General features: G+C 45.6%; 54 protein-coding genes and 3 tRNA genes (1 of these 57 cut by a window edge). 48 read left to right on the top strand and 9 right to left on the bottom strand.

Features of this window, described 5'->3' with window-relative positions; all coding sequences use genetic code 11:
- Positions 1-299 precede the first annotated feature (299 nt).
- From rpmH to rsmG, 8 genes are all read left to right on the top strand, one after another.
- A complete protein-coding gene (rpmH, locus tag DESRU_RS20470) occupies positions 300-434 on the top strand; it encodes a 50S ribosomal protein L34 (RefSeq protein WP_013843848.1) in 135 nt (44 codons plus the stop codon).
- Positions 435-521: 87 nt separating this feature from the next.
- A complete protein-coding gene (rnpA, locus tag DESRU_RS19635; protein WP_013843847.1) occupies positions 522-863 on the top strand; it encodes a ribonuclease P protein component in 342 nt (113 codons plus the stop codon).
- Entirely contained in the window at positions 863-1069 is a 207-nt protein-coding gene (gene yidD, locus DESRU_RS20465) for a membrane protein insertion efficiency factor YidD (protein WP_187290597.1), read from the top strand. Before rnpA ends, yidD begins: the two co-directional genes overlap by 1 nt.
- A gap of 33 nt (positions 1070-1102) precedes the next feature.
- Positions 1103-1786, top strand: coding sequence for a YidC/Oxa1 family membrane protein insertase (locus tag DESRU_RS19630; protein ID WP_013843845.1), 684 nt, complete (start codon positions 1103-1105; stop codon positions 1784-1786).
- Positions 1761-2381 carry an RNA-binding cell elongation regulator Jag/EloR gene (gene jag, locus DESRU_RS19625; RefSeq protein ID WP_013843844.1) on the top strand — a complete coding sequence of 207 codons (621 nt, stop codon included), beginning with the start codon at positions 1761-1763 and terminating at the stop codon, positions 2379-2381. Before DESRU_RS19630 ends, jag begins: the two co-directional genes overlap by 26 nt.
- Before the next feature lie 111 nt (positions 2382-2492).
- A complete protein-coding gene (mnmE, locus tag DESRU_RS19620; RefSeq protein WP_013843843.1) occupies positions 2493-3878 on the top strand; it encodes a tRNA uridine-5-carboxymethylaminomethyl(34) synthesis GTPase MnmE in 1386 nt (461 codons plus the stop codon).
- A 10-nt stretch (positions 3879-3888) separates the two neighbouring features.
- On the top strand, positions 3889-5787 hold the full coding sequence (gene mnmG / locus DESRU_RS19615; protein ID WP_013843842.1) for a tRNA uridine-5-carboxymethylaminomethyl(34) synthesis enzyme MnmG: 1899 nt from the start codon (positions 3889-3891) through the stop codon (positions 5785-5787).
- Positions 5765-6502, top strand: coding sequence for a 16S rRNA (guanine(527)-N(7))-methyltransferase RsmG (gene rsmG, locus DESRU_RS19610; protein WP_013843841.1), 738 nt, complete (start codon positions 5765-5767; stop codon positions 6500-6502). Before mnmG ends, rsmG begins: the two co-directional genes overlap by 23 nt.
- Before the next feature lie 209 nt (positions 6503-6711).
- Here rsmG and DESRU_RS19605 read toward each other — a convergent pair whose 3' ends face one another.
- Complete coding sequence (locus tag DESRU_RS19605) at positions 6712-7326, bottom strand: LysE family translocator (RefSeq protein ID WP_013843840.1); 615 nt, start codon at positions 7324-7326, stop codon at positions 6712-6714.
- 31 nt (positions 7327-7357) lie between these two features.
- Positions 7358-7819, bottom strand: a complete 462-nt coding sequence (locus DESRU_RS19600) for an Lrp/AsnC family transcriptional regulator (RefSeq protein ID WP_207635956.1) — start codon at positions 7817-7819, stop codon at positions 7358-7360.
- A 215-nt stretch (positions 7820-8034) separates the two neighbouring features.
- On the opposite strand from DESRU_RS19600, the gene DESRU_RS19595 reads away from it, so the two are divergent.
- The 5 genes from DESRU_RS19595 (at position 8035) to DESRU_RS19575 (ending at position 12551) form a co-directional block, all read left to right on the top strand.
- Complete coding sequence (locus DESRU_RS19595) at positions 8035-8796, top strand: ParA family protein (protein ID WP_013843838.1); 762 nt, start codon at positions 8035-8037, stop codon at positions 8794-8796.
- Positions 8789-9670, top strand: a complete 882-nt coding sequence (locus DESRU_RS19590; RefSeq protein ID WP_013843837.1) for a ParB/RepB/Spo0J family partition protein — start codon at positions 8789-8791, stop codon at positions 9668-9670. The genes DESRU_RS19595 and DESRU_RS19590 overlap by 8 nt, the downstream gene beginning before the upstream one ends.
- A gap of 36 nt (positions 9671-9706) precedes the next feature.
- Entirely contained in the window at positions 9707-10402 is a 696-nt protein-coding gene (locus DESRU_RS19585) for a DUF554 domain-containing protein (protein ID WP_013843836.1), read from the top strand.
- A gap of 341 nt (positions 10403-10743) precedes the next feature.
- Positions 10744-11586, top strand: a complete 843-nt coding sequence (locus tag DESRU_RS19580; RefSeq protein ID WP_013843835.1) for a DegV family protein — start codon at positions 10744-10746, stop codon at positions 11584-11586.
- A gap of 512 nt (positions 11587-12098) precedes the next feature.
- Positions 12099-12551, top strand: coding sequence for a DUF4446 family protein (locus DESRU_RS19575; RefSeq protein WP_274377007.1), 453 nt, complete (start codon positions 12099-12101; stop codon positions 12549-12551).
- A 92-nt stretch (positions 12552-12643) separates the two neighbouring features.
- On the opposite strand, the gene yyaC is transcribed toward DESRU_RS19575, so the two are convergent.
- Complete coding sequence (gene yyaC, locus DESRU_RS19570; protein ID WP_013843833.1) at positions 12644-13228, bottom strand: spore protease YyaC; 585 nt, start codon at positions 13226-13228, stop codon at positions 12644-12646.
- A 131-nt stretch (positions 13229-13359) separates the two neighbouring features.
- On the opposite strand from yyaC, the gene DESRU_RS19565 reads away from it, so the two are divergent.
- The 16 genes from DESRU_RS19565 (at position 13360) to DESRU_RS19490 (ending at position 26300) form a co-directional block, all read left to right on the top strand.
- On the top strand, positions 13360-14415 hold the full coding sequence (locus tag DESRU_RS19565; RefSeq protein WP_013843832.1) for a YkvI family membrane protein: 1056 nt from the start codon (positions 13360-13362) through the stop codon (positions 14413-14415).
- A gap of 60 nt (positions 14416-14475) precedes the next feature.
- Complete coding sequence (locus DESRU_RS19560; protein WP_013843831.1) at positions 14476-15243, top strand: CvpA family protein; 768 nt, start codon at positions 14476-14478, stop codon at positions 15241-15243.
- A gap of 63 nt (positions 15244-15306) precedes the next feature.
- Positions 15307-16704 (top strand): aminopeptidase, encoded by a 1398-nt coding sequence (locus DESRU_RS19555; protein ID WP_013843830.1) that lies wholly within the window; start codon positions 15307-15309, stop codon positions 16702-16704.
- A gap of 145 nt (positions 16705-16849) precedes the next feature.
- Positions 16850-17716: a mechanosensitive ion channel family protein gene (locus tag DESRU_RS19550; protein ID WP_013843829.1), complete on the top strand. Its 867-nt coding sequence runs from the start codon at positions 16850-16852 to the stop codon at positions 17714-17716.
- Complete coding sequence (locus DESRU_RS19545; RefSeq protein WP_013843828.1) at positions 17709-17903, top strand: DUF951 domain-containing protein; 195 nt, start codon at positions 17709-17711, stop codon at positions 17901-17903. The genes DESRU_RS19550 and DESRU_RS19545 overlap by 8 nt, the downstream gene beginning before the upstream one ends.
- A gap of 236 nt (positions 17904-18139) precedes the next feature.
- Complete coding sequence (gene rpsF / locus DESRU_RS19540; protein ID WP_013843827.1) at positions 18140-18427, top strand: 30S ribosomal protein S6; 288 nt, start codon at positions 18140-18142, stop codon at positions 18425-18427.
- A 36-nt stretch (positions 18428-18463) separates the two neighbouring features.
- On the top strand, positions 18464-18883 hold the full coding sequence (locus DESRU_RS19535; protein ID WP_013843826.1) for a single-stranded DNA-binding protein: 420 nt from the start codon (positions 18464-18466) through the stop codon (positions 18881-18883).
- A 49-nt stretch (positions 18884-18932) separates the two neighbouring features.
- Positions 18933-19163, top strand: a complete 231-nt coding sequence (gene rpsR / locus DESRU_RS19530; protein ID WP_013843825.1) for a 30S ribosomal protein S18 — start codon at positions 18933-18935, stop codon at positions 19161-19163.
- Positions 19164-19340: 177 nt separating this feature from the next.
- On the top strand, positions 19341-20303 hold the full coding sequence (locus DESRU_RS19525) for a YybS family protein (protein ID WP_013843824.1): 963 nt from the start codon (positions 19341-19343) through the stop codon (positions 20301-20303).
- A gap of 27 nt (positions 20304-20330) precedes the next feature.
- Positions 20331-20780, top strand: coding sequence for a 50S ribosomal protein L9 (gene rplI / locus DESRU_RS19520; protein ID WP_013843823.1), 450 nt, complete (start codon positions 20331-20333; stop codon positions 20778-20780).
- A 46-nt stretch (positions 20781-20826) separates the two neighbouring features.
- A complete protein-coding gene (gene lonC / locus DESRU_RS19515) occupies positions 20827-22770 on the top strand; it encodes a Lon family ATP-dependent protease (protein WP_013843822.1) in 1944 nt (647 codons plus the stop codon).
- A gap of 129 nt (positions 22771-22899) precedes the next feature.
- On the top strand, positions 22900-24222 hold the full coding sequence (dnaB, locus tag DESRU_RS19510; RefSeq protein WP_013843821.1) for a replicative DNA helicase: 1323 nt from the start codon (positions 22900-22902) through the stop codon (positions 24220-24222).
- 246 nt (positions 24223-24468) lie between these two features.
- Positions 24469-25755, top strand: coding sequence for an adenylosuccinate synthase (locus tag DESRU_RS19505; RefSeq protein WP_013843820.1), 1287 nt, complete (start codon positions 24469-24471; stop codon positions 25753-25755).
- Positions 25756-26000: 245 nt separating this feature from the next.
- Positions 26001-26076, top strand: a tRNA-Lys gene (locus DESRU_RS19500).
- 16 nt (positions 26077-26092) lie between these two features.
- Positions 26093-26168, top strand: a tRNA-Glu gene (locus DESRU_RS19495).
- Between the two features lie 57 nt (positions 26169-26225).
- Positions 26226-26300 (top strand) — tRNA-Gly (locus DESRU_RS19490).
- Between the two features lie 119 nt (positions 26301-26419).
- Here DESRU_RS19490 and DESRU_RS19485 read toward each other — a convergent pair.
- Entirely contained in the window at positions 26420-26614 is a 195-nt protein-coding gene (locus tag DESRU_RS19485) for a hypothetical protein (protein ID WP_187290596.1), read from the bottom strand.
- Between the two features lie 187 nt (positions 26615-26801).
- Between DESRU_RS19485 and scfA the strand changes: the two genes are divergently transcribed.
- The 9 genes from scfA to clpP all read left to right on the top strand — a co-directional run bounded on the left by scfA (position 26802) and on the right by clpP (position 34766).
- Complete coding sequence (gene scfA, locus DESRU_RS20460; RefSeq protein WP_013843818.1) at positions 26802-26948, top strand: six-cysteine ranthipeptide SCIFF; 147 nt, start codon at positions 26802-26804, stop codon at positions 26946-26948.
- A gap of 79 nt (positions 26949-27027) precedes the next feature.
- The gene (scfB, locus tag DESRU_RS19480) at positions 27028-28380 is read left to right on the top strand and encodes a thioether cross-link-forming SCIFF peptide maturase (RefSeq protein ID WP_013843817.1); all 1353 of its coding nucleotides are present in this window, start codon (positions 27028-27030) and stop codon (positions 28378-28380) included.
- A 251-nt stretch (positions 28381-28631) separates the two neighbouring features.
- A complete protein-coding gene (locus DESRU_RS19475) occupies positions 28632-29894 on the top strand; it encodes a M23 family metallopeptidase (RefSeq protein ID WP_238446330.1) in 1263 nt (420 codons plus the stop codon).
- Positions 29895-30037: 143 nt separating this feature from the next.
- Positions 30038-30613: a tetratricopeptide repeat protein gene (locus DESRU_RS19470; protein ID WP_013843815.1), complete on the top strand. Its 576-nt coding sequence runs from the start codon at positions 30038-30040 to the stop codon at positions 30611-30613.
- 96 nt (positions 30614-30709) lie between these two features.
- Positions 30710-31618, top strand: a complete 909-nt coding sequence (locus DESRU_RS19465) for a peptidase MA family metallohydrolase (protein ID WP_013843814.1) — start codon at positions 30710-30712, stop codon at positions 31616-31618.
- Between the two features lie 106 nt (positions 31619-31724).
- Entirely contained in the window at positions 31725-32984 is a 1260-nt protein-coding gene (gene murA, locus DESRU_RS19460; protein WP_013843813.1) for a UDP-N-acetylglucosamine 1-carboxyvinyltransferase, read from the top strand.
- Positions 32985-33071: 87 nt separating this feature from the next.
- Positions 33072-33551, top strand: coding sequence for a 23S rRNA (pseudouridine(1915)-N(3))-methyltransferase RlmH (gene rlmH, locus DESRU_RS19455; protein WP_013843812.1), 480 nt, complete (start codon positions 33072-33074; stop codon positions 33549-33551).
- 165 nt (positions 33552-33716) lie between these two features.
- Positions 33717-34130, top strand: coding sequence for a helix-turn-helix transcriptional regulator (locus tag DESRU_RS19450; protein WP_013843811.1), 414 nt, complete (start codon positions 33717-33719; stop codon positions 34128-34130).
- 48 nt (positions 34131-34178) lie between these two features.
- Positions 34179-34766 carry an ATP-dependent Clp endopeptidase proteolytic subunit ClpP gene (gene clpP / locus DESRU_RS19445; RefSeq protein WP_013843810.1) on the top strand — a complete coding sequence of 196 codons (588 nt, stop codon included), beginning with the start codon at positions 34179-34181 and terminating at the stop codon, positions 34764-34766.
- Between the two features lie 168 nt (positions 34767-34934).
- Here the strand turns inward: clpP and DESRU_RS19440 are convergent, their stop codons facing one another.
- Complete coding sequence (locus DESRU_RS19440; protein WP_013843809.1) at positions 34935-35828, bottom strand: AraC family transcriptional regulator; 894 nt, start codon at positions 35826-35828, stop codon at positions 34935-34937.
- 175 nt (positions 35829-36003) lie between these two features.
- Here DESRU_RS19440 and csaA point away from each other — a divergent pair, with 175 nt between their 5' ends.
- A complete protein-coding gene (gene csaA, locus DESRU_RS19435) occupies positions 36004-36336 on the top strand; it encodes a chaperone CsaA (RefSeq protein WP_013843808.1) in 333 nt (110 codons plus the stop codon).
- A 62-nt stretch (positions 36337-36398) separates the two neighbouring features.
- Here csaA and DESRU_RS19430 read toward each other — a convergent pair whose 3' ends face one another.
- Positions 36399-37703 (bottom strand): Na+/H+ antiporter NhaC family protein, encoded by a 1305-nt coding sequence (locus DESRU_RS19430; protein ID WP_187290595.1) that lies wholly within the window; start codon positions 37701-37703, stop codon positions 36399-36401.
- Between the two features lie 471 nt (positions 37704-38174).
- Positions 38175-39329, bottom strand: a complete 1155-nt coding sequence (locus DESRU_RS19425; protein WP_013843806.1) for a diphosphate--fructose-6-phosphate 1-phosphotransferase — start codon at positions 39327-39329, stop codon at positions 38175-38177.
- A 362-nt stretch (positions 39330-39691) separates the two neighbouring features.
- Here DESRU_RS19425 and DESRU_RS19420 point away from each other — a divergent pair, with 362 nt between their 5' ends.
- The 6 genes from DESRU_RS19420 to DESRU_RS19395 all read left to right on the top strand — a co-directional run bounded on the left by DESRU_RS19420 (position 39692) and on the right by DESRU_RS19395 (position 46336).
- Positions 39692-40786 (top strand): aldose 1-epimerase family protein, encoded by a 1095-nt coding sequence (locus DESRU_RS19420; RefSeq protein ID WP_013843805.1) that lies wholly within the window; start codon positions 39692-39694, stop codon positions 40784-40786.
- 166 nt (positions 40787-40952) lie between these two features.
- A complete protein-coding gene (locus tag DESRU_RS19415; protein WP_013843804.1) occupies positions 40953-42056 on the top strand; it encodes an ABC transporter ATP-binding protein in 1104 nt (367 codons plus the stop codon).
- A 91-nt stretch (positions 42057-42147) separates the two neighbouring features.
- On the top strand, positions 42148-43464 hold the full coding sequence (locus DESRU_RS19410) for an ABC transporter substrate-binding protein (RefSeq protein ID WP_013843803.1): 1317 nt from the start codon (positions 42148-42150) through the stop codon (positions 43462-43464).
- A complete protein-coding gene (locus DESRU_RS19405) occupies positions 43454-44380 on the top strand; it encodes a carbohydrate ABC transporter permease (RefSeq protein WP_013843802.1) in 927 nt (308 codons plus the stop codon). Before DESRU_RS19410 ends, DESRU_RS19405 begins: the two co-directional genes overlap by 11 nt.
- Before the next feature lie 12 nt (positions 44381-44392).
- Positions 44393-45241 (top strand): carbohydrate ABC transporter permease, encoded by an 849-nt coding sequence (locus tag DESRU_RS19400; protein WP_013843801.1) that lies wholly within the window; start codon positions 44393-44395, stop codon positions 45239-45241.
- A 69-nt stretch (positions 45242-45310) separates the two neighbouring features.
- Complete coding sequence (locus tag DESRU_RS19395) at positions 45311-46336, top strand: Gfo/Idh/MocA family protein (protein ID WP_013843800.1); 1026 nt, start codon at positions 45311-45313, stop codon at positions 46334-46336.
- On the opposite strand, the gene DESRU_RS19390 is transcribed toward DESRU_RS19395, so the two are convergent.
- On the bottom strand, positions 46333-47181 hold the full coding sequence (locus DESRU_RS19390) for a class II fructose-bisphosphate aldolase (RefSeq protein ID WP_013843799.1): 849 nt from the start codon (positions 47179-47181) through the stop codon (positions 46333-46335). The two genes, DESRU_RS19395 and DESRU_RS19390, sit on opposite strands and share 4 nt — an antisense overlap.
- Positions 47182-47410: 229 nt before the next feature.
- Between DESRU_RS19390 and DESRU_RS19385 the strand changes: the two genes are divergently transcribed.
- Both DESRU_RS19385 and DESRU_RS19380 read left to right on the top strand, forming a co-directional pair.
- Positions 47411-48742 (top strand): L-fucose/L-arabinose isomerase family protein, encoded by a 1332-nt coding sequence (locus DESRU_RS19385; RefSeq protein WP_013843798.1) that lies wholly within the window; start codon positions 47411-47413, stop codon positions 48740-48742.
- Positions 48743-48844: 102 nt separating this feature from the next.
- Complete coding sequence (locus DESRU_RS19380) at positions 48845-49621, top strand: GntR family transcriptional regulator (protein WP_013843797.1); 777 nt, start codon at positions 48845-48847, stop codon at positions 49619-49621.
- Positions 49622-49674: 53 nt separating this feature from the next.
- On the opposite strand, the gene DESRU_RS19375 is transcribed toward DESRU_RS19380, so the two are convergent.
- Positions 49675-50013, bottom strand: a complete 339-nt coding sequence (locus tag DESRU_RS19375) for a winged helix-turn-helix transcriptional regulator (protein WP_013843796.1) — start codon at positions 50011-50013, stop codon at positions 49675-49677.
- Between the two features lie 118 nt (positions 50014-50131).
- On the opposite strand from DESRU_RS19375, the gene DESRU_RS19370 reads away from it, so the two are divergent.
- On the top strand, positions 50132-50646 hold the 5' portion of the coding sequence (locus DESRU_RS19370) for a flavodoxin family protein (protein ID WP_013843795.1). It continues 139 nt past the right edge of the window; 515 of the gene's 654 nt are visible here — the first part of the coding sequence; it begins with the start codon at positions 50132-50134; the stop codon falls past the right edge of the window.

Raw genomic sequence — 50646 nt, 5'->3', positions numbered from 1 at the left:
AGAAGAAAGGAAAATTTTTATTCACTAACAGGGTTGTACACAGTTTTATCCACAACCTGTGCAAAGATTGGATAACAAAAATAATCCACAGGGCATAGATCAATAATACCAAAAGTCTCAGATGTTATCAACAGATATTTATCTATCCACATTTGGTATGGATATGTAATTAGCCTAATATTTTCAAAGCATGATATACCTTGACTGCGGGCTGGAATTTTAATATAATCTTCAGTGACTGTCTAGTATTTTCCAGATTTTCTGATATACTGAATTTGTTTGAAGGGGGTGTACATACATTGAAGCGGACTTACCAACCAAAAAAACGTAGACACCAGAAGGTGCATGGCTTTTTAAAAAGGATGGCTACAAAATCCGGCCGTAATGTTCTGAAGAGAAGACGCTTAAAAGGTAGAAAACGTTTATCTGCATAAGGCCGCTGAGTGGTGGCCTTTTCCTAATTGTATACCTTGTGGTACCTTTGGTTAAAATAGTTTAAAAGCCTTACTTAGGAAATGATGATGGCTAATTTTTTTTCTTTAAAAAAAAATTCTGAGTACAGAAACGTTTATCGTAATGGTAAATCGGCTGCAAACCGGTATCTGGTTTTGTATATGTTTCCGAATAAGGGGAATGGACGACGATTTGGTTTCTCTATCAGTAAAAAGGTTGGCAAGGCGGTTTGTCGAAATCGATTGCGCCGAATTTTGAAGGAAATTTGCCGGCTTAATTTGGATCGTTTTCCCGATGGACAAGATTACATCTTCATTGTTCGCCAGCCTTCTTGTGATCAGGACTATCATCAATTAGAAAAACATCTTTGGCATGTTTTTGAAAAATTAAATCCTCAGGAGAGATTATAGTGCGGAAGGCTGTTTTGTTTTTTCTCTTTTTCTATCAAAAATTTATTTCTCCTTTAAAGCCCCGCACTTGTCGCTTTTACCCCACTTGTTCGCAATATTCTATTTTGGCAGTAGAAAAATACGGTGTGGTTAAAGGGTTATGGCTAACGATAAAACGATTGGCCAAATGTCATCCTTTCCACCCGGGTGGATATGATCCATTATAACGTTTGGATGGGCTTTTAAGGAGGTAACACACTTTGTTTCAGTCCATTGTAGATGGAATGACGGCTTTAATGAATTGGCTTTATGGTTTAACAGGAAGTATCGGCATACCCAGTTATGCGCTGGCCATTATTTTGTTAACCATCTTAATTAAAGTTATTTTATATCCTCTTAGTAAAAAACAAATGCATTCAATGGTCATGATGCAAAAATTGGGACCTGAGATTAAAGCAATACAGGATAAGTATAAGAACAAGGACCCGCAAAAGATGCAGCAGATGATCATGGATCTTTACAAAGAAAACAATGTAAATCCCATGGCCGGCTGTTTGCCTTTGTTGGTGCAAATGCCTATTCTGATTGCCCTTTACCGTGCCCTTTACGCCTTTCCATTTAAAAATCCTGAACATGCTCATTTTTTCTGGGTTGCATCTTTAAGCCACAAAGATCCTTACTATATATTGCCTTTAATTGCAGCCGTTACAACTTACTTCCAATCTAAAATGACAACCAATGCTCAAGACCAAACACAAAGAACCATGCTTTATATTATGCCGGTCATGATTGGTTGGATTGCCAGTACGGTGCCTGCCGGATTGGCTTTGTACTGGGTTGTATTTAACGTTGTGGGAATCATTCAACAGTGGTTTATCAATAAAGAGACCCTGCAAATGAAAGAGGGGGTAACCGGAGTTGAAAGTGGTAGAAAAGGTCGGTAAAACCATTGATGAAGCCATTGAACTAGGACTTCAGGAATTTGGTGTCTTGAGAGATGAAGTAATTATTGAGGTACTGGAAGAACCTTCTAAGGGATTGTTTGGACTCATTGGCAGCCGTCCCGCTAAGGTTAAGCTGACTTTAAAAGATAATCCTTCCCGAAGGGTGAATCGTTTTTTAAGCGATGTATTTAAATCCATGGATCTGCCGGTGGAAGTAAGTATCACTGAGCGGGAGCAAATGATTCATGTGAATATGGAAGGTCCTGATTTAGGAGTTCTTATTGGACGCCGGGGGGAAACGTTGGATTCCCTCCAGTATTTAGTTAATTTGATTGTCAATAAGGATCAGGAAGTACGGCATAAAGTAATTTTAGATGTTGAAGGATATCGTCAGCGCCGGGAGGAAACACTGCAAAAATTGGCTTCCAGATTGGCGGATAAAGCCAAACAACGCGGCCGGAGTGTTGTGTTGGAGCCGATGAATTCTCAGGAGAGACGGATTATTCACACAGCCCTGCAGGGACGGGATGATATTTACACCTTTAGTGAAGGGGAAGAACCCTTTAGAAAAATTATTATCTCTCCAAAAAAATAAAGAGTATTGGTTTTGGTTCCTAGGAAAAACTGAACCCAGCAACTGGCGGTTGCTGGGTTTTTCAAATAATGTGATTACTGGCAATGACGGATATGGAGGTACGGGAATCTGGTGTTGGAAGATACCATTGTGGCTATTGCCACCCCCCTTGGGGAAGGAAGCATCGGTGTTATTCGTATTAGTGGTCCCGGGGCCATTGAAGCTGGACGAAAAGTTTTTCGTCCTAAAAAGAATATTAATTGGCATATTAAAGATAACTATCGTCTGGTTTATGGCTATATTGTAAATCCTCAGCAAGAGGAAATCATTGATGAAGTTCTTCTTTCGGTGATGCGGGGTCCTCATAGTTTTACGGCTGAAGATGTGGTGGAAATTAGCTGCCATGGAGGCATTGTTCCCCTGAGAAGAGTGCTGCAGTTATTGTTGAGACAGGGCGCGCGACTGGCTGAACCCGGTGAATTCAGTAAAAGAGCTTTCTTAAATGGCCGCCTGGATTTGTCCCAGGCAGAGTCCATTATTGATATTATCCGGGCTAAAACCGATGCCGGGGCGCAAATTGCCATGGCTCAACTGGGAGGCAGCCTTTCCAATAAAATTTTTACCCTGCAAGACAAGTTATTGAGTTTATTGGCCCAAATTGAAGCCGTAATTGATTTTCCGGAAGAGGATATCGGAGAAGCCAATTTGCAGGAAATGTCCCGCAACTGCAGTGAAATTATAAAAGAGACAGAGCAGTTGTTAGCCAATGCGCAAACAGGAAAAATTTACCGGGAAGGATTGCAGACGGTGATTGTGGGAAAACCCAATGTTGGCAAGTCTTCCCTGTTAAATGCATTATTGCGGGAACAAAGGGCTATTGTAACAGAAATACCCGGTACTACTCGGGATATTATTGAAGAAGTGATTAATATCCGGGGTATTCCCATAAAAATTATGGATACGGCGGGTTTACGGGAAACTCGGGATTTAGTGGAGCAACTGGGTGTTGAAAAATCCAGGGAACTTTTAAATCAAGCGGACTTAATATTATTTGTTCTGGATGCAACCACCGGTTTATCTGCTGAGGATTACCGTGTACTGGAATTAGTTAGGGATAAGAAGGTTATTTTATTAATTAATAAAATTGATGTAGCCTCTATTGGTTTTGATACCGAAGCTCTAAAAGAGTTCTTTCCGAAAAGTCCTATCCTGAAGATTTCTGCAAAAAAAGAAATTGGCCTGGAAACATTGGAGCAAGTCATTATGGATCTGATTCTCGAAGGTAAAGTTACATCAACGGATCAGGTTTTTATATCCAATACCCGACATAAACAGGCTTTGGAACGTTCGATGGACCACCTCCAGGAAGCCTTGCAGGGTATGAAAGCTTTGGTGCCTCCGGATTTAATCTCCATTGATATTAGATCCGCCTGGGAAATATTAGGAGAAATTACCGGAAATACCGTTGGCGAAGATTTAATTGACCGTATATTTTCTGATTTTTGTATCGGTAAGTGAGGTGACAGCAATGCGTTATTGTGCCGGTGATTATGATGTGATTGTGGTTGGTGCCGGGCATGCCGGTTGTGAAGCAGCCTTGGCTTCGGCTAGAATGGGCTGTAAGACACTGGTGATTACCATGAATCTGGATAATGTGGCTCTTATGCCCTGTAATCCCGCAGTGGGAGGGCCCGCTAAATCCCATTTAGTCAAAGAAATTGATGCTCTGGGAGGACAGATGGGTATAAATACCGATCTGACGGCCATTCAAATGAGGATGCTTAATACGGGTAAAGGCCCTGCGGTGCATGCTTTGAGAGCCCAGGCCGATAAATCCAGATATCAGTTGATGATGAAAAAAACATTGGAATCCCAGCAAAACTTGGATATCAAACAATTGCTGGTTGAGGAAATACGGATTGAAAAGGACCAGGTTACCGGTGTGCTAACCCATATTGGAGCGGAGTTTAGAGCCAAAGCGGTGATTGTAACTACCGGGACCTATTTAAAGGGAAGAATTATTATTGGTCCCATCCATTTTCCCGGGGGGCCTAATAGTCAATTCCCATCCGTAACCTTAAGCGATAATTTAAGAGATTTGGGCCTTGAATTAGGCCGCTTTAAAACAGGAACACCGGCCCGGATTGATAAGAGAACCGTTGATTTCAGCAAAATGATCATTCAACCCGGGGATGAAGAACTGCATAATTTCTCTTTTATGTCACCGGTAACCCAGCGGGAGCAGGTTCCCTGCTGGTTAACCTATACTTCCGAGCAAACGCACCAGATTATTCGGGATAATTTACACCGTTCTCCCCTCTATTCCGGAATCATTGAAGGAGTTGGGCCTAGATATTGCCCCTCCATTGAAGATAAAGTGGTGCGTTTTGCGGATAAAAATCAGCACCAAATATTTATTGAGCCGGAAGGCTTAAGTACCCATGAAATGTATGTTCAAGGGATGTCCACCAGCTTGCCTCCGGATGTGCAACTGCAAATGCTGCGCTCTGTTCCCGGACTGGAAAAGGTAGAAATTATGCGGCCGGGATATGCCATTGAATATGACTATGTGGTACCTACTCAATTAAAAAGTACCTTGGAATGTAAAACCCTTGCCGGCCTTTATACTGCCGGGCAGATTAATGGGACCTCCGGTTATGAGGAAGCGGCTGCCCAGGGATTGATGGCCGGTATCAATGCCGCCCTGCAGGTTCAGGAAAAGGACCCCTTCACCCTTACCAGGGCGGAGGCTTATATTGGCGTATTAATTGATGATCTGGTAACCAAGGGTACCAATGAACCCTATCGTTTAATGACTGCTCGGGCTGAATATCGTTTATTATTGCGTCAGGATAATGCAGACCGCCGATTAACCCAAAAGGGCTACGATGTAGGATTGGTCAGCGAAGAGCGATATAAACGGTTTTTAGATAAATGGCGGACCATTGAAGGGGAAATTGATCGCCTAAAAGAGCTGATTATTCCGGCCGTTAAAGAAGTAAATTCTTTTTTAAGGGGTTTTGGCTCCACGGAAATATCCCAGTCCACCCAGGCTATTCATTTAATTAAAAGACCGGAAATTCATCTTAAAGATTTAATGGCCCTGCCTCTGGAATTTCCCCCTATGTCCAGTGAAGTATGGGAAGAGGTGGAGACTGAAATAAAATATGAGGGGTATATAAAAAAGCAATTGGCCCAGGTAGAGAGATTTGAGAAACTGGAAGGCCGTAAATTAAGTCCGGATATTCATTATTCGGACATTCAGGGCCTTTCTTTGGAAGCAAGACAAAAATTGGAAAAATTTAAACCTGCTTCCATTGGACAGGCCTCCCGCATATCCGGAGTGAGTCCTGCAGATATTTCGGTTCTGCTGGTCTGGTTGGAACAGGAAAGGAGAAAGTCCGGTGCAACTGAATCATCTGAATGATTTAGCCCGCTATTTAAAAGAGGCTGCCCCGGTTTTTGGATTTCATTTGGAGGAAACCCAGATTGAATTATTCCAAAAATATTATCAAATGCTCCTGGCAGGAAATGAGAAATGCAATTTAACCGCCATTACCCAACCAAGGGAGGTAGCCGTAAAGCATTTTTTGGATTCCCTGACCTGCCTGCTGGCTCTGGATTTTCCACCGGGAGCCAAGGTTTTGGATGTTGGTACCGGGGCAGGTTTTCCCGGCCTTCCTTTAAAGATTTTCCGGCCCGATCTGGATGTTTTGTTAATGGATTCTTTGCATAAACGGGTTGTTTTCTTACAGGAGACCATTACTCATTTAGGTTTAATTTCTATTTCGGCAATCCAGGACCGGGCCGAGGATTTTGGACGCAGGGAGAATAGCCGGGAAAATTATGATATTGTTGTTTCCAGGGCGGTAGCCAAATTATCGGTACTGGCGGAATATTGCTTGCCCTGTGTTAAAATTGGCGGTTATTTTATTTCCCAAAAGGGACCGGATATGGATGATGAATTAGCAGAAAGCGCCAAGGCTTTGGCAATATTGGGAGGCCGTTTATTGGAGGTAAAAAGATTGCAACTGCCTGTCATTGGCGACGCCCGGAGTATGGTTGTCATTGAGAAGGTAAAATCAACTCCCGGAGTCTACCCCCGAAAGGCCGGGACCCCGGCAAAAAAGCCAATTAGATAATAGAACACGGATTTTACGGATTTTCACTGATTCACGCGGTTTTTTTAATTTTTATTTAAATTTAATATCCGTGCGAATCCATATAATCCGTTAAATCCGTGTTCTATTCTATTTTAATTAGTCATCGTTTATTGTGTTCTCTAGTTTTGGGCGGTATAAAAAGTAGTTTTAAAACATCCCTTTATGTTTCACGTGAAACATTAAAGGGATTATCCTTTTATATTCCATAAGGCCATGATGCCAAAAATAAATAAAACCAGACCGGAACCCCGGTTGATCCAGTTCATTCCCCTTTGGTTGAGGTATTGCCGGAAGCCATTGGCCAGATTACTGAGGATAAACCACCACAGGGCAGAGCCCCAAAAGACTCCCAGGACCAGGGTTATGGCTGAACGATAGCTGGAGCTTTCCACCACGCCAAGACCTGAAAATATTCCTAAAAAAGAGAAGATGGTCATGGGGTTGGTAAGGGTTAAAAGAAAAACAGACAGGTAGGAGCCTAAATAACTATTTTTTATTAGAGGAACTTCCCTGGCTGTCGCCATGGAAAAAAAAGTACGACAGCCAAGATAGCAAAGGAATAAGCCTCCCAGCATATTTAATAGAAGTTTTTGCGATAAAAACAGGTTGGTTATGGCGGTTAAACCAAAACCTGCAATACATCCGTAAAGGGCATCGGCGGAGGCAGCTCCCAGGCCGGAGATAAAACCTTGCATTCTTCCTTTGGACAGGGAACGTTTAATGCATAAAATACCAATGGGTTCAACGGGAGCGGCAATGGAAAATCCAATAATTAATCCTTTAAGAAAGAAACCAATGTCCAACCCCTTTGATCACCTCCTTGCTTTCTGATCTTCATTCAATTTTAGATTCAATGGAACAAACCGGTAATAAGGGAGTTTCTTTGCTTGTTGACAGCACAATGGTTGTTTTGGTTTTCTGTATACCCGGCAAGCCTTTTATTTCTTCGCTGATGATGGACTCCAGTCGACGCATATGCTTACAACGTACTTTTAGTAAGTAATCCTCTTCTCCGGCCACATGATGACATTCCTGAATTTCTGGTAATTGCTGAATCTTGCTTAAAAATAAATTCCGGTTTTCCGGTTTGTTTAAGGTAATATGAATAAAGGCTGTAACTTCGCAGCCAACCGCATGGGGCTCAACCAGAACAGAATAGCCTTTGATGACCCCTCTTTCTTCCAAACGGCGTACCCTTTCGGCTGCGGCCGGGGCCGAAAGCTCTAAATAGGCCCCTAATTCAGACCAGGTAATGCGGCCCTGATGCATTAATTTATATAATGCCTTGTAATCCAAAGAATCTAAATTATAATTTTTAGGAATCAAAATTATATGCACCACTTTTCTTTTTTATATAAATTATAAATAAAATTTACCATTTGTACAGAGAGTTTAAAAGATGAATTTTCACCCCATGTTTCACGTGAAACATGGGTTTTATTATTTTTTAGAAGGAAGAATCAGCAGACTTGTTGAATAGGGTTTAATGAAACCAGCTAGGGGGTGCTCAATTGGGGAAAATCATTACCATTGCCAACCAAAAGGGTGGCGTGGCCAAGACGACCACGGCTGTCAATCTTGGAGCCAGCTTAGCCCAGATGGGCCAACCTGTATTATTAGTGGATATGGACCCCCAGGGAAATGCCAGTAGTGGTTTGGGATTAAATAAAAATGAATTGGAACGTTGTGTTTATGATGTATTGATTAACGATGTTCCCCCGGAAGAAGTGATGATTCATACAGATATAAGAAATCTGGATCTGCTTCCTTCCACCATGCAATTAGCTGGCGCGGAAGTTGAGATGGTGACCTTGCTGGCCAGGGAACAGATTTTAAAGAAGGCTTTGAGTCCACTGAAAAATAAGTATCAATTTATTATTATTGATTGTCCTCCTTCTCTGGGCCTATTAACGCTAAATGCCTTGGCTGCTGCGGATTCATTATTAATTCCGATACAGTGCGAGTTTTATGCCCTGGAGGGAGTGGGGCAGTTAATGAATACCGTACAATTGGTTCAGAAACATCTAAACCCGAAATTAACCATTGAAGGTGTTTTGCTTACCATGTTTGATGCCCGGCTTAACCTGTCCATCCAAGTGGTAGACGAGGTTAAAAAAGTATTTGGCAATAAGGTTTTCCGGAGCATCATTCCCAGGAACGTCCGGTTAAGTGAAGCTCCCAGCCATGGGGTGCCGGTGGTTATCTACGATCCAAAATCAAAGGGCTCTGAAGCATACCAAGAACTCGCCAAGGAAGTGATGGGCATTGACTAAAAAAAGAGGGTTAGGCAGAGGGCTACAAGCGCTGATTCCTGTGGTGGAGAATGATGCTCCTACGCAGGGTGTATTAAAGGAAATCAGAGTTTCCGATATTAAGCCTAATCCCAAGCAGCCCCGCTTAAGAATTGATCAGGAAAAGCTTAAGGAACTGGTGGAATCCATACGGGAATACGGGGTGGTTCAGCCTGTTGTCGTAAGGGCCCAACCCGGAGGAGGATACGAACTGATCGCCGGGGAGCGCCGCTGGCGTGCCTGCCAGCAATTGGGATTAGAATATATCCCGGCCATTGTTAGGGAATATGGTGAACTGCAGTCCGCCGCCATTGCACTGATTGAAAATTTACAGAGGGAAAATTTAAATCCTTTGGAAGAAGCCAGTGCCTACAGACGGCTGATGGATGAATTCCAACTGACTCAAGACCAGGTATCTCAAAGGGTGGGCAAAAGCAGACCCCAAATAACCAATATGCTTCGTCTTTTAAGTCTGCCCAATGAAATCAAGGTATGGCTAAACAATGGCGATCTTACGGCAGGGCATGCCAGGGCACTATTGGGTTTAAGTTCACGGCAGGATCAAATTGAATGGGCCAATCAAATTATTAAAAAGCAGCTTTCTGTGCGCCAAGTGGAAAGCATGGTGAATGAAAGGGCGGAAAAGGACCGGACAAAACCTCGCAAAGAAAAGAAAGAAATACCCAGAAGTCCGGAAGTTCTTGATTTAGAGGATCAACTGAGAACGGTTTTGGGAACCAAAGTGCAGATTAAGACCAAGCAGCGGGGCGGAAAAATTGAAATTGATTATTATAATGACATGGATTTAGATCGCATTATTGAAATCCTTCTTTCGGAAGATAAGCAAATGGCTTAGGTTTCACGTGAAACATTCGCAATCTAGAGGTGAAAAATGACAGGAACCATCGTAAATGCCGCTGCTATTGTTGCTGGTACAGCCCTGGGGCTGTTGTTTAAAAAGGGAATCAGTGAGTCTGCCAAAAATACGGTTATGAGTGGAATTGGTCTGGCGGTTGCTTTAATTGGCTTCAAAATGGCTCTGAAGACGGAAAATGAATTGATTGTTATCCTTAGCTTGGTGACCGGCGGGGTTATTGGCGAGATTTTAAATATTGAAGGATGGTTGGCCCGGCTGGGCTGTTCCCTGGAGGCCCGGGTAGGAGGGGAAAATGGAGAGGTATCCAGGGCCTTTGTGGCCACCAGTTTAATTTATTGTGTTGGGGCCATGGCCATTATGGGGGCTTTAGAGGATGGACTCACTGGCAATCCCTCCACCCTTTACGCCAAATCCCTTCTGGACGGAGTTTCTGCAGTGGTATTCACCAGCACCATGGGTTTTGGCGTTGTTTTTTCGGCCATACCGGTTTTTCTGTATCAGGGGAGTATTACTTTAATGGCCGGTGGCCTTAAGGCATTGCTGACACCGGCTATGATTAATGAAATGACCGCCACAGGAGGGCTCTTAATCGTTGGCATTGCCAGTAATGTGCTGGGGATTAAGGCTATTAAGGTAGGCAACCTGCTGCCGGCCATCGGCATGGCAGTTTTGCTCACCTGGTTATGGTCTAAGTTAAATATCGGCATCTAAGAGACGGTCGCAAAACGATCTTGAAGAGCATCTTAAGAATGGCTGATAACCCGGCGAACAACCTGGCTAGTAAGAAATAGAACACGGATTGAACGGATTTCTACGGATCTCACGGATTTTGTAATTTTAAATTAAAATCCGCGTAAATCCGTATCGTCCGTTTAACCGTGTTCTATTCTCTTTTTATCTTGGGCAATAAAGGGCTGCGCAATCCAACCATTCAGGTTTTTTGCCAGAGCCCTTTTTATGGATCCGAAATGCTATTCCCTGGGTCTAAAAGGGAATGATATTAAAAAGTCGAATTAAGTCATATAGAGACAATAGAGAAGGGGTTTTAAAATTTGCAGAAAGTAGCTATTGTAACAGACAGTACTTGTGATTTGGATTCGGACGTCCTTGACCATTATAATATCAAAGTAATTCCCTTAAAGGTGATCTATCCCCAGGAGGAATATTTGGACAGGGTGAATATTACCCCCCAACAGGTATATGATCGGATGCCGTCGGAAACCCCTACAACCTCCCTGCCTGCTCTGGCTGATATCATGGCAACCTATGACAAATTAAGAAAAGAGCATTTTACCCATATTATATCTATTCATATATCCAGTGGACTCAGCGGCACATTTAACGCGGTAACCACCGCAGCCAGGGAGTTTCGGGATATGGTCATTGAAGTAATTGATTCCAAGGCCTTATCTCTCGGCTTGGGGATCCCGGTATTAGAAGCTGCGAAAACCTTAAAGGAAAGATTGGGTTTTGAAGCGGCTGTGGAAAGAGCCAGAGAGATAATCGGCAAAATAGAGATCTATTACGTTTTATCCACCCTGGATTATTTAAGAAAGGGTGGACGAATTGGCTATGTGGCAGGAACCCTGGGGGAAATGCTGCAGGTAAAGCCCATTATATCCATTAATAAAGAAGGCAAATATTATACCTATGATAAGGTTCGGGGTAGAAAAAAATCCATTTTGCGTTTGTTGAAAATTATCAGCGATAAATTAAGTCATAAGAAAGCCGATGTAGCGGTCCTGCATGGAGGTGCAGAGGAGGAAGCGTTGGAACTGCTGCAAAAAGTAAAAAAACTGACCAATGTACAGGAGGTCCATTTTGGTCAAATTGGACCCGTAATGGGTGTTCATACGGGTCCCGGACTAATTGGTGTTTGTATATGTACGAAGTAAAAGTAATAAGAGAACTTTCCTGATGCGGTCTCGTATAGTAATTTCCAATATTTAACAATCATTTTTGATAACGGCTAACTGGTGATGATTTATATTTAACGAACCTTTTTGTTGTACATTATTATTTGCAATAAAATTATTTTTTGCGTTAAAATGGGCAAACAAAGTAAATCATTTTCAAGATTACATCAGCGATACTTTATCTACGGAGAATCTTATCTTATTAATGCCTGTTAAATTCAGGATTCAATCTGGATTTCCGGACTTTTTTGACAGGAATAAAAAACATGGGAAAAAATAATACTGTAAAAGATTAACGAAGGGGATCAAATCATATATAATATATTTGTTCTACTTTTTGCCAATGAATTTTATAGCTGAAAGCAAAAGGCAAGAAAGTTTCGGACAGAAGAAAAAGCCGAGTATAAGGCGATAAATATTCCAAGCAAGGTGATGATACCATTAATACAGATTTGTGGAAAAGTTTACTAGAGAGTCAGCCTGTTATTATTGTGGTTTTGAGTGTGGTGGTTTTACTTCTAATAATCAGTCAATTTCTTTTACACCGCCGGTTTAAACAGGTTCAAAGAAGGTATAAACTATTGATGCGAGGGCCCGGAGGGGCGGATCTTGAACAAATATTGGACCGTTATGCCAATGGAGTGAAAGGTTTAGAAGAAAAAACCCAGGAAATCAGCCGCAATCAAGAGGTTTTAAATGAAAAAATAGCGGAGGCCCTTTGTAATCCCGGATTGGTCCGCTTCAATGCCTTTGATAACATGGGCAGTGACCTGAGCTTTTCTCTGGCCCTGCTGGATCGCAGGGGCGACGGTGTGGTGCTAACAGGACTTTACGGCAGGGATGAGACCAGGGTTTACGCCAAGCCCTTGCTGAAAGGAACCTCCGATTACAGCTTAACCGAAGAAGAGGAAAAGGCCATCAAGAAAACCCTGGAGAAAATTTAAGGAAGCCAAGGATGCTCAAAGCATGAGCCAATTTAAAATTTAATAAAATTAAGAGAAAAACCCGGTGCTGTTCGGTAGCACCGGGTTTCTTGTTAGGCAAATCTTTGAGCCGTTTTGATTAAGCCCTCGGTAATCAAGTTTGCTAATTTCATAACCAGATTCAGGCGGGTATTTTGCAGGACCAGATACTCCATAAATCCTCCTACGTTAACCACGCCGGTAATATGCAACTGTCCCACCGCCGGCAGGGACTTGTTTACTCCGGCACCGGGCAGCAGCGAGCCGTCGCCAATATTGACAAAACCTACATTCTCCAGGTGACCCAGACAGGCGTCCACGGCGATGATCAGCGCCCGGGGATGCTTAAGGGCAATTTCATCCAGTTTATGATTTAAGTTGCTGGCATGTACCGGATCATCCAGGGTTCCGTAGACGATGAACCGGTGTCCCGGACTGGAAGCCAGTTTGCTTCCCACCAGGGGTCCCAGACAGTCGCCGGTGGACCGGTCGGTACCGATACAGACAATCACCACTTCTTCTGAATAGTTGATATCATAAGCCCGGAGACGGGTGTACAGGTCTGTGCTGAAAAGATCAATGGCCAGGGAGTCCTCCACACCAATCCTGGTTTTAGCAGCTATGGGGGCTTGTTGAGCGGTATTCATTCCCACGGACATAGCAACCATCCTCTCTAAAAACAACAATTACTATATTTATTCCCCGGATGGGTACGGATTATTCCATCGGATTCATTTTTTATAAGTAACTTTCGCCTTTGTAGCATAGTTATCAACCAGGGGGTGAATGGATGATCCGGAGTGAGGGGGCAAAAATGGTAATCCGGCTGGTGGCCACTTATATCGGGGCGGTCATTGGCGCCGGTTTTGCTTCGGGCCAGGAGATTTTACAGTTTTTTATATTGTATGGATATAAAGGACTGCTAGGCGTGCTGGTGGCCACCATCTTGTTTGCCTACTTGGGGGCCAAGGTGCTGGAGCTAAGTGTCAGGCTGAAGTGCAGCAACTATCAGGAACTGCTTGCTTATTTGCTGGGACCCTGGGCCGGGTCTTTTATGGATAAATTAAGCCTTTTTATGCTCATCGGAGGGTTGGGAGTCATGCTTTCCGGCAGTGGCGCGGTACTGCAGGAATACATGGGATTACCCCGGTGGATTGGTATTGGGCTGGCCTTGGTCTTTGTGATCGCCGTCATCTTTAACGGGCTGCGGGGGTTGTTGGCCGTCAATGTTATTTTGGTGCCGGTAAAGCTTTTAGCGGTGGCCATTATTGCCTGTTTGGCTCTGGCCTTCAAAGGATTGCCGCAAAATCTTCCCGTACTTTCCGGTCTAGGCGTAGGGGGGCACTGGTTATGGGCCAGTCTTTTATATGTTTCTTTTAATATGGTAGTGCCCCTGGCTGTTTTGTCTTCCATGGGCCGGGCCGTATCAAAAAGAGTGGGAATCTACGCCGGCTTGCTGGGCGGCCTTGGACTGGGGGTGGCTGTAGCCCTGGTTACCCTGGCCGGATTGGCCTTTTATCCCGAGGTAGCTCATTATCAAGTTCCCATGCTGTACATGGCCTCCGGGGCGAGCTCGCTTTTAAAACCGGTGTTTGCCATACTTATTTGGCTGGCCATTATGACCACCGCCATTGCCAACGCCCATGGTTTTGCCAGCCGGCTGGCTCCCGAGGGGGGAAGGCGCTACCGGGTCATTGGGGTGCTGGCTTGTTTTGCCGTATTGCCTCTGACGAATATCGGTTTTGCCGACCTGGTTAAATTATTATATCCACTCTTTGGTTACGCAGGACTGTTGTTGTTGGCAGCTCTTCTGGTAGTACCGCTGTTTAAATCCAGAATTTACTAAGGAAGGATTTATTCTCAAGAACAGCGAAACAAGGTCATTATCAAGTACCCGGGGGTGTCAATGATTAACTGGCTTGATCTGGTTTTTTTATTCATCATCATCCTTTTCGGCTTGCGGGGAGGTTCCTCCGGGCTGTTTACAGGAATTATAAATATAGCCGGTTTAATCGGCAGTTTTTGGGCGGCAAGCCACTATTACACCCAAGTAGCCCGCTGGCTGGCCGATGAATGGGGCTGGGCGGACTCCCTGGCATCCCTGATCAAGCCCTTGGTTAAGCTGCCGGAACCATTTAATAACCCGGAGGTTTTGAGCCTGCCCGTAAAATTATTAAATCAAATTAGCGGACAGATCCCTCTTCCCTCACCCTGGCCGGACATCATCGGTTATTTGAATCAACTGGGGCCAAACCGGAGTGTAGGGGAAGCCATGAATCTGCTGCTGGCCCAGGGCCTATTAAAAATGATGGTTTTTATCGGAATATTTTTAGTGGCGAGAGCGGCTTTAAAATTTATTGGCGCCATTTTTATTGGGATCTTAAGTTTTACTCCCCTGGGTCCTGTAAACAGGCTGGGCGGATTAGGCCTGGGATTGGCCGCCGGCATCATCCTGGTTGGCATCCTCATAACCATCCTGGTACCGCTGCAAATTCCTTTAGCCTTAATGGGCGCTCAGGGAGTTTTATCCACCCTGAACGAAGGCATCCGAACTTCTATAATCATCAATACCTTTAGCCCACTGGTGAAGGAATGGAAAGTCATACCCAATTTGTTTCCTGAGTTGAATGCCAACTTTTTGAAGCAGTATTTTCATTTTGGAACCGAGGTGTAATCAATTTCCTACCAGGAAAAACTAAACACATCTGTCCGAGAGTAAAAATAAGGAGGAAGATCCATGACCGTAACACCGGAAAAATTAAAATATAATCGCAAGAATGTATGGGAACAGTTTGATGAACCCCTGTATCAGGAAGTGATGACCTTTGCTGAAGATTATAAAGATTTTATCAGTACCGCCAAAACAGAGCGGGCTTGCGTTCAGCAAATTGCAGCCAGAGCGGCCCTTAGCGGCTTTGTACCCATAGAACAATACCAGAGTTTGAAGCCGGGGGATCGGGTGTTGATTACCAGCCGGGCCAAGACGGCTATTCTGGCAGTGATTGGAAGGCAGGGTCTGGAGGAAGGCATATCCCTGGTGGGGGCCCATACCGATGTGCCCCGGCTGGACTTAAAGCCCCAACCGCTGTACCAGGAAGAGGGGTTGGCTTTTTTTAAAACCCATTATTACGGGGGCATCAAAAAATATCAGTGGCTGACCATTCCCTTGGCTCTGCACGGAGTTATCTACCGGTCCGACGGGGAAATGGTGGAAGTTTCCGTTGGAGACCGGCCCGGAGATCCGGTATTTACCATTACCGATTTACTGCCTCACCTGGCCAAGGATCAGATGGCCAAAAAGGTTACCGAGGCTGTGGCAGGGGAGCAATTAAACCTTTTAATTGGTGGTGTGCCTCTCAAGGGAGGAGAAAAGGATTGTGCCATAAAAACAGCCATTCTGAACCTGCTGCACCACCATTACGGCATTATTGAGGAAGATTTTATCAGCGCCGAATTGGAAGCGGTACCGGCAGGCCCGGCCTATGATGTAGGCTTTGACCGCAGTCTGGTGGGGGCCTACGGGCAGGATGACCGGGTTTGTGTATTTACTTCCCTGCGGGCCATCCTGGAAACCACCGCTCCAGCCCGCACGGCAGTGGCTTTATTTATTGATAAAGAGGAGATCGGCAGTACCGGCAACACCGGAATGAACGGACGGTTCCTGGAACATGCCCTGTGGGAGATGGGCAGCCGGATCGATCCCCGTTTTAATACCCTGGACCTTCGGCGGAGCCTGATGCGGTCCATGGCCATTTCCGCAGATGTTACGGCGGGAGTGGACCCCAATTTCGAAGGAGTTCTGGAAAAAATGAATGCCGCCCGGGTGGGCTGCGGTGTGGTGGTGACTAAATATACCGGAGCCAAGGGGAAATATCATACCAATGATGCCCACGCCGAATATGTTGGATATATACGGAGTCTTTTAAACAGCAAAAAAATCACCTGGCAAACCGGTGAATTAGGCAAAGTGGATCAGGGAGGCGGGGGTACCATTGCCCATATCATCGCGGAGATGGACATGGATGTGATTGACTGCGGGGTGCCCTTGCTATCCATGCACGCCCCCCTGGAAGTGGCCAGCAAAGGGGATATCTATGAATGCTACAGGACCTGCAAGGCTTTTTTTGAGGCTTAAACAATAAGGTGCCAGGGCGCATACATCCCGTATGCGCCTGTTAATTTGTCTTTCTGGGAGAGGGATTTCCTGCCAAAACAGAGAAATATTCGTGGAATAAAATGTTTTGCAGGTATTAACCCTCATTAGCTTAAAGGAGGAAACCATGGATCTGGACAGTTTAAAGGCAGGGTTTCTTAGTTATGTTGTGGATGATATTCAGGTAGTTACCACCTCCACCCTGAGAATTATTGGCACCCTGATTCTGGCTAAATTGATTATTCACTTTGGCAGTAAAGCCGTGGAAAAGATCTTGATCAACAAGGCCGGAAAAATTATTCCCGATAATCGGGCCTTAACTTTGTCGGGACTTTTAAAAAGTATTTTGCGTTATGCGGTTTACTTTGTAGCGGCAATCTCCATTATTGAGATATTTATCCCCAATGCGGCCAAAACCGTTTTAGCCGGTGCCGGAATTCTGGGCCTGGCCGTTGGCTTTGGAGCACAAAATCTGGTGCGGGATATTATCACCGGATTTTTTATTCTGTTTGAGGACCAGTATGCCGTGGGGGAATATGTCACTTTAGCCGGTGTTACCGGTACGGTGGAAGAAATGGGCCTCCGGGTGACCAAAATTCGTGAAGGGGGTGGGCAACTGCACATTATCCCCAATGGAAGCATTAACCAGGTGGCCAACTTTAACCGGGGCGGTATGCAGGCCCAGGTGGAAATCGGTATTGCTTATGATGAAGAGATTGACCGGGCTTTGTATGTACTCCATCAAATGAGCCAAGACTTCAGCCGGAAATGGTCCGAAGACCTGCTGGAGGGGCCCGATGTGCTGGGGTTGGTACGTTTTGACCAGTCCGATATGGTGTTGCGGGTGGTGGCAAAAACGAAACCTATGCGCCAGTGGGAAATCGAACGCCAGTTGAGAAAAAGCATTAAGGAAAGTTTTGACCGGGAAGGGATTAAAATGCCCGGCCCGAATAAGATATTTATACCCATTCGGGGAGGTGAACCGGATGCATAAATATCAGGTTGGCGATGTGGTAAAGACCCGTAAACCCCACCCCTGCGGCGGCGACACCTGGGAGATTATGCGAACCGGTGTGGATTTTCGCATTAAATGCCAGAAATGCAACCGGGTGCTGCTGCTTCCCAGACCTAAATTTGAAAAGAGTGTTAAGGCGGTTGTTAGTTCGGTGGAGGATGCTTGAGCGTTAGACGAACGGGCTTTATTGTGGGGCCTGTGGTTAATTTTTCAAAGCCTTCCTCATAGGAACCTCTAACAATAGGACCCAACTTATACTCTCATAAGTCTAACGACTGACCAAAGCACTTGCCCTTGTTAGGGAATAATGATATAATTTGACAGTGTCTTATGAAGGCATGGTTCCACCCTGCTCTATCAAAGAGATAGGGCCGTTAGTCCGTGGGGAGGAGGTGAACTGTTGTGCGCAATTATGAACTGCTGTATATCATTAAGCCCGATGTTGAAGAAGAACAATTAACTGCATTGGTGGAAAAATTCAAAGCCCTGGTGGAAGGGCAAGGTGCCGAGGTTACCAAACTGGATAAGTGGGGAAAACGCCGGCTGGCTTATGAAGTGGACCACATTCGGGAAGGTTTCTACGTTTTAATGCAGTTTAAGGCTGAGCCCGCTGCGGCTGCCGAGTTGGATCGGGTTATGAAGATTACAGACGGCATCCTTCGCCACATGATCGTTCGCGAGGATGAGTAATTAATTTAGGTAGAACAATCCGAGGCGGTGTTAAATATGCTCAATAAGGTGATATTAATTGGGCGTCTGACCCGTGATCCAGAGCTTCGTTATACCACCAGCGGTATGGCTGTGGCCAAGCTGGGTTTGGCTGTTGATCGCCCTCAATTTAATAAGGAACGGGAAAAAGAAACGGATTTTATTGATATCGTGGTTTGGTCTAAGCTGGCAGAGATCTGCGCCAATAATTTGGGCAAAGGTCGGCTGGTAGCGGTGGATGGCCGGCTGCAAATCCGTTCCTATGAAGACAATCAAGGGGTAAAGCGGAAGGTTGCCGAGGTTGTAGCTGAAAACATCAAGTTTTTAGACTGGCCTAGAGATCGGGAGGCTACAGGAGGCAACGCATCCCATGGCAGCGGCAGTGGTAGCGGTTTTGGCAGCGAAATTAGTTTTAACGGAGACGACATACCGTTCTAGGGTTGGACGCGAGCTTGAATAACCGGTACCCGAGCAAGGAGGAAAAACAGTGAAACGTGAACGTGGACGCAGGGGTAAAAAGCGGATTTGCAGCTTCTGTGTTGATAAAATGACTTCCATTGATTATAAAGATCTGCCCAAGTTAAAGAAATACATCACCGAGCGTGGTAAAATTTTACCTCGCCGTATCTCCGGCAACTGCGCGCATCATCAGCGCATGCTGACCGTTGCCATTAAGAGGGCCCGGAATATTTGTCTGTTGCCTTTTACTGCGGAATAAGGAAGTGATGGGGATAACTCCCCGTCACTTCTTCTTTTATTTCGCCTTAAAATACGGTTTTTTTAACCAGAGGGGGCAACAAATAACACCCTGGAAAGGGAGGAAATAGGTCTTTGATCATCGAATATCTATAAGTTATTTTGAGCTACCGTTAGACTAAGAAGAGGTGATCGTTTTTTGGCTTCCTTTATGAACACCCGGTCGCTGGCGGAAGGTGCCGTCATTGCGGGAATAACCGCTGTGCTGGGTTTGCTGGGGATGTTTATTCCCCCGCTTTTTTTAATCATCAGTATTCTCATGCCGATTCCTCTGGCTGTTTTGGTAAGGCGAACGGACCTGCGCGTGGCGGTGCTTTCCCTGCTGGTAACGGGCTTGTTAATGATGGTGCTCTACCCGGATCCTTTGCAGGTGCTGGTAATGTTTATACAGTTTGGGCCTCTTGGACTGGTGCTGGGTCTATTATATAAAAATTATGTTTCTGCCGGACATGCTTTGGCAGCGGCTTCTCTGGTTGCGACCATTGCTTCGGTGGCGGTGATCATGCTGGCCGTCCTGGTCAGCGGTCTCAGTCTGGAAATGCTTCAATCCATGGCCAATGATATACTGGACAAAGCCTTTGATTTCTACCGTCAGGCGGGCACTCCCTTAACCCCGGATCAGCAGCAATTTTACCGGGAGGGCATAAAAACCTCGATTCTTTTACTGCCGGCTGTCTGGATTGTGTCGGCGGTTGTCTCTACCGCCATTTCTTACATTGTTGGCTGCCGAGTATTAAAACGCTTGAACTATAAAGTAAACGTTCTTCCTCCTTTTAACCGCTGGAGGATGCCCTGGTACTCCATTTGGGGTCTGATTGTGGGATTTCTCTGCGTGGTGATTGGTCAACAGTTTGGATTGACAATTTTAAAAGTAGTGGGCCAGAATATTCTTACGGTGTTTGCCCTGGCTTTCTTTGTACTAGGCTTATCGGTGGTAGCTTATTATTACCAGCGGCTACCTTTTTCCAGGCCGTTCCGGGTTTTTCTGCTGATTCTTTTAATCTTTTACATAAGTTTAATGTATATTGGTATTGTGCTGCTGGGGGTCTTTGATGCGACCTTTAACCTCCGGCGGCCTCGTCTTAAGAGTGAAAATAAATAGGAACCAAATGATTCAGGGGGGATAGATATGCAGGTTGTTTTATTACAGGATGTTGCTAAATTAGGTAAAAAAGGAGATATCGCAAACGTTGCGGAGGGTTATGCCAGGAACTTTTTGTTTCCCAGAAACCTGGCCTCTCCGGCTTCCGAAGGGAAATTAAAGGAGCTTTCCACACAAAAGCAGAACCAAGCGGCTAAAAAACAAAAACAGGAAGAAGAAGCAAAGGCGTTGGCTGCCCAAATCAGCAACCTTACCGTAAAACTGCAGGCCAAGGTGGGGGAAGCGGGAAGGCTGTTTGGAGCCGTCAGCAGCAAAGATATTGCCGATGGTCTCAAGACTCAGCACGGCTGCATTGTGGACAAGAAAAAGATTGTTTTAAAGGAACCCATTAAGACCCTGGGCACCCACAAAATTACCATTAAGATTCACCCCGTGGCTCAGGCTGAAATTACCGTGGTAATTACCGCCATCGAGTAAGGGATCAGGAACCGGGACAGGATAAGGCACTGAAAGGAGCACAAAAATGAAGGTTTTCCTCGAGAGGTTCATGAGCAGCAAAGATCAAGTGTCCAGCCAGTTTTCCCAACTGGAGCAGTTGAAGCGCCAGGTCACCGCCATCTACGGACTTTTAAGCAATATTTACGGGTCCGACAAGCTGGTGCTGCGGGCAGGAAAATTGGAAGCCTTACAATTGATGCGATCCGATAAAATTGAGGAAAGGGTACTGGCTTTACAAAAGCTGGTATTTGAAGATCCAACTTACGAAGCACTGCCTACCATGGAAGAGATCCCGGATATCTTAGAAGCCATTCAAGACGAAATTGCCGACATCATTGCCCGCCGCACGGTGGAAGAAGAATTGGAAAAGAAGATCGGCGAAAAAATGAACCAGCGGCACGAAGACTATATTCGAGAAATCAAAATGCAGGTAATTAAAGAAAATACCGGCCCGGAAAATGCCCAGACCCTGAAAAGACTGGCCATTTTAGAAAAGCTGGATTCCAAGAAGCTGGCCTCTTCGGCCATGAAGCTGCTGCGCCCGGAAACCTTTGAGGAGATTGTCGGACAGGAGCGGGCGGTTAAAGCGTTGCTGGCCAAGCTGGCCTCTCCCTTTCCACAGCATATAATCCTCTATGGACCTCCGGGTGTGGGCAAAACCACTGCCGCCCGGCTGGCTTTAGAGGTGGCCAAGAGTATGCAAGGGGTGTCTTTCTCCAAAGATGCTCCCTTTGTGGAGGTGGATGGAACAACCCTCCGCTGGGATCCCCGGGAGGTGACCAACCCCCTGCTGGGGTCCGTGCATGATCCCATTTATCAGGGCGCCCGGAGGGATTTGGCCGAAACCGGAGTGCCCGAACCCAAACTGGGTCTGGTTACCGATGCCCATGGGGGTATTTTATTTATTGATGAAATCGGCGAGTTGGACCCTGCCCTGCAAAATAAACTTTTAAAGGTATTGGAGGATAAAAGGGTTTTCTTTGACTCTGCCTATTATGACCCCAATGACCCCAACGTTCCCCAGTACATTAAAAAGATTTTTGCCGAGGGAGCGCCCGCAGACTTTGTTTTGATTGGAGCCACTACCCGGGATCCGGAGGATATTAATCCGGCCGTTCGTTCCCGTTGTGCCGAGGTGTTTTTTGAACCGCTAACCCCGGCGGCCATCCAGAGGATTATCCACCAGGCGGCGAAGAAACTTCAGGTGGAGATGGATGAACAGATTCCGGAGACCATTTCTGAATATACCATTGAAGGACGCAAGGCCATCAGCATTTTGGCCGATGCCTATGGTCTGGCCTGCTTCCGGCAGCAGAGCGAAGGAACCCAAGGGTCGGTTTATATTACCCAGCAGGATGTTTACGAGGTGGTGCAGGTTAGCCGTCTGACTCCCTATGTATTGCGCAGGGCGTCTGCAGACCAGGAAGTGGGCAAGATCTTTGGGCTGGGTGTTTCCGGCTACCTCGGCTCGGTTTTAGAGATTGAGGCGGTGGCTTTTGAAGCCCGGAGCCAGGGCCAGGGGAATATCCGTTTTAATGATACTGCCGGCAGCATGGCCAAAGACTCTGTCTTTAATGCGGCTTCCGTCATCCGTAAAATATCCGGTAAAGATATCAGCAACTACGACCTTCATGTTAATGTGGTTGGGGGCGGCAGAATAGACGGACCTTCTGCCGGAGTGGCCATGATGCTGGCCATGCTCAGCGCGGTTCAAGACCTGCCCCTGCCCCAGGATATTGCGGTAACCGGGGAAGTTTCCATCCAAGGCAAGGTTCGGGCCGTCGGCGGAGTTTTTGAGAAAATTTACGGCGCTAAGCAGGCGGGAATTAAAAAGGTGTTTATACCGGAAGAAAATCATAAGGACGTGCCTGCCGATTTAAAGGGCATTGAAGTGATTCCCGTATGCAACGTAGAAGAGATATTGGCCGCCATTTTACCCGGTTATAAACTGCCTATATTAGCCAGTTAACCGGTTAATATAGTTAACCTTTTTGCTTTTAAGAGCTGGCCTGTATTTCAAAGGCAAGGCCTGAGTAATGCTCTTCAGGCCGAAGGGCTGAACTCTAAAAATACCGGATTGTATGAAAGAGGATTACCTATGCTGGAGCGTGTGCCACCACAAAACATAGATGCGGAACAATCGGTGCTCGGGGCAATGCTTCTGGAGCGGGAAGCCATTTTTAAAGTGATGGAGTTTCTCAAACCGGAAGATTTTTACAGGGAGGCTCACCGGATTATTTATCTGGTGATTTTGGAACTGACCGAAGGTGGTAATCCGGTAGACTTAATTACTGTAACCGATCTCCTGCGGGATAAAGGAGAACTGGAAAAGGTGGGCGGCATTACATACGTGGCTACCCTGGCCAATCTGGTCCCCACCGCCGCCAATGTGGAGTACTACGGGCGAATTGTGGAAGAAAAAGCCTTATCCCGGGCCTTGATATCGGTTACCACCCGGATTTCCACCCGGGGATATGAAGGTTCCGAGAATGCGGAAGAACTTTTAGATGAAGCGGAACGCAGCATTCTGGAACTGGGTCAGCGCCGTAGCACGTCTACTTTTACACCGATCAAAGAGACCCTGGTCAGCGCTCTGGAGAATCTGGAGCATGCCTATAACAACCGGGGAAAAATTACCGGCATTCCTACCGGCTTTATTGAGTTGGACCGCATGACCAACGGGTTTCAAAAAGGAGATTTAATTATCCTGGCAGCCAGGCCCAGTATGGGAAAAACCGCCTTGGCCATATTGCTCGGCCTGCACGCCGCAGCCAAACATCAGGTTCCGGTAGCCATCTTTAGTCTGGAAATGTCCAAGGAACAACTGGTTCAAAGGATGCTGTGCTCCGAGGCCATGGTGGACGCCCACCGGGTGCGAACGGGCAATCTGTCCGATGAGGACTGGGGTAAACTCAGCGAAGCTGCCAGATATTTATCCCGGGCGCCCATTTATCTGGACGATATCGGGGCAGTCACCGTCCAGGAAGTTCGTTCCAAATCCCGCCGGTTAAAGGCGGAAAAAGGCCTGGGCCTTATTATCATTGACTACCTGCAGTTGATGTCCGGCGGCAAGCGTATTGAAAACCGCCAGCAGGAAATTGCCGACATCTCCAGGAAACTGAAAGGACTGGCCAAAGAGCTGGAAGTGCCGGTGCTGGCCCTGTCCCAGTTAAGCCGGGCGGTGGAAAGCCGTACCGATAAACATCCCATGATGTCGGATCTCCGGGAGAGCGGCAGTATTGAACAGGATGCCGATTTAATTATGTTTATTTACAGGGACGAGTACTATAATCCGGAATCCGAGAAAAAGGGCATTGCCGAGGTGATTATTGCCAAACAGCGGAACGGTCCGGTGGGTTCTGTGGATCTGGGCTTTTTTAAAGAATATACAAAATTCGTAAATTTAGCGAAACGAGAGTAAAACCCGACATTGTGCAAAGCAGAACAAACCCTTTAACGTACAAGCGGGGTATTCGTTAAATAACCAAAGTTGACAATCAAACAGACGAATGATACCATAAAAATGTTTGATATAATACACTTCCAAAAATATTTAAATTTGCCGGAGGTATCCTGACATGGCTCAAATAGATAACTGTTAAGTTTCTGTTTGGGTTATTTTTATTTCAATGGGTAGAATAGTTACCAGGAAGCGGGAGGTGCTTGTGTGTCTACGGTTGTTCTTATTGGTGCCCAGTGGGGCGATGAAGGAAAAGGGAAAGTAACGGATTTTCTTGCTGAAAAGGCCCATATTATTGTGCGTTTTCAGGGCGGTAACAATGCCGGCCATACCGTTGTGGTGGATGATGCGGAATTTAAATTGCACTTGATTCCCTCGGGAATTCTATATCCGGATAAGCTTTGCGTCATTGGCAACGGGGTGGTTGTTGATCCCAAGGTGCTCAAACAGGAATTGGACTCCCTAGCGGAACGGCAAGTTCCTGTAGGGGAGCTGAAGGTTAGCCAGAGGGCCCATGTGATTATGCCCTACCATCGTCGGATGGATGCGGTGGAAGAAGAGCAAAAGGGGAATGCCAAAATTGGCACCACTAAGCGCGGCATAGGGCCCACCTATACCGATAAAGCTTCCCGGGTAGGAATTCGTATTGTGGATCTGGTGGATAAAGAAGCGTTTCCGGAGCTGCTGAAGGCCAATGTGGAACGCAATAACCGGATTTTTGAAAAGATATTTAACACCGAAGGTTTTAACTACGAGGAAGTTTTAACGGAATATCAAGGTTATGCCGATATGCTGGAGCCCATGATGGCGGATGTCTCCCTGCTGGTTCATGAAGCCATGAAGGAAGGGAAAAACGTCCTCTTTGAAGGAGCCCAGGGGACCCTGCTGGATCTGGATCATGGAACCTATCCCTATGTAACCTCCTCTCACCCAACCGCAGCAGCGGCTTGCTTGGGCTCAGGCATTGGACCTACCCGCATCGACCGGGTGATTGGCATTGTCAAGGCCTATACCACTCGGGTAGGAGAAGGTCCTTTTCCCACAGAATTACAGGATGAATTGGGTGAAGAGATCAGAAAGAACGGCAATGAATACGGCACCACCACAGGCCGCCCCCGCCGCTGCGGCTGGTTTGACGCGGTGATCGTCCGTTATGCGGCCCGGATCAGCGGACTGGACAGTCTGGCCATTACCAAGCTGGATGTTTTAACCGGACTTCCGGTGGTGAAGCTGTGCTCGGGCTACCGTTACAAAGGCGAGATCATCCGGGAGTTCCCCGCTTCCCTGCGGGAGTTGGCCAAGTGCGAGCCTGTTTACGAGGAATTCCCCGGCTGGTCCGAAGATATTTCCAACGTTACCCGCTTTGAAGACCTGCCGGCAAATGCTAAACGCTACCTGGAGCGCATTATTGAGCTTACAGAGGTTAAAATATCCCTCATTGGTGTGGGCGTGAAGCGCAGCCAGACCATCGTTTTGGAAGATTTGTTTGCATAAAATTAAAGGGGCCGGCGGCCCCTTTAATTTTTGTTTTCCGGATGGCATGCAGCTAGGCAAGCTAATTGTTAAAAGGTGGTTTTGCATTGAGAGTCAGCTTAGAAAGATTATGAATGGTATAAGGAATATTAAGATTTTGTAAATATTTAAAGAAATTTTTTGAATTAAAAAATGTTGACACACTGTATGGATTTGTTGTATTATAGCATACGTGAGGTTTCGCCGGTGCGAAAAAAACCAAATAAGATCCATTAGCTCAGTTGGTAGAGCACCTGACTTTTAATCAGGGTGTCCCGCGTTCGAGTCGCGGATGGATCACCAACCACAAAAATTTTGTGGCCCCTTGGTCAAGCGGCCTAAGACACCGCCCTTTCACGGCGGTAACACGGGTTCGAATCCCGTAGGGGTCACCAAATTTTTTCTTTTTGTGTTTACAGTGCCTTTGCTTGTGGATATAATAAATATCAAATGCGGGTGTAGCTCAATGGTAGAGCATCAGCTTCCCAAGCTGAGGGTTGCGAGTTCGATCCTCGTCACCCGCTCCAGTGGAATCAAGATAAAAGGGTTTGCCTTTGGGCAAACCCTTTTACTATGTATTATACAAATGATACCCTTTGGCCCGGTCTTTCGAAAAAACGAGAAGATTTAATCACGAGTTTGCCGATTAAGGAATACCGGGAGAGCTTTCCGTCAAGGGATACTCTTTGGCGTAGTCTTTTAAAATTTTCAGCACCTGCTGATTAAAATTACGGTTTTCCTCCTCAGCGATTTGTTTAATTAACTTATAAATATTTTGATCCATAATCAATGTTAAATCGACCTTTACCTTGTAGTTGTTGGTCAAAAGTTTCACCTGCATTTCATGATATCTGAGAGAATGGTCTTGGGACAAAAGTCCCTTTAATATATATCGTTCAAAATTCTATAAAATTTAACCAATAAAAAGTCAATTTAATAAATAATTTGGCTGCCCCGGGAGTCAACTTTTTCTTGCCTTGGACAATCCCGGTGCTTTATAATTGAATGCGGAAAGGGGATGAAAGACTTTGACTAAACACATTAAAACCTTAAATAAGACTTCTTTAAAAGAAACTGTGAAAAACGGCGGTTGCGGCGAATGCGCTACTTCCTGTCAATCCGCTTGTAAAACCTCCTGCACCGTAGGTAATCAGGTTTGTGTTAAGCAAGCATAAAACCTCTGGTACAGATACACAGAAAAAACCACAACCTTGTCCCAACGGGATAAGGTAATTTTTTTGGGAGGGTTTTTGCGTGTTACATAAATTTATTTTTGACGGTGTTCGCATTGTTTTGGATGTTCACAGCGGGGCTGTTCATGTTGTGGATGAACTGGCCTGGGAAATCCTAGAGAGGTTTTCCACCGCCACCCAAGAAGAAATCAAAGAAGCTCTTTCCGGTCAATATGATGATGGAGAAATTCATCAGGCGCTGGTTGAAATAGAAGGATTGGTCCATGAAGGGCTGCTATTTACCGAGGACCCTTACCAAAGCAGTTACCAACCCCGACGGGATGGCGTGGTGAAGGCCCTGTGCCTCCATGCCGCTCACGATTGCAATCTGCGTTGCAAATACTGTTTTGCCGGCCAGGGGCAATTCGGCGGGCCCAGCGGTCTGCTTCCGGTTGAAGTGGGGCAGGCGGCCATTGATTTTGTAATTCAACAATCGGGAAACCGGAAAAACATAGAAATTGATTTTTTCGGAGGAGAACCCCTGCTTAATTTTAAAACCATAAAAAAACTGGTGGCTTATGGACGGGAAAAGGCCAAGGGTGCAGGGAAGGAATTTAAATTCACCCTTACCACCAACGGCGTGTTGCTGAACCAAGAGGTGCAGCAATTCCTGCTGGACAACCATATGGCCGCGGTATTAAGCCTGGACGGACGTCCTGAGATCCATAATGCCATGCGTCCTACGCCTTCGGGCAAAGGATCCTATTCTCAAGTGGTAAAGGCCTTTCAGGAGTATGTCAGGCAACAGCCCCCGGCCGGTTATTACATCCGGGGAACCTACACCCGTCATAATCAGGATTTTTCCCGGGACGTACTTCATATGGCGGAATTGGGCTTTCGTGACCTTTCCGTAGAACCGGTGGTTGCCGGCAGGGATACCGACTACGCCTTCCGGGAGGAGGATCTGCCGGCGCTGCTGGAAGAATACACCCGGCTGACCCGGCAGTTGCTGGAGCGCAGACAAGCTGGAGAGCCGATCAACTTTTTTCACTTCAATATTGACCTGCAGGGTGGTCCCTGTCTGCCCAAGCGCCTGTCCGGTTGTGGGGCCGGCTATGAATATCTGGCGGTGACCCCCGAGGGGGACCTCTATCCCTGTCACCAGTTTGTGGGGAAACAGGACTTCCGGCTTGGTAATGTTTGGGAAGGGATAAAAAAACCGGAAATCATTGATAATTTTCGCCAGACCCACATATATAACAAGAGGGAGTGCGTGGATTGCTGGGCTAAATTTTATTGCAGCGGGGGTTGCCATGCCAACGCCATGGCCTTTAACGGGGATCTTTTGAAGCCCTATTCATTGGGGTGCCAACTGGCTAAAAAACGGTTTGAATGCGCCATCTACCTGCAGGTTAAGCAGGCTGGTCTAGCCTAAGTAAAAGGACTCCCCGGAAGGGGGGTCCTTTTTGTTGGGTTAAAGCTTTACGGTCTAAAGTTATCTATGCTATAATAATTTGTGCCGAAATTTACCTCTCTATGACTATTTTTCCAGCTTTATAGGGTAATGGAGGGGAACTTTTCGAAAGGAGCTGAACGATGCAAGTAAAGGAGAAAATCTTATTATTTAAAACTTGGTTAGACAAGCAGCCAAGTACATACAAACGGGTAATATCCGGAGCCTTAGCGGTGTTTTTAGTTTTAGGACTGCTGTCGATGGTGGCGGCCAACCGGGCCTGTGCCATTGAAGTGGACGGCAAGGTCTTGGCCGTGGTTAAAGATAAAACCACAGCGGAGGCGGTTATTAATTCGTTGATTAAAAAACAACAAGGCAAGGCTGCCAATGTAAAAATCACGCAGGAAGTTCTCTGTAAGACGGTTAAAAAAGATGAGGCCGAAGTTGTCAGTGCAGAGAAATGCACGGAAATCCTGGCCAAAAATCTTTCCTTTGAGGCGGTTGCCGTAGGCATTAAGGCCAACGGGGGTTTAAAGGTAGCTGTCAAGGACAGGGAGGCAGCAAATTTAGTTTTGGCAAAACTCAAGCAAGCCTACCAGATTGATCCGGACAATACCCTTTCATTTAAACAAAAGATCGATCTGGTAGATTTGCCTGTTAAAGCAGATAAGATTAAGGCGGTGGAACAAGCCGTGAAATATCTAAAAGGCGAATCCGATAAGCCGAGATATTACACGGTAAAAGAAGGCGACACACTGTGGGATATCGCCGTCCGTTTTGATGTTACGCCGGAAGAGCTGCAAGCCGCCAACCCGGATTTCGTTCCGGAAAAGATGCAGATCGACCAGAAAATTAAAATGGTTGGGGCGTTGGATCCCGTTATCGACGTGGTTGCCACTACGCAAAAAACCATTCAAGAGGACGTTGTTTTAGCCCAACAAGTCAGGAAAAACCCCAGTCTGCCCTATGGACAAAGCAAGGTGATTCAGCAGGGTGAGAAAGGGCTTAAAGAGGTAACTTATCAAATCACGGCGGTCAATGGCATGGAGACGGAGCGCAAAGTACTGAAGGAAAAGGTGTTGAAAGAAGCCAAAGCGCAAATTGTGGAACGCAGTTCCCAAACCATGGTGGCATCCCGTGGTCTCAGCCGTCCTGCCGGAGCCATTCTATCTCCTTTCGGCATGAGAAGCGGTCGGATGCATACTGGAATTGACTTGGCCCGTGGTTACGGCTCGCCCATTCAGGCGGCCCAGAGCGGTAAAGTTATTCGTGCCGGCTGGTACGGAGGTTACGGCAACTGTGTGGATATCAGCCATGGCAACGGATTGGTAACCCGCTACGGTCACATGTCCAGCATCAGCGTGAAAGTTGGCCAGACCGTCCAAAAGGGTAGCATCATTGGCAAAGTTGGTTCCACCGGCAGGTCCACCGGACCTCACCTGCACTTTGAAGTGATTGTCAACGGAGTTCCCAGAAATCCATTAAGTTACTTATAAGACGTATAAAACCTTCCGTTAGTTTCGCGGAAGGTTTACTTTTTTTAAACTATTTGTTATGATTGTCCATAGTATTGATGGTCTTTTTCCAGACCAGACGCGGTCTGTCATTTCATTTACATTGATCCGGAGGGAAGGGTCTTATGTTTAAAAGTTTATCTCCCAGAGCCAGGCAAAAACGATTCCAGCGGATCGTTATTGGTATCCTGGTGGTTGTGCTGTCCATGGGTCTCATTGGTTCTTCCATGGTTTGGTCCGGGCTGGGCAGTGCTCAAAACGACACCAAGGCTCCCACTACCATGGAGGAGAGAATTAAACTGCTTGAGGAGCAAGCCAAAGAGAAACCCAATGATACGGGTCTGATGCTTAACCTGGCCTCTTATTACATCCAGGTAGGGAAAATTACACAGGCCGACGATCTCTATGCCAAGGTCATACAGTTAGAACCTAAGAATATTTCCGCCCGTCAGAATTTGGCCTTATCCTACTATAGTCAGGGCAAGATCGATCTTGCTGAAAAGCAGTTGACGGAAGCTTTGGCAATTGAAGGCAATAACGCAGATTTAAACTTTCAGTATGCCAAGCTATTGGCAGAGAAAAAGGATTACCAGGGAGCCATAACGGCCATGGAGAAGGTTCTGGCAGTCCAAAAGGAAGGCCCCAAGGCGGAGGAAGCGCGCAAATCAATTGAACAGTGGAAGATCCAAGCCGGGCAATAACCCGGCTTTTCAATTGCACAAATTACCAGTAGGACTGAACCGACCACAATTATATAATTATAACTAGTTATATAATTAGTTGGGAGGTATCTTAAAATGCCTCGTATATTATCTTTGTTTTATGGGTACGAGTGGTCAAGGACAAGCCGTTATCTAGGCATTATTCTAACCGTATTGATCCTGCTGACGATTTTTTTCGTACGGTTGCCCAATGTTGCCCGTACGGCTGCCTACAATGTTTTCCGGGAAGGGCTGAAACAAAAGGCCCTTTGGACAACCCGCCATATGGAAACCCTGCAGGGTCAACATTTCATTGTCCGCTATACCGGGAATAACCGTTCGGATGCTGAACTGGTACTGGCTACCGCAGAACGCTTCTATGCTCCTGTTGCGTCCAAATACGGGTACTCCGGCAAAGGGAAAATCCCGGTCATTGTCTATCCCTCCAGATCGGAACTGAACCGTAATTTTGGCTGGCCGGCCGATGAGAGCGCCATGGGCGTGTACTGGGCCGGCGTGATCCGGGTATTATCTCCGGATATTTGGGTGGGAGAGTCTAATTCAGCCTTGTATAAGGAAGCATTTGAAACGGACGGTCCCATGGCTCACGAATTTACGCATCTGGTTGTGGATTATATTACCGGAGGCAACTATACCCGGTGGCTTACCGAAGGACTGGCCCAGTATGAGGAATACCAATTAACCGGCTTTGAATTTGATGAAACCGGGGCCCTGCTGGGACAAACTCTCTACCCTTTGAGTGAGATGGATCTGAATTTTGATCGTTTGCCCAATCAGGCGCTGGCTTATCGTCAATCCTACCTGGCCGTCCGTTATATTGCCGAGGTTTACGGGGAAGAATCCCTGCGTTCTTTGCTCCAGCTCCTTGCGGAAGGGAAGAAAACCGACAAGGCCATTCCTTCTTTATTGGGTATGGATATGCCAACCTTTGAGGCGGCTTATCAAAAGTGGGCCATGGAGAAAGAAAGTTTAAATCAATTGTAGGACTTTTAGCTGGTATTTACCACCAAGGCAGGAATTTCCTCGATTCAAAGAGAATATATTTAAATCAGATTTGGGGAGCGAATCATTTTAGGAGGGCAAAAAATCGTTGGATAAACTCATAATCGAAGGAGGGCACCCGCTCCGTGGCAAGGTAAGGGTCAGTGGTGCTAAGAACGCTTCCCTCGCGCTTCTGTGTGGAGCTTTACTGGCAGAAGATGAGGTTATTTTAGAGAATGTGCCGGATATCAGTGATGTGCGAATCATTTTAGAAATAATAGGAACCATGGGAGCTAAAGTGCGCTGGCTGGGGGAGGACATTCTGTCCTTAAAAAGCCCGGACCAGGTGGTGGAAGAAGCTCCTTATAATCTTGTAAAACAACTGCGAGCTTCCAATCTGCTTTTGGGGCCCATGCTGGCCCGTTATGGGAAAGCCAATGTATCTCTGCCCGGCGGCTGTAACATTGGTGTCCGTCCCATGGATCTGCATTTTAAGGGACTGGTGGCCCTGGGCGCCGACTTAAGCCTGGAACGGGGGGCTGTCCGGGGAAGCTGTAAGTCTAAAGGATTTAAAGGCACCCGTGTATATTTGGATTTCCCCAGTGTGGGAGCCACCGAAAACATTATGATGGCTGCTGTGCTGGCGGAAGGGCAGACCGTTATTGAGAACGTAGCCAAGGAACCGGAGATCGTGGATTTGGCCAACTTTTTAAATTCCCTGGGTGCCAGAGTCCGGGGGGCCGGTACGGACCTGATTAAAATCGAGGGGGTTCCCCGGTTGAAAGGGGGACGCTATTCCATTATTCCTGACCGCATTGAGGCAGGAACTTTTATGGTAGCCGCTGCCGCCACCCGTGGAGATGTGCTGCTGGAGAATGTGATTCCCCGTCACCTGGAGCCCCTGAGCGCCAAGCTCCGTGAAGCCAATGTGGAAGTGATTGAAGGAGAAGATTCCATCCATATTAAAGCCGAAGGCATTGAGGCTAGGAATATTGATATTAAGACCATGCCCTACCCGGGTTTTCCAACGGACATGCAGTCCCAAATGATGGCGCTTCTTTCAACTGTTCCGGGAACCAGTATTATTATTGAAAATATTTTTGAGAATCGTTTCCGGGTGGCCGATGAGTTAAAACGGATGGGGGCCAACATTAAAGTGGAAGGCCGCATGGCTGTCATTGAGGGTGTTCCCTTTTTGCAGGGGACCCAGGTCAAGGCTTCCGACCTGAGGGCCGGTGCGGCATTGGTTATTAGCGGGCTGATGGCCCGGGGAGAAACCGAAATTGGCCACATTCAGTTTGTGGATCGGGGTTACGCCGGTATCGAACAAAAGCTAAACCATCTGGGGGCCTGCATTCGCAGGGCATAAAACCTGTAAATAATGAAAAGCTAACGATAAAGGCGTGCCGGCGGCACGCCTTTATTAATCATTGATATCAAGGAATAAGGAGCAAATATGAAAATTACCATTTTATCTGTTGGTAAACTAAAAGAGAAATACCTGGTGGACGGGGTAAAAGAATACAGTAAACGATTGGGTCCCTATGCCAAATTGGAGATACTGGAAGTGCCGGATGAACCCTGTCCGGAAAATGCTCCCCGGGCTGTGGAAGATCAGGTCCGGCAGAAAGAAGCGGATAAACTGGCCAAACGCCTTCGGGAAGGGACCTATCTCATTGTCCTGGATCCCAGAGGGAAAATGCTCTCCTCCGAAGAAATGGCCGCCAGAATGGAGAAAAGTGCCTTATCCGGCCACAGCGACATTACTTTTATCATCGGCGGATCCCTGGGGCTGGCCGATTCCCTGAGAGAACGGGCCCATTTGCTGTTGTCCTTGTCCAATATGACCTTTCCCCACCAATTGGTGCGGCTTCTTTTAGTGGAGCAGATTTATCGCTGGTTTAAAATTATAAGGAATGAACCGTATCACAAATGAGTTTATAGGTGAATATTAGTGAGACCGGCTAAAAAATAAATTCCATCGTAATTTTTGATGAAAGAACTGGCACTGCCAGCAGCCGATGATGTTAGCAAGGAATGTTAGGTAATTTCGTTAAACATTTTATATAATATACCGGAAAACATATTGAGGGGGAATCCTATGAACTCTAAGCTGCAAATCCAAAACTCAATTGACTATATTGAAAAGAACTTGTGCGAGAATATTAAATTGAGCGAAATTGCCAGGCAGTCACATTTTTCCCAATTTCATTTCCATAGGCTCTTTCATAAAACCGTCGGAACATCGGTAATGGACTATGTAAGAAAGAGGAGATTATCTGAGGCTGCAATGGAACTAGCAGAAACAGATGAGAAAATCACGAATATCGCTTTTAAATATCAATTTAGTTCGGAAGAGTCCTTTTCCAGGGCCTTTAAAAAATTATATGGTGCAAGCCCGAGAGATTACAGAAATACTAGCAGGAAAATTTCCAGATGTGGAAAAGCGGGGACGTTTATAAAAGGTTCAAATGGCTCTTCTTCAAGTAATACCACATTGTGTAGAGCTGCTTAAGAAATCATTTATGAAAACAGGGCATCTCACTGCTAAAGGAGTGATCGTATGAGTATGGTGCCAATGGTTATCGAACAGACAAACCGTGGAGAGCGTTCTTATGATATATATTCAAGGTTATTGAATGACAGGATTATCATGTTGAGCGATACCGTCAATGATACATCCGCCAGTTTGATTATCGCCCAGATGCTGTTTTTGGAAGCTTCAGATCCTGAAAAGGATATTCATTTCTATATTAACAGTCCTGGAGGATCTATTACCGCTGGTTTTGCCATTTATGATACAATGCAGCATATCAAGCCGGATGTATCGACGATCTGTGTAGGAATGGCGGCAAGTGCAGGCTCCTTTTTACTAACGGCCGGTGCAAAAGGAAAAAGATTTGCATTACCCAACAGTGAGATATTGATTCACCAGCCATGGATGGAAGGCGGAATCAAAGGACAGGCTACAGATATAAAAATACATGCTGAATGGATGCAGAGAACAAAAGAGAAGTTGAACAGGTTGTATAGTGAATTGACCGGACAGCCGTTGGAAAGGATTAAAAGGAACATGGAGAGAGACTATTACATGACGGCAGAAGAGGCAAAGGAATATGGGCTTATTGACGCTGTGATGATAAAAAAATAAAATCAGGTAAATTGCTATATATACATACAATGATTGATAGAGACATCCTTAGAAGGTGTCTCTGATACTTAACAGGTTATTTTTATTTCACAAATTTCGGTTTAGTTGCTGAGTGATACGGAGAACCTGTTAAACGTAGTGTTTCCGTTACTCAAATAGGTTGACTCCTTAATCATTGAATTCATTTCTAAATTTCCGGAAATCTTTAGGTGTTCTTTTATGATATTTTTTAAAAGACTGAATGAAGTGATTGGCATGATTGAAGCCCACTCTGTGGGCTATTTCGGTTATTGTATAATCTGTTGAAATTAATAACTCGCTGCTTTTTTTGATACGGTATTTAATTAAGTAGTCGTAAGGCGTCATATGAATTGTTTTCTTAAAACTCCGAGTGCATTCCGAAACACTTAGGTGGGCTGCATCAGCAATCTCTTGCAGTGTTAGATTATTTGAATAGTTCTGATGGATGAAGCTGAGCATTAATTGAAGTCTTTCCCGCTGCAGCTTTAAGTATTTAGGTGCTTCCTCAGAAGAGAGCGAAATGTTAGAAATTAAGGTAAACCATAATTGTACAGTTTTGATAGAAACTTCATATTCCCATCCCCAGTTCTTTTTCATATCAAAATTTTTTTTCATATCCCAAAGCATTTCTAGTACTTGACTTTCCCATGCAACTTTTCCCTTGATTACTAGTGATACCGAGGAAGAGTTTGTATAAGGTAATACATAATTTTTTTCCATGGCACTATCTGCGTAGAAGGCCAGCAGTTTCGCCGGAAAATTAAAACTAACATATTGACCGTTATGTGTCAGATTCGTAGTAACGTGAAGGATGCCCTTATTAATTAAAATTGCCTGCCCCGTTTCTAATTCATGATTAATCCCATTAACTTGTATAACCAGTTTTCCTTTAGTAACCAAAGTGATTTGTAGTTCTTCATGCCAATGTAAATCGTTAAATCCTCTACCTTCAGGAATACTTCTATGAATGGTATGGGTGTACATGATGTATGGAAATGAAACATCGGGATATAAAATGGTTTCGTGCAATTGCTTCTCCATTTTAGCCAAATCCTTTCTGGTGACGATATTTCCATATAAATTAAAGATATAGTTACACAAATAAAATAAAAATGGTGATATTATTACATCAGATCTTCGGCTTATCATTGCAATCCTAGGTTTGATGACCATTCCTAGGCATGGGAAGAAAAGACAAAAGATGAGGTGAATGTTTATGGCAACGATTGATGATTTTTTGAAATTGGATATTCGTGTCGGAACAATTATTAAAGCGGAGTTTTTCGCAAAAGCAAAAGTACCCGCTATTAAACTTGAGATTGATTTTGGACAAGAAATCGGAATAAAAGCGTCTAGTGCACAAATTACAAAAAGATATACGGCTGAAGATATTATAGGGCAACAAGTAATCGGGGTAGTCAATTTTCCTCCGCGTCGTATAGCCGGGTTTAATTCAGAGGTATTAGTTCTTGGAGGAATACCCGAAAAGGGGGATGTAGTTCTATTAAAGCCTGATTTTAAACTACCTGATGGAACACCGATTGGGTGATAGATAGTTTTAGTTAGAATAACAGCGCAATCCCCCTGGCAGAGCTGCCAGGGGGATTGCGTTTATTCTTCAAGGGCAGTTTTTTCTGAAATACCATGCTTGCCATGGCCTAGTACCTTGTCTCGTAAACCTAGAATGATCAACCAGGCAAAGTATACGAGAGCGAACCAGAAATAAGGGAAGGCCGGGATGAGGTTCATACCTAAAATACCTGCATTGTAAAAGTAAATATTGGTCCAAGGAATTAAGGGCGAAACGATAATACCCGAGGCAATGACATTTCGGTAAAGTTCTTCTATGGGCCGGCCTTCTTCCTGGTACTTGCCCTTCAGCAGTTCTCCGGAAATAATGATTGCCGGGATTACCGCACAGGTGCAAATGGAAATAAACACGCTGAGTAAATGACTTTGCAGGCCAAGTTTTTTCTGGAGCAGGGGCAGGGAGATAAGTTTGACAAAGATCGCATCCAAAGCACCAATTTTTTTCAATAATGCAGCCCAAATGGAGGCCATCATGGTTAATTGCATAATACTGCCGAAAGGCGTGATGCCACCCCGGGCAAAGATTTGCATGATTTCCTGGTCTGCCGGAGGGATGTATCCGTGGCTCATGGCACGAAATATTTCTGCTAAGCCGGCACCCTGAAAAACATAAGCAAAAAGGGAAGAAACGATTAAATTGATCATCAGTACCGGTACCGTAGGAGTTCCCCGGGCGATAAGCAGAAAAAGCAAAATGACCGGCAGAAATATTACGGGACTGATAAAAAAATGCTGCCGGATGGCATCAATGATTAAACCACTGTTGATAGAGGCCTGGGGAAAACCTACAAAGTAGCCATAGACCAAGTACAAAACTTCCACCAATAAAAAAGGTGGAAGCAGTCGCACCATAAATAGCTTAATGGTTTCATTTAACCGGGCGCCCTGGGCTAGGGCCAGGGGCAGCATGTCGTTAATGGGTGAAATCAGTTGACCCATTACAGCCCCTGAGATTAATGCTCCGGATGTGACGTAAAGGTCCGCCCCAATACCATGGGCAATAACCATTAGCGCCACTCCCACCGTACCCATTGCGCCGCCCGAGGTAGAAAGCGCGGCAATCATGGCAGTAAATAAACAGGCTCCGGCATAAAAGAAGGCTGGCTTTAGCCAGACCAGTCCATAACTTACAAATGCCGGGATAATGCCTGCTTCAATCCATATACCAATGGTAGCTCCAATACAAATTAAGAAATATAAGGCCGGGGCACAACTGGTGATACCCGAAACCAAACTTGGTTCCACATCCCTCCACCTGTGCCCTGTATAGACCCCCAATAGGCCGCTGAGTATAATAACCGCCAGCAACGGGGTATGCATATCCATCGCAGATATACTTGAGGTCACTAAAATTGCCAAGCTAATAACAAAGGTTATGGTTGCTTCCCAAAAAGTTGGTGCCCTATGTTTGCCTTCTGAATTCATCGCTGCCCTCGTCTTATATTAGAAATTTCTACTGAATTATACACCTAATTTAGTTAGCAGGACAATATAGAAAGAAATGTATGCCAAGTAAAATTCATAAGGGAGCGGAGATGCGGTGAGAATGAGAGGAGGCTTGCCATAGAAATAGAGGCTGCTGAAAAAGCAGCCGCTTATAATTACATGCTGCTTGGTCATTCTGAACGGAATGAAGAATCTATGGTTTAGGGTACTCGTAGAGATGGCAAAGATAATTTTTCAGTAACTTCTAAAATAAGATCGGTTATTTTTCTGCCCTTATTATTGAAACATTTATAGCCGGGGTTTAAATGGTCAATATGTTTGCCGTCTGCGGAACAAAAGGCGAGCTTGCAGTCAGTCCTTAAGATGAATATTAAAATAAGAGGGCATGGAACCTATTAGTGGGGACAACCATTGGTGAAAAGCGCTCGTCGGCTGCTTTTTGCCCATATCATAAAAATAATTCGGATAGGTCTGTACCAACCCCGCAACTTTTTTCAAGGGAAGATCGCCGTCTTGCCAAATCATACGTCCCTTTTTTCCTTCCATTGAGGCCAGGAAGGCCGCCCGCCCGCATTCATAGGCGAATTCTTCATCAAACAAAGAGACACATTCGGAGAAACTGCGTTGGGTCATCCCCAGATTTTGGCTTCGGGCTACCAGCCCTAACCGGCTTTTAACCAGTTTAGACAGGTGCTCTGATGCCCCCACAATAACCGGACGGGTGCCCTCCTCGTTCTGGAACTGTTCACAGCCGATAGGGTGTCCATTTACGTCTTTCATGCCTTCTCCCACAACGGCTACCACATAGCCATGGCGCCGATACATTTTTTGAACATCTTCAAGAAAGTCATTGATGGCTAAGGGGACCTCCGGCAGATAGACAAGATGAGGCGGATCTTCCGGATGCTCTTGAGCCAGCGCCGAGGCGGCAGCTAGCCAGCCCACCGCCCTGCCCATGGTTTCAATAATTCTTACTTGTTCAAAGGTACGCATGGATCTCAAATCGGCACCCTGGGCTTTAACCGCTAAGGCTACGTACCGGGCCGCACTGGCGTAGCCGGGGGCATGATCCAGGCCAACCAAGTCATTGTCTATGGTCTTGGGTACTCCATTAACGGTCATGGCAACGCCCATTTCCTCCGCAACTTGCTTCAATTTATGGCACGTTCCCATAGTTCCGTTACCGCCAATGAAAAGAAAATGCCCGGCACCCTGCTTTTCCAAAAAGCGTACTGCCTGCCGGTAATCTTCTTCCTTCATAATATACCTACTTCCGCCTAGGGCAGCGGCTGGTGTATGCCGTAAAAGTTGAATTTCTTGCCTGGACAAGTGGGTCAAATCAACGATTTCCTCTTTTAAGGCCCCTTCTAAGCCGTTGAACAAACCGTAAATTCCCGCTATTACACCGCTATTCTGGGCAGCAGCGATAATGCCGGCTAGCGAACTGTTGATCACCGCCGTAGGGCCCCCGGACTGAGCGATAAATAGCTTATTTTGCTTTTGCATAAACTTCTCACCCTCATTTGCTGTTTCTATATTTTTTCGATCATTGGTTAATGAATATTTTTGCGGCTTCAAATAAAGTAGGCCATCGTATAGAAGGTAATTCTAGACATTAATATAATTTTGCAATATTATAACTTTATCTAATATAGCCTTGGCTAAAAGATTTTGTCAATTAGAAATCGTTAATTATTTTTATAATATTACAACATTACATATTTGTCTATTTACACTAATATGTTTTTTTGATAAAATTTTTACAATTCCATTTACAATCTATTGTTGATATAAGCTTTTTTAAAGGAATTTAGTCAATTAATCAGGCAATGAACTAGTGAATGAGTCAATAAAAGGGGAAATGAAGCATGGTTCAGCTATATGGACAATTCTTTACCCGCCAGCAGTTACGGGAGCGCATTGGTCATGAATCCCAAATCGGAGGAGTTCGTCGACTAGCCTTAACCGACGGCAATCAAAAAGATGTGGAAGTCATTGAGTTTCGGACCGGTTCCGGACTACACTTCCAAGTAAGCCCAACCCGTGGTATGGACATTATCCTGGCGGAATATAAGGGGAAGGCTATTGGTTGGCGTTCACGCACCGGAGAAGTGGCGCCGGCCTACCTGGAAACCCATGGCTTTATTCCACGGCGGGGTTCCTTCGGAGGCCTGGTTTGTACCTGCGGTTATTCCCAGGTAGGGAATCCATGCCATGATCAAGGCCAAGAACACTGCCTTCATGGCCGAGCCCAACTGTCGCCGGCCACCAATGTTTGGGCAGAAGCGGCCTGGGACGGCGACGAATATAAGATGTGGTGCCAGGGCAAAGTTATCGAGTTGGATAAATTTACAGAGTACTTTGTCAATGAGCGTCGTATTGAGACAAGCCTAGGTGCCAACATGATTCGCATCAAAGATTGTTTAACCAACCACTCCTTCCAGACCCAAGGTCACATGATGCTTTATCATATCAATCTGGGTTTTCCGCTGCTAAGCGGCCATACCCGGCTTTATGCTCCCAGCAGCGATGTCCGTCACCGGGATAAGCCCTCGGTAGACTTTGACTGGACCCGCTATCCCCTGGAACCCCATACTCAAGTTGAAGACGTCTTGTATCATGAGATGGAGGCAGATGAGGAAGGTTATGTTACCATGGCTTTAATCAATGAAACACCCGGTAAAGCTCGCTGGGGTCTCCAACTACGCTATACCAAAGAGAGCTTGCCTAATTTTGTTCATTGGTTCCAGCCTTCTCCCGGCGCTTATGTCATGGGCTTGGAACCCAGTAATTGCTGGGTTGACGGCCGTGCGGCACATCGGGAACGGGGTGAATTGGTGATGCTGGAACCCGGTGAGCAGCACCATTATGAAGTTGAGTTTAAGATTCTAGATGGTGAGGAAGAGATCACAAGCACGTTGGAAAAGCTAAAACAGGTAGAAATGTTTGAAAAGTTGAAATAAAAAGTTTTTTCTTCTTGACGACTATATTTTTTAAAGCTATCATAAAAACAATAAATAAGTAATATTACAACAATATAATAATGCATAATTACCGGTATTTGCTAGCTTTCTGCAACTTAACTTATGGTGTATCCTTCTAGATGCGCCGTAAAGAAAGGAGATTACCGTGGCAGAAGTAATTTTAAAAAACATTGAGAAAAGATACGGTGATTTTGTAGCGGTAGCCGATTTTGATCTGACCATCGAGAATGGAGAGTTTCTGGTTCTAGTGGGTCCATCCGGCTGTGGTAAAAGCACCACCTTGCGCATGGTGGCTGGATTGGATGATCCAACAGGGGGCGAAATTCACATCGGCAATAAAAACGTAACCGATTTGGAACCAAAAGACCGCGATATTGCCATGGTTTTTCAGAGCTATGCATTATACCCCCATAAGAACGTTTACGAAAACATGGCCTTTGCCTTGCGCATAAAAAAGCTTCCTAAGGAAGAGATTGACGCTAGAGTGAAGAAGGCCGCGGAAATGCTGGGTATTTCGCATCTTTTACATCGTCAACCCAAGGAATTGTCCGGTGGACAGCGCCAGCGGGTGGCCCTGGGGCGAGCCATTGTACGGCAACCGGCTGTTTTCCTGATGGATGAACCCTTGAGCAACCTGGATGCCAAGCTCCGGGTGGTCATGAGAGCGGAGTTAATCAAATTACACCGTAAATTGGCCTCTACGGTTATATATGTAACCCACGATCAAACAGAAGCTATGACCATGGGATCCAGGATTGTGGTGATGAAAGACGGACATATTATGCAAATCGGGAAACCAACGGACATCTACGATTCTCCAAAGAGCATGTTTGTGGCCGGTTTTATCGGCTCTCCGCCCATGAACTTTTTGAAGGGTACCCTTTACCGCAAGGAATCCGCAATTCACTTTAAAACCGAAGGGGTGGATGTGCCGCTACCGTCCCATTTGCTGCAGGTTGCGGAATCCTATTTAAATAAAGAAGTCCTTTTGGGAATAAGACCCGAAAACTTATATCCGGCTTGTGAAAATGACCACGAAATGAGTTGCTTGGTGGAAGTGGTGGAGCACGTGGGCGCAGAGTATATTTTGCATGCGAAAACAACCGGTGATACAGAAATTGTTATGACCATGCCCGCAAAGGTAGCAGCACCGCAAATTGGTTGCAGTCTTCTGTTGAAATGTGAAAAAGAGAAAATCCATCTTTTTGATCCTGAATCCGGTCATTCTTTAACTATACAACCTAAATAAAGCGAGGTGATTCAAAGAATAACGAATCAGAGCTTCAAATAATGCTGGGAAACTTTTGCCGAGACGCGCACATGGAGGGGGAGGTAATCAAATGTTTAAAAGTAAAGCAAAAAGGTATATGGCTTTATTGGTAACTTTAGTGCTGTCTGTTTCCCTAATTAGTGGGTGTGGGGGTCCTAAAGGGGACAGCAAGGGTGCCGGTGCTACGGGTGAAAAAATAGAATTGACATTTGTCAACTGGGCGGCTGGAGAAGCCTATACCAAAGACTTGAATAAGGTCATTGCCGAATATGAAAAGCAAAACCCCAATATAAAAATCAAAAATGTAAATGTGCCTGTTAGTGACATGCGCAACCAGTTAATGGTTATGGTTATGGGCGGTAATGTTCCCGACATTGCCCAAGTTCACGTAGGTGATGGCGTAATCCTGGCTACCATGAATGCCCTGGAGCCCACGGAAAATGTACTGCCACAGGAATTAATCAAGGATTTTAGACCGGAATTTTATGAGCCCGGCAAAGTGGGTGACAAACATTACCTAATTCCTTGGGCTCCTAATACCTTGACCTTTTATTACAACAAAACGTTGCTGAAAGAACTTGGCTTTGATCCCACTAAACCACCCCAAACTTTAGACGAGATGGATCAAATGATGAAGGTAGCCAAACAAAAAATGCCCGATGTGGTTGGCCTACAGTTGGACACCACCATTCGCACCGTTGGTTTAGCCCAAGAGTGGCCCTTTATGAACAACTTCCTGGAGCAGCCGGTCACCAATGATTCGGCCAAGGTAAATTCACCGGAGTTTATTCAATTTGGCGAATGGATACGCGGAACGGTTAAAAATGGTTATACCCTGGCAGGCAAGAAGTTTGGGGAGTTCAGACCACAGGCCAGCCAGAACCGGCTGCTTTTTGCCCTTGACGGACCCTTTTTGAGGGGTGTTGTTAAGAGCTTTGACAAGAATATTACCGATGAACAGTTTTTTGAAACCTGGGGCGTTGCACCACTACCCATGGGACCAACCGGCAAGAACTTTTCAGCGCCTGACGACCATACATTGGTGGTCATGAAAGCCTCCCAGCATAAAGAAGAAGCTGCTAAATTCGCCGAGTTTTTAGTGAACAGTGAGTATACGATGAAAAATTATCATGGTCCTCTGGGCTTCCTGCCCCCGACCAAAAGCGCTGCAGAAAAATATCCCGACTTGTTTAACGATCCCATCCGCAGTGTCATTTTAGAAAAAATTGTACCGACACTTACCCCGCTGCCATTTGGTCCTAACTATGCTAAACTGGGCACGACTCTGATGACCGGGGTTCAAGAGATCATCACCACAGATAAGCCGGTTAAGCAGATTCTCGATAATACACAGACTCAATTAGAGGGTGTAATTAATGGCCAGTAAATCAACTGTTAATCGTCCTATAATTCGTATAGGAGGCAAGCGGAGTTTTCTCCGCTTGCCGCTCCACTCCATTTTGCTGCTGCCGGCCATTGCCGTGCTTCTTTTGGTCATTCTCTATCCCCTTGTCAGCAGCGCTATACTCAGTTTTTTTCATTATAATTTGACGGATCCATTGAATCACGGTTTTGTTGGAACAGATAATTTTACCAAGCTGGCCCATGACGGCAACTTCTGGCTGTCTTTGAAGAACACCTTAGTTTTTACCTTTGCCTCGGTTATCATTAGTTTGCTGGTAGGTTTAATTGTAGCCATTGCAGTGGATCAACTACCGGAGAAATACAGTGGATTCACCCGGGGTCTTATTTTAGCCCCCTGGATTATCCCGGCGGTGGTTGTAGCGTATCTCTTTATGTATATTTTTGATGTGGAAGTGGGCTTAGCCAATTTCATTTTGCAGCAACTACACATCATTAAGGAATATCTGCCCTGGCTGATGCGGGGAGATCTGGCCATGACCGCCTGTGTTATCGCTAATTGCTGGAATCAGATCCCCTTTTATATTTTGATGTTCGCTGCCGGATTAAAAACCATCCCGCAAGATGTAAAAGAGGCCACTCTGGAAATGGGCGCCAATCGCTGGCAGGAATTTTGGCATGTAACGCTACCCTATCTGAGAGGAATTATTGTCATTACCTCCCTTCTGCAAATTATTCGCAACCTTAACAACTTTCCGATTATCTACACCATGACCGGTGGCGGCCCGGCCTATGAAACCACCACACTGGTCGTATATATTTATCGTCTGGCTTTTGAAAACTTTGAACTGGGGTATAGCGCCGCCGTAGGCTTTATCTGGTGCGTTGTGCTCACCATCTTGGCCGGCTTCTATGTAAAAATGCTGACCAAAGATTTTTAAGGAGGAGTTAAGATGGCTGAGGTAAGAAAGCCGACAATCACTTGGAAGGCCACCATCTATGGGATTTTAGCGGCTACTTTTATCTGGACTTTATTTCCTTTTTATTGGATGTTCTGCACCGCTTTAAAACCGGAAATCGACCAATTTAAAGTGCCGCCGGACTTTTGGCCCCAAACCATTACCTTTGAAAACTTAATTAAACTTTTTGCCCCGGACTCTTTAATCGTTAAATTCTTCTTTAACAGCTTTGTTACGGCCATTGCCACCGTTGTGGTAACCGTTGTGCTGGCCACACTGGCCGGTTACGCATTGTCCAGGCTGCGCTTCCGTTTTCGTAAACAGATATTGATCAGTGTTTTGGTGACGCAAATGTTTCCTATGGTGGTGCTGCTCATTCCACTGTATCTTTTATATGTTAAGGCCGATTTACTGAACAGTTATTTGGGATTAACCATTGCCTTTACCTCTTTTGCCCTCCCTTTTGGCGTGTGGATGATCAAGGGCTTTATCGATTCGGTTCCGGTGGAAGTTGAAGAGGCGGCCATGGTGGATGGCTGTAGCCGTGTGGAAGCCATGTTTAAGGTTGTTCTCCCTTTGGCCACTCCCGGGATCGTGGCAACGGGTATTTTCGCCTTCCTGGACGCCTGGAACAACCTTTTGTTCCCCATGACGCTGGTCAATGATGTGACCATGAAAACACTTCCGCCAGGTATGCTGATCGCCTTCGGGGGTCAGTTCAAACACGACTGGGGCGGCATGATGGCCACCTCCTTCTTAACAACGCTGCCCATTCTGGTAATTTTCATCTTGGTACAACGTTATATTGTGGCCGGTTTAACCGCGGGGGCGGTAAAAGGGTAGCAAGCGGGGGGAGTCACCCTTTTTCCTTCTGTATGATTAAAAAATAATAGACAGACAGGTGGGATCAAGTTGATCAGAGTTGGCTTGATTGGGGCTGGCAGAATGGGTTGGGCTCATGCCGAAAAGCTGAGCAAAATGCCCGACGTTTCCCTGGTGGCGGTCCAAAGTCATACCGGCATAAGTGCCCAAGAGCTGGCTGAAGCTTTTGGGGCCAAGGCTTACACAGATTACAAAAGGATGCTGGACCATGAAAAGCTGGATGTGGTGTATATCACCACACCGGTATATGCCCATTATGATACGGCCATGGCTGTAATTCAGCGCAAATTAGATTTGTTTTTGGAGAAGCCCATCAGTTTGTCTCTTGGTGAGGCGGCTGCGCTGGTGGAAAAAGTGAAAGAAGCGGAGATACTGTGCGCCATTGGCCATATGTTCCGTTACCGCCGGTCGGTTCAAGCTGCGGCCGGCATGTTGGCTCAACGGCCGGTGTCCATGTTAAACGGTTTTTGGTATTGGACCAAGCCTCCTGTGAAACATATCGCCGATAAAGATTTGGGCGGTGGACCGGTTGTGGATCAATTGATCCATTTAATTGACCTTTGCAGGCTTTTTTGCGGAGACGTGGAAAGTGTTCATGCCTTTTATACCTTGAATGTGAGACAAAATGAAGATTTCAACAACTGGGACGGCTACGTATTAAATCTTAAGTTTAAAAACGGAGTCGTGGGTTCCATATCCGGTACGCTGGCCTTGTTTCCAGATATTAAAGAAGAAAGAAACTTTGAGACCATAGCCCTTGATATCGCTGCCAAAAACTTGTTATTCCGTTTTACTCCCCAAAAAACTATGGTTCTTTCCGAAACAGGAATGGAAATGGACGATTCCCAAACAGGCGATATTAACGATCAGTTTATACAAGCGGTTCGAACCAGGAGCAGGGGACTGATAAAAACCCCCATAGAAGACAGTTATAAAACACTGGCCGTGGTTCTGGCTGCCAATGACTCTGCTCAAACGGGAAAACCGGTTGTTATCGATGACTTTATCGAACAGAGCTTGATGAAAGGACCCTGCTTAGAAAAGGGAAAGGCTTAAGCCTTTCCCTTTGAGCCAAGCAATTCAATTTTTTTGGCAACCACTTGCATAACCCCTTCTTTCGCCGATGATCTGGCAAAACGGGGTTCATAAGCACCTGTTTTAAAATAGGCGGTTAACCCTTGCATCCAGCCAATTTTGAGTTCCGTGCCCACATTTACCTTACTAATGCCGTTACGAATCATGAGGCGAATGGTATCATCCGCGAGACCCGAACCGCCGTGAAGAACCAAAGGAACGTCGACCCGTTTTCTTACGGCCTGGAGCAGCGGTAGATCAAGACAGGGTTCCTTTTTTGTCATGCCATGGACTGTTCCAATGGCCGGCGCCAGGCTATCAATGCCGCTTTCCTGTACGAATATTTTGGCGTCTTCGGGGTCAACCAACGCAAGCTTTTGCTGGGCACCTTCCTGGGCCATATCTTCAGCACCTCCCACGGCTCCCAGCTCAGCTTCCACGGAAGCGCCGTATTTTTGGGCTAAAGCCACTACCTTTTGTGTCAGTTGAATGTTTTCTTGCAGCGGCAGTTCAGAACCATCGATCATGACGGAGGTAAAACCTGCCTCTAAACAGCGTTGAGCCTGCTCATAGGTATGGCCGTGGTCCAGGTGAAGCGCTACAGGGACCCTGGCAGCTTCCGCCACACAACGAGCCATAAAGGCTGCTGATTCCAGCCCCAGGTTTTCAATATAAATCGGGGTGATCATTAAAATGACCGGGGATGAAAGGGCTTCAGCCGTTTCAACAATGCTTTCCACCACATCTTGATTGTAAAAATTAAATCCAGGGACACCATAGCCGGATTGTTGCGCTTTCTTAAGTATGTCTTTGGATGAAATGAGCATGATCGTTCCATCTCCTTCATGATTATATATACAAATAGTAACAGAACCCATAAACATTGTAAATAAGCAATTATATAATATTATAATATTTATTTGGCCTAGGCGGGATTTTGCAAAAACCCAATTGACAGTTGTTTTTATTGCAGGTATGATTTAAATATTACAAACATACAACATTATATTAATGTTAATTATTAGATTTTAAAATAAGACAGGGAGTGGATGGAAAATGAGTCTTCGCGTAGCCTATTTGCCCTTGGGCCGTGTAACATTTGACATGGCCAGCGCCAATGCCTGTTATCAAAAATCCGTTGCCATGCTGGAAAAAATGGGACATGAAATGTTGGTTCCCACCGGGGTGCTGACTTCCCCGGAGGAAATGCTTGAGTTTATGGATTCCATTGACAAAATTGATTTAGTGGTTTTTCAGACCATTACCTTCATTGATAACCGTTTTGTGGTGGATTTATTGCAGAAAACGGCTGCTCCGCTGGTTATTTGGGCGGTTCGGGAGCCTTCCATCGATGGTGGCTGGCTGCGTCTGAACTCACTGACCGGAGCCTTTAGCAATGGCTGTGGTGCCGGTGTATTGGGTCATAAGACTTCATTTTTGTTCGGCAACCCCGGAGAAGAAGCGGTTGAACAAAAACTTGGCCGCATAATGGGTGTTTTGGCTGTAGTCAAGAAATTAAAAAATTTAAATGTAGGGATTGTCGGAAATACACCTCCGGGTTATTCCTTTGGGGATTTTGATGAATTGCAACTTCGTCAAATTATTGGTTCAAAAATTACTCGCATTGAAATGTACAAATTGCTGCATCAAATGAAAGCCGTAACGGATGAAGAGATCAACCATGTGATCAAGGAAGTCTTTCATGTGGTGGAGGGACTGGAGAACCTGCCCCAGGAACAGCTAAGGGCCTCCGCAGCTTTTTACTTTGTGGTTAAAAGGTTTGCCGAGGAAAATAAAGTGGATGCAGTCACCAGCCGCTGTTGGCCGGATACCTTTGATTTCTTAAATTTTGCTCCTTGTGGCGCTCTAGGTTTATTAAATGACGCCGGAATTCCCACTTCCTGTGAGGCTGATTTTAACGGTGTTTTAACCCAAGTAATATTAAATGAATTAACCCATAGCGTTACTTATTTTGCGGATCCTGTTTCCTTGGATGAAAAAAGAAACACTCTGATCTTCTGGCATTGCGGGACCGGAGCATGCTCGCTGGCAAGACCCGGAGTCAGCCCTCGGGCAAGCGTTCATCCCAACCGGAAAATGGGATTGGCCTTTGAGTTTGGGTTGAAGCCGGGACGGGTTACCATTGCCCGTTTGGGGAAAACGGCAGGTGGCTACCGATTGCTGATTGCCGGCGGCGAAGCCCTAGATGAGCCGCAAAAATTTTTAGGTACTTCGGTAGAGGTAAAAACCGATTATCCGGCATTAAAATTTGTCACAGCAGCCGTGGAGGGCGGCTGGGAACCCCATTATGCCCTGGTTTATGGTGATGTAAAAGAAGAGCTGGGGGAAGTGGCCAAGTATTTGGGCATTGAAGCGGTCTCTTTTTAATAAAATTGACAGCTATTGACAAATTATCCTGTACCTCCTATAATCTTAGCTAGATTGTAGAAAGATAGTAATATTGTAATATTGTCGGGTGGGTGAGCTGTGATGATCGACAAGACCAATCCAACGCCTCTACATTTTCAAATTAAAGAAGATTTAAGAAACCAGATCATGTCTAAGCGTTGGAGCAATGGAGAAACTTTTCCTACAGATAAGCAGTTGATAGAAAAATATCAGGTCAGTAGTACCACCATTCGGAGGGCGGTTTCCGAATTGGTGAATGAGGGACTGCTGGAACGCCGGCCTGGAAAAGGGACTTTTGTACGCATGAATGGCGTTGAGGAAAAGCTGGTTCGGTTGACCGGTTTTTTTGAAGAGATTTTGGAACGGGGAGCAGTACCCACCGCGAAGATTGTTCAGCTTGGGCTTGTTCCGGTTACGGAAGAACTTCTTGACTCATTTCCTAGATTAACCGTATTTGATGACAACGAAATCTTTTGTGTAGAGAAAATCCAATGCATGAATGGGGATCCCATTATGTATGTAAAAAGTTTTTGGCAGGCCCCCGTTGGACAGCTTTTTATGAACCGGGATTTGTCCGAGGTAGGCTTGTATCAGGTTTTGGAAGATAACAACATCCTATTGGAAGAAGCCGATCAATTTATTGGTGCCGCCATTGCGGATGAACTCGTAGCCAAAGAACTGGAAGTGCCTCTAGGCTCAGCCATTTTGGTGATGGAGCGTATCGCTTATTCGTCCAATCGTCCCTTGGAGTATTCTTATAACTACGTGCGGGCCGATCGATACCATTACTCCGTGAAAGTCAGCCGGAATAAAACTGTCAACAGTGGTGGAATCCTGCAAGTTTCAGAAATTGACTAAAGATTTTTTGTAAGCTGGCACTGTGTAAAACGGTGCCAGCTTTAGTTTTTAACTCAATACCCCTCTTTTAGATTTTCAGTTCCCCATTTGAGCAGATCCTGTAGAACTTTTTTCAAACCTTCACCCTTGGACGTAAGGGAATATTCCACCCGCGGAGGGACCTCCGGAAAGACCTGTTTGGCCACAATGGCTTCTTTCTCCAGTTCCTGCAGCCGGGAAGAAAGGGTTTTGGGACTAATTCCCGGCAGGGATTTTTGCAGTTGGCTGAATCTTTTAGATCCTGAGGAAAGCTCCCGGATAATGGATAAGGTCCATTTCCCGCCTATCAGGGCCAGGGTTTTCTGTATGGGGCAATAACATTCTTCTATCTTCTGTTCCGAATCATTCTTCACAATACTTCCCTCCAGTATAGCAATTTCGTAAAATGTAACTACTTCCTTTATGGAAGAAATGATATTAAACTTAATTTTAGCATAACTAAAATAAATGATAAACATAGGGGGATAGAAGATGAAAGTTCTCGCATTAAACGGAAGCCCGAGAAAAAAGTGGAATACCGCCACACTGTTGAAAAAAGCGCTGGAAGGCGCGGCTTCCCAGGGGGCGGAAACAGAACTGATCCACCTTTATAGCCTGAATTTTAAAGGCTGTTTAAGCTGCTTTGCCTGTAAAACCAAAGGCGGCAAGCATTACGGCCGGTGTGCGGTGGAGGATGATTTAACCCCAATTCTTAAGAAGATTGAGAAAGCCGATGCCATTCTGTTGGGCTCTCCCATTTACTTTGGCAATGTTTCCGGGGAGATGAGATCCTTTTTAGAGCGTTTCATGTTTCCTTATACAGCCTATAGCCAGCCCCGGATATCCCTTTTCCCAAAAAAGTTGAACATTGGGATCATCTATACCATGAATATTACCGAAGAAATGATGAAAAAGACCGCCTTGGATCAACATCTGGAACGCGATGAAATGATTCTAAAGAGACTGTTTGGCGACGTGGAAAGACTATATAGCTTTGATACCTATCA

This window comes from Desulforamulus ruminis DSM 2154, from assembly GCF_000215085.1.
In the GTDB taxonomy this organism is placed as follows: domain Bacteria; phylum Bacillota; class Desulfotomaculia; order Desulfotomaculales; family Desulfotomaculaceae; genus Desulfotomaculum; species Desulfotomaculum ruminis.
This window is presented reverse-complemented; position numbering and strand designations above follow the sequence as displayed.

Excerpts from the sequence above, each read along its gene's own strand:
- rnpA (WP_013843847.1), top strand. The coding sequence starts at position 522 with ATGGCTAATTTTTTTTCTTTAAAAAAAAATTCTGAGTACAGAAACGTT.
- mnmG (WP_013843842.1), top strand. The coding sequence starts at position 3,889 with ATGCGTTATTGTGCCGGTGATTATGATGTGATTGTGGTTGGTGCCGGG.
- DESRU_RS19585 (WP_013843836.1), top strand. The coding sequence starts at position 9,707 with ATGACAGGAACCATCGTAAATGCCGCTGCTATTGTTGCTGGTACAGCC.
- yyaC (WP_013843833.1), bottom strand. The coding sequence starts at position 13,228 with ATGTCCGTGGGAATGAATACCGCTCAACAAGCCCCCATAGCTGCTAAA.
- DESRU_RS19565 (WP_013843832.1), top strand. The coding sequence starts at position 13,360 with ATGATCCGGAGTGAGGGGGCAAAAATGGTAATCCGGCTGGTGGCCACT.
- DESRU_RS19560 (WP_013843831.1), top strand. The coding sequence starts at position 14,476 with ATGATTAACTGGCTTGATCTGGTTTTTTTATTCATCATCATCCTTTTC.
- DESRU_RS19555 (WP_013843830.1), top strand. The coding sequence starts at position 15,307 with ATGACCGTAACACCGGAAAAATTAAAATATAATCGCAAGAATGTATGG.
- DESRU_RS19550 (WP_013843829.1), top strand. The coding sequence starts at position 16,850 with ATGGATCTGGACAGTTTAAAGGCAGGGTTTCTTAGTTATGTTGTGGAT.
- DESRU_RS19545 (WP_013843828.1), top strand. The coding sequence starts at position 17,709 with ATGCATAAATATCAGGTTGGCGATGTGGTAAAGACCCGTAAACCCCAC.
- DESRU_RS19535 (WP_013843826.1), top strand. The coding sequence starts at position 18,464 with ATGCTCAATAAGGTGATATTAATTGGGCGTCTGACCCGTGATCCAGAG.
- rplI (WP_013843823.1), top strand. The coding sequence starts at position 20,331 with ATGCAGGTTGTTTTATTACAGGATGTTGCTAAATTAGGTAAAAAAGGA.
- lonC (WP_013843822.1), top strand. The coding sequence starts at position 20,827 with ATGAAGGTTTTCCTCGAGAGGTTCATGAGCAGCAAAGATCAAGTGTCC.
- dnaB (WP_013843821.1), top strand. The coding sequence starts at position 22,900 with ATGCTGGAGCGTGTGCCACCACAAAACATAGATGCGGAACAATCGGTG.
- DESRU_RS19485 (WP_187290596.1), bottom strand. The coding sequence starts at position 26,614 with ATGCAGGTGAAACTTTTGACCAACAACTACAAGGTAAAGGTCGATTTA.
- DESRU_RS19470 (WP_013843815.1), top strand. The coding sequence starts at position 30,038 with ATGTTTAAAAGTTTATCTCCCAGAGCCAGGCAAAAACGATTCCAGCGG.
- DESRU_RS19465 (WP_013843814.1), top strand. The coding sequence starts at position 30,710 with ATGCCTCGTATATTATCTTTGTTTTATGGGTACGAGTGGTCAAGGACA.
- rlmH (WP_013843812.1), top strand. The coding sequence starts at position 33,072 with ATGAAAATTACCATTTTATCTGTTGGTAAACTAAAAGAGAAATACCTG.
- DESRU_RS19450 (WP_013843811.1), top strand. The coding sequence starts at position 33,717 with ATGAACTCTAAGCTGCAAATCCAAAACTCAATTGACTATATTGAAAAG.
- clpP (WP_013843810.1), top strand. The coding sequence starts at position 34,179 with ATGAGTATGGTGCCAATGGTTATCGAACAGACAAACCGTGGAGAGCGT.
- DESRU_RS19440 (WP_013843809.1), bottom strand. The coding sequence starts at position 35,828 with ATGGAGAAGCAATTGCACGAAACCATTTTATATCCCGATGTTTCATTT.
- csaA (WP_013843808.1), top strand. The coding sequence starts at position 36,004 with ATGGCAACGATTGATGATTTTTTGAAATTGGATATTCGTGTCGGAACA.
- DESRU_RS19430 (WP_187290595.1), bottom strand. The coding sequence starts at position 37,703 with ATGGATATGCATACCCCGTTGCTGGCGGTTATTATACTCAGCGGCCTA.
- DESRU_RS19425 (WP_013843806.1), bottom strand. The coding sequence starts at position 39,329 with ATGCAAAAGCAAAATAAGCTATTTATCGCTCAGTCCGGGGGCCCTACG.
- DESRU_RS19420 (WP_013843805.1), top strand. The coding sequence starts at position 39,692 with ATGGTTCAGCTATATGGACAATTCTTTACCCGCCAGCAGTTACGGGAG.
- DESRU_RS19410 (WP_013843803.1), top strand. The coding sequence starts at position 42,148 with ATGTTTAAAAGTAAAGCAAAAAGGTATATGGCTTTATTGGTAACTTTA.
- DESRU_RS19405 (WP_013843802.1), top strand. The coding sequence starts at position 43,454 with ATGGCCAGTAAATCAACTGTTAATCGTCCTATAATTCGTATAGGAGGC.
- DESRU_RS19400 (WP_013843801.1), top strand. The coding sequence starts at position 44,393 with ATGGCTGAGGTAAGAAAGCCGACAATCACTTGGAAGGCCACCATCTAT.
- DESRU_RS19390 (WP_013843799.1), bottom strand. The coding sequence starts at position 47,181 with ATGCTCATTTCATCCAAAGACATACTTAAGAAAGCGCAACAATCCGGC.
- DESRU_RS19385 (WP_013843798.1), top strand. The coding sequence starts at position 47,411 with ATGAGTCTTCGCGTAGCCTATTTGCCCTTGGGCCGTGTAACATTTGAC.
- DESRU_RS19380 (WP_013843797.1), top strand. The coding sequence starts at position 48,845 with ATGATCGACAAGACCAATCCAACGCCTCTACATTTTCAAATTAAAGAA.